Origin of the sequence: Nostoc sp. S13 (assembly GCF_029379315.1) — a bacterium.
GTDB lineage: Bacteria > Cyanobacteriota > Cyanobacteriia > Cyanobacteriales > Nostocaceae > Nostoc.
The window spans coordinates 1-40,856 of record NZ_JAQYWQ010000061.1; the positions used below are offsets into that span (position 1 = coordinate 1).

Genomic DNA, 40,856 nt, shown 5'->3' on the forward strand with positions numbered 1-40,856 from the left:
ATTATTCATCCACCAGTCGTACAGAATTCATTCTGTATTCTGACTCCTGACTCCTGAATTCTGTTCGATAAATTGAAAGTTTAGAAACCACAGATAATCCAGGTTGGGAGGACTAGGATTACAATAGTCGAAAGAGAAGCGTATGAGATACTAGTTCTACCAGCCACAACAACGATTTCACCGTAACTTTTCTATTTCCGTTCCTGGTATTGGTGTTAAGCGTTTGCTTTATTAACTAAAGCAACACCAACCACAGTATAGAAAGTTTTATAAGCATTACTCGCACCGTCTGCAGTCGGTGAAAGCTGTGTAAAGTTGGATTGGGAGAAGCTACCGTTCCAAGTTCTCTTTGCTTAGACTTCCTCGAAAATAGAACCACCAGTAGTAACGGTTGGGTCATCGGTCTTGGTGTCGGAGTTATTTACTCCAGGAAATACTGACTACTCTTGTAATCATTTTGATTTATTTCATAGTCAGAACTAATCATTGATTTTATTTTTTAAAATTAACTTGTTTGCCAATCACCTCTTTTTGGGTTTAAGTTGTAGTTTTTACTAGTTTACCAATCTCATCAGTATATATTTGCCATTTTGGCAGATTTTTGCAAAAAATATCAAATTAATCACTCTTATATAAAACCTGCCATGCTATAAATTTTAAATTAGCGTAGCAGGCTCTCAGACACTCAATCAACTTTAGGACAGAATCTATTGATTCCAAATAGTTTTTAATTAAATCCACAGCGTTTCAAGGAAATATCTTCAGCGCTTTCGGGATTTAATTGCGATTTAATTGATTGATGATCGTTAATTTGCTGTGTCAATCTCTGATCTAAACTACCACCACGAATTTCTGTTTTTTGCTTTCCAACTACTTCCAGATAAGCTCTGTCTTTGATTTTGCTTAAGCAGCTTGATGATACATTACTATCAGATATTGAATCATTAGCATGTTTCAGCATTTTTATATTTTCACTTTGCTGTTGATTTGTCCTACTGGCTTTAGAGTTTTCTTTTAGCAATCGATTGTAGGTGCGATATGGAATGTAATGGAGAGGATTATAGCCAGCAAATCGCAGCATTAAAACACATGCCCAGGAATATTTTCCAGCAAGAATTGCTTCAACTACTTTGTCAAATTGTTGAGCCTTCACTGTCTTATCTAAGTTACTACTAATGCCAGCAATGTCTTGATTCATCATAGGTTTTAGTTATCTGGGATGAAGTAAACTAGTTCAGTTTCTACGATTGTTGGTGTTTCAATTGAGATTTACAAACTGCACTAGCCTTTTTGCAGCTGTTTAATCACTTGTGGAAAAATATCATCAATGGCAGTCAAAGGTAAAAATTTACCTTTTGTCTTGTCATATGACTGGTAGGACAAAAGTCTTGTGTGGCTCTTAGTAGATACAATTTTGTCTTATTAAATTTATTCAACTCCTAATTGAATAAATTCTATCTGTTCACCTGCTTGTATTTCTTACTACTGCTGAATTAAGCATTCTCCGGGAATTTTGCATATTGTTTTTGGCTAGTAGAGAAAATTTATTTATCTTTGAGCGTTAACAACGTTATTGCTATTTATACTATTTTTTGTCGTTAATGTCATCTACTAAATTAGCAGATTAATCAGTTAAATTTACTGAATATATTTCGATACGTACATGCGTATTGTGCAACTTTCAATTTTGTCCTTATTCCCTAATTAGTGAGGGGTAAGACCCCTCATACAATCTCAATTTAAACCCTTTATTATTGTCGAGTCGCTAGAAAATATTACCATTAACGATGAGGTAAAGCAACTTATAAAAATAGTAATATATAGAGATTTAGAAACCGCGAGCAGCCATAAGTATTGAAAAATTTTCAATTAGATAATGTTATCTATTAGCCTTGTATCTCTGATTCTACAAAGACTACAGCTTTAGCTTATCTATATGAAATGGGTGCATCCCAATTTTGCAAGAATATGTTTGTCATTGCGAACGCTCCACTACGTTGCGTACCCTGCGGGAACGCCAAAGGCGAACGCAATGGCAATTTATAGCCTGGGTTTGATATAACTTACACATTTGCCATGCTTCCAATGAAATCGCTGTAAACGGCTGATTAAATATTTATGAAATCAGCTAGGAATTCACAGATAGCCTAGTTTTAAAATAGAATTAGTGGTTAGTAGTAATATATATAGTTTTAATTATCATCAACTGAGTTAAGCAAAACACCCGTAACAGGATGCTTTCAACAGAAAAGATGTAGCAGGCTAAACCTCTACAACTTTAGAGAATTTAATAATAGAGACAAAGCTAGTTAACAAAGAGTATTGCTAAGTTGATTCAGCAACAACTTGGATGTATACTAATATCTAATAGATTTGTATAGGTGAGATTACAGATACAGTTGTAGTTGGGCTAATTCGTAATAAAAACCACCAATTGCCATGAGTTATTGATGAGTTCCTTACTTAACTAGGAAACTTCGGTCTAGAACAAGGATATAGTCACATGATGAAGGTAGTGCAAGCTTGATTAATCTCAGTTAAGTCCTGTTGAAATTGGCGTTACGACTCGATATCTAGCGCACTATTTGCTTCATCCAAAATCAGAATTGTTGGGTTCTTAATCAGTGCATGATGGCTTTGCCCGCCGCAGTCATCGCAATTTTTTGTCGTTCCATTGCATCGCGTTCTCTCACGAGGATGTTATACCCCAAAGGCAGTTCTTGGATAAAGTCGTCTGAGCCTAGTTTGGCAGATGCGTTCGCTTGTTCTAAAGTAAATCTGAGCTATATAGCAACATCTGCCCACGCATCACCAATAATTTTTCAGATTAGGTATACCCTGTAACCACTGTCTGAGGTCAGAAATGTTAATCTGAGCTAGAAAACACGCACTTACTGCGATCGCTCGATATGCTAAAGGTTGTTTGCAAAATAAGTGGTCTATCCTAAAAGTTTGGTTAACTGACAGCAACTGAGTTGAAACTTCTCGTCCAATAGTTGCGTTAAACGCAAGTAGTCGCACTCGACCCTCGCAAACTAAGTACACAAGATTGTTATTGTCTTCAGTTTACCCATCTGTACCGTCGATAGTTACCTCGTCGCCTAGTTCAAACTTACGGAAAACCCAAACTTGCCTAAATTCCGATTCTAGGTTTGTATCCCCTGCAACTATTCTCAAAAATTTGAGGATAGCCATTTTTGGAGTGGGAGACTGCTGGTTACTTATATATTTCACATCTCCCTGAACTCTTAATGACAAAGAGGAGTTCATGGTTTCATTTCAGTTTTTTGGGAAATACTAGCAAGATTTATGGCTAAAGCTAGTAATATTTGCATTTTTTGAAAGAGTAGTCTGGAATTCTCAATCCTTCAACTCTTACCATTACTGAAATTTTCCTTCGCTTCCGGAAACACTCAGAAAATAAAATCACAAATCTAGACTCTGCTTTCTCTAATGAAGGCAGGCTCAATTACGTGGAATACGACCGTTTGTTTTAAAGTTTGTAGGGTAGCACAGCTGTGCTACTCTACGTGTGTTGCATCAAAATGAGAACCGCTTTGATAGCCAATCAATTAATAACTAAGTAAATTCCCCAAATCGCCATTGCCCGTAAGTAAGTGCTAGCGCGGAAAGTACCAGCTGCGGTGATAGCTTCAGGTGTGCGAAATTGCAGACCATTGTCATAAATTTGCTGCACCACAGCTTGCGTCAACCTCAACGCTTCATCCTTCATTCCCATCTGCACAAGAAAAGCCGCTAGCCCAAAGTTTATCCCCGTCCAGACTTCCAAAGGATGAGTAGCTTTGGGATTTTCCGGTGAACCGTCAGGACGAACACCATTAGCAGCACCAAACTCACCATTACAGAATTTCAAAAAGCACGCATCATAAACAGTTTTCAGGGCAGAGAGGGCGCGATCGCTTGGTACAATATCAGGTAAGTCCAGCAGACGAGCATAAAACTGTCCACACAGTTGATCTGCCATTACCACATCGGAACCACTTCCACTATCGAGTCGATAATATTGCCCATTCCAAAGTTTTTCTTGGTAAATAGGAAGAGATTGTTCCAACCAACTTTCATAGGTGGATTTTTGAACCCTTAATTCCTCTGTGTTCTCTGCGCCTCTGCGGTTCGTTAGTAGAACTTCGCTAATTGCGATCGCAGCCTCCAGCGCCGCCAACCACAACCCACCACAATAGGCACTGACACCCTGCAACCGCCAATCATCAAAGGTTTGGTCAGGCGCACCAGAATTTTCGGGAATCCCATCCCCATCAAGGTCAAAAGTTTTCAAGTAGTCGAGAGTTTGAACGATCGCATTCCAACAATCTGCCAAAAATTCTACATCGTCAGCACCCGTGAGCAGAAAATCACGGTATACTTGCAAGACAAAATCACTACTTAAATCTTTCCACAAATTGCAGTCTTGATAGCTGGTGTAGTTGGTTTTCTCCCAAACGTGTTCATTCGGTGCACCTAAATCGTGGGGTGTTGCACCTGCGACTTTGCGAACTGCGATCGGACTTTCTGCCTTAATTGTCATGTAATAGCCGATTATTCGGGGTGTATCATCACCTTCAGGAATCGCTCGTGCAAATGCCCGCATCACCGACTTTTCTAGTTCTGGAAACAGCATCAGTAGGGCAAAAGAGCCATATAACCGCACATCGAGACTTTCATACCAACGGTAATCTAAGCACTCCAGCACCGCAAACTGACCGATGGGGTCAAGTTCCGATGCTGCACTCCAGAGAGTACCGCCGCTAGTGAGGTCGTAAAGCTCATTAAATAGAGCCATTTTAAACCAGTCGGGTAAATCTTCCCGGTCGAGAATCGGTTTTTGCCAACTTTGAATTTGCGATCGCCAGCTTTGGTATTCTTGTAGCGCAGTGGATGCGATCGCCCAAGCATTATTACCACTTTTACTAAAAAAGTCTGTATATCTGCGATAATAGTTAATCCCAGCCGCAAATTCTGTGATCGGCAAATCCCAAGCGACGACAAAGGGGATTTCGAGAGTTTCGCCTGGTTGGAGAGTGAAACGGAGTGCCATCGCAGCCCCTAATTGTGTATCCTCTATTGCTGTCGTATCTAGATAATTAGGCAAAGAACCATCTTTAGCAAAGCTTTGCCATATTTCCTCACCCGTTCCTTGAGGATTCCACCGGCTGTGGTGAAATATTTCCACTTGGGGATGCTTGAGCGTGGCAATACACCAAGTTCCATCACCTTCTTGCAATGGTTCATTACTGCCAATCTGACCGAAAACACAGCCAAACTGTTGTGTATTTTCAACTATCTGATTATAGTTTCCTTGACTTTCGCCCCAGCGCGGTTGGTATTCGTAAACCGGACTACCATCATCGCGCACCCGCACTTGGGGAGATTTAAGAGCGTTTGTAAACCAGCCCACCATATTTTGCCAAGTGAGCATGATGCTGAGAATAATCGGTGCATTTGTTGGATTGTGGGCATTCCAGAGGAATATGGCCACGGGATAGCTAGTTTCTTGGTAATTGCCTGCCCAAACGGGGGAAAACTGCTCACAAGTCAACTGTGCTTGAAAGACATTTTCATACACAAACCAGCTACGTGGATATAGAGCATGATAATTGCCCGTCCCCTTTATGCTGGGAAGTCTCGGATACCACTGCCAAGCTTTGAGAGTGCCATCATCAGGCGCTTCGGTAGATAAAGCGTAGGCTTGGGAAGATGTGCCATTAGACTCAAACACACTAAATTGACAAGCGGGAACGTTTTTAAAGGTATGCTCACCGCCGTCGATGTGCCACAGGTTAAAATCTCCGCGTGAAGAACGACCGATGCAACCTGCACCAAAGCCGCCTAAAGGCATACCATGCCAAGGGCCATCATCGATATTACTTGCATAGCGGACGGTATAAGGTTTCTCCCAGCCTAAGCCGATGGGACGGCTCCAAGTGCAAGAGGGAATTTCTGGAGAGAGTTGATTTGTCATCACCTGATGTTACAGCGTGCAGTTACGTCAATGAAGACTACCGCGATGCGTGATTTTTCTCAAGGCGCATAACGATGTAAGGGCACGGCAATCCCCATTAGCCCTAAACTTATCGAACAGAATAAAGGTGCCAGTCGTCAGAATACAGGAAAGGTATTCTGTACGACTGGTGGATGAATAATCGGCGTTTAAGACCCCCACCAAATTTTCTTGTTTTGTGGTCTTCAATCAGTCGCGGGTCTGAATCCCCGACTGATTGATTCTGACTCCTGAATTCTGACTTCTGAATTCTTCTTCAATCACGACAGATAAGCGATCGCTCTGAAAACTAAATATTGCACATTCACCACAAAATCACTTTTATTCTGGGAAGTACTCACTATTGAAAATATCTTCAGGAGTAAAAGGGCATTTCTCTGGAAAAATCTCAGGCGGTAAACCTGTTTTTTGAATTGCTTGTCTTCTGGCTTTAATATAAACTGCATCTAAGCAGTTAAGAAAATAGTTATAAAGTGTTTTTGAACGAAAAAAAAATTCTAGCTCATCACGGAAATTAGTTATTTCTATTTGCCAGCCTCGTTGACAATACTCTTTTTCAGTTTCCCAATAACGATAAAGTAAAAGATGAATTAATAATTGTTTTAAGTAACTTTCTACTTTTCGTCTTTGTTCAATTCCCAAAGCTTCAATTTCTTCTGATAAATGTTGCCAATCGATATTTTCAATATCTTTATTTTCTAATTGTTTAACTGTTGTTTCTACCCATAAATAATAATCTTTTTCGTAAAGGGTAGGTTCAACAGGTTTTAATATTTCTGTTGTCATAGCTAATCGCTGCGAAAATCAACTATCTAATTATAACAGAGGTAAGCGATCGCTCCATCGCACACTCAAAAGGGTTTAGCTCATTCACGATAGACGAGCGATCGCCTTAAGTTTCAGCCTGATCATCAATAACAACTCATGTGATTTTAGTGACTAAGGCGATACTTGCTCGGTATTTTTGCGAGTATGCTGCTTGCTATGCTTATTTATGCTCATTTTTTCTAATTATTAAAAAAATGAGCGAATCGGGAATGATAACTGACAATAAAGTGTGAACTTTGCCAGAATGAGTACGTCAATATTGTTGTTAGCCAAGAAAGCAAATTTAAAGGAGTCGGACTCTGAAAGGCTTTGAATTCAAAGGTGTTGAAAAACTTATTGGGCCAATAGCTGCGCTTCTCGGCTTTGTGTATTTGTTGCAATGGTATACTGGAGACTTGCGATCGCCTTCCGATCCCATCTTTGAAGATAAACAGCCGCCTTTGGTTATGAAACAGGGCGACCCCTATATCCGCGCTTTAATGCGAACCATCTCGGCGAGTGAGGCTAGTGGGAAGCGCCCTTATTCGCTGTTGTATGGTGGACAGCAAGTTAACGACCTTAGCCGACATCCTGAGATATGCGTCACAATTGTCACAGGCCCCAACACAGGTAATTGTTCCACTGCTGCTGGCAGATATCAAATTATCAACTTTACTTGGTATCGTTTAGCCCCCCGTTATCACCCAAAGCCAATGCAGATGATGTTTTGGACTGGTTATAGTTTTGAAGCAGAATATCAAGATGTAGTAGTTTACCGTTGGTTAAGTGATTCTAAAGTTTGGGGAATTGATATTTCTCAACAGTTGCGTCAGGGAAAGTTAAATGATGTTTTGCGGCTACTCTCTCCCACCTGGACAAGTTTAGGATATGGCATAGAAACTAATTCTGTTAGTAGCTCTTTGTCTAAGATTTATCAGAAAATGTTGCAAGAGGAGTTAACCGCAGCGAAGCAACTACCAAAAGTAAAATTAGCCCCAACTCCCCAGATTCAGCCATCAGGTAAGCAGCCGAAGAAGCAGTAAACTTATTTTACTGATTATTGAAAAACTCTCTGATATTTTGCACAAATTCTACAGTATTTTCAAAGTGAATGTTATGTGCAGTATTACTTATTACTTTTAGTTCTGCAACTTTACATATATTAGCTATTTCTATATTTATGGCTCTAAACTTTTGATCATTTTCACCAGCTAGTAAAAGTAAAGGCGTTGTATTATCTTTGAGTTTTGCCCATAAAGATGGTTGATTACCAGTCCCCATAAATTGGAGTGATTTTGTTAATTCTATCAGATGATTCTGCAAACGATTTTCTAGTAATCTTTCAAATTCTGGATGATTTTTGATAGAACCAAAAATTGGCTGACTATACCAATTTGATAGAAAAGCAGCAAAATCAGTTTGAATAATACTTCTGCTTAATTTTCTAGCTATCTGAGCATCACGTCTAACTCGTTCTAATCGATCTGCTTCTGTTGCTAAACCTGGGGAAGCTGATTCTAATACAACTTTAAGAAAACGTTCTGGGAAATGTATAGTTAGATATAAAGCCAATCTTCCGCCCATTGAATAACCAATTAAGTGGCATTTATCTATTTTTAATTCATCTAATAAATTAATTATTGCTTGAGCGGTGAGTTCTATTTTATAGTATTGATCACCTCCTAAAACCTGAGTTTTACCATGTCCTGGTAAGTCAAGTGTGAGAGAAGAAAAATCTTCACCTAGTAATTTTATGGCTTCATCAAATTCATTTATGTTTCCCATGAAGCCGTGCAATAAAAAAATTAGAGGTTTGTTTATATTGACCTTTAAATAATAGTTAAATTTATATTTTTTTATACTCATATTTATGAGGGTATATATTCCAAGTCTAATAGGCGATCGCTTTTTTAATCCTTGGCAAGCAAGATAGGTAATCCCATGCTTTGGAACTACCCAGACCATCTGCTATGACTGTGAGACACTTATATTAAGTTTGGCATAAAGAAGCCTCTGCCTGAATCAATACACCAAATCTGACATCTCTACAAAATGTCTTATCGTGCTAGTTAATTTTTTATTTATTTTTTTAATTCTTAAGGTAAAAATCGATCCAAAGCAGCTTTCAACTGTTTAATTTCAACATCAATATTACCTTCTTGTGCGGCTCTACCAATACACTCAGTTAAATGTTCATCCAAAACAATTCGCGCTACCCGATCTAATGCGCCGCGGACTGCGGCAATTTGCAGTAGAACATCAGGACAAGGGCTACTTTGCTGCACCATTGCCTTAATACCACGAACATGTCCTTCTATACGCGATAATCGATTGACAATTCGCCGTAAAGACTCTTCGCTATGGACATGAGCATGAGCCGAATCTCCAGTCCCATGAGTATGATCTATATGCTCGTGGTCTGTATCGTCATCGTGGGAATATTCTGCTTGTTGGGATGTTGGCAAGGATTTCTTACCTAATCGGTTTGATCCATTCATGGGTTATTAAAGGAGTTCTAGTATTAAGATCCTAGCTTAGTACTCGATCATGCAACGCAATAAATACGGCGGACGCTGACTCAGAGCAACTAAATTTATTTATGGTTACTGAGCTTGTCGAAGTATGGGGTTCAAAATTTTAACTTTTGAATGAGTGACTTTTGACTTCCCCGAAGGGGCTAACTTTACTACTGACGATTGGCTCTTTCTTGGGGAATAATCTCCGTTACTACCCTACCGCTAGAATTGCCACCTTTGACAACAATATTTTCTGTTTGCAAATTACCAAGGGCTGTTTCACCGGTAAAATTTAATGGTGGATCAACTTGCTGATAAAATATGTTTCCCTGAGCTTGAATTAACTTATTGTCTAAATACCAAGTTAATGTATTAGATTTCAAAGATTGGCGACGCTGACCAATGGCGTTGACGTTACCTGTTAAATAAACCGTTTTTTGCGGTATTTTCATTTCACCATGATTGGCAGTCACGGTAAGATTTTCGACACGGTGGAACATACGCACGGGAGAATTTGTAGTTACAATTTCTGTGTTCATGTTCCAAGTCATAAAGTTACTAGCTATTTCCACTGGTGGATCTAGTAATTCTAATTGAGCATTTTTTTGAATAATAGCAATTTTCGTTTTTAAGTTGACTTCAGCAGAATTTCCCTTGCCGCGATCGCTAATTTTATTATTTTTGTAGCGGTCAATTTGTATGGGGCGATCGCCAATTAGTTTTTCTTCTTTAATATTCCAGATCAAATGCTCAGTTCTGACTTGCATCTGGGGATCAGTGGAATTGGCTACTACCCCTCCAGAAAATTCCATGCGCTGTTCGCGGGTTTTAACTCGCGCTTCTTGGGCCACTGCTTCTAGTTGTTTATGAGTACCTTTAATCTGGTTGCGGACAATCAACAAATCTTCTTTAGGACGCCATTCTAATTCATTACCTCGCAACACAATTCCATTACTAGGATCTGTGGCAAATATCTTACCCTTAAGAAGCAACTGCTTTCCATCCTGTTCAATGTCTGCTACATCTGCCTTGATTTGGTAAACCACTTTGCCATCTTGGTATAGTTCACCATAAGGGCTTTCAGCCTGACCAATTTGTTTTTCTTTGGTGTATTTTGCCCGTGTCGCCTTGACTTTCCAAACCGGTCGTCCGACTTCATCTGCTTGTTCTAGGGTGACGTCAAAGAAAGTTAAATTGTTATCTTGGTCAGATGAAGCCGTAGTCTTTTCTTGAGAAGCTGGGGGGGATTTACCTCCGCACGCAACTAAACCAAATACCAAGAAAAAGGTCAAGGGTAAAACAAGGAAGGAAGGAGTGGAGGAGAAATTTGGAATTTTTCTCTTTCCCTCGCTCCCCTTTTTATGAAATTGATGCGCCATTATTCTTGGATTTCTAGGTGTCCATCACTAGTTCTAGGGTCTTCTAAAAAACCGATACCAGATAACGGTCGATATGGATAGCTTTGGCGAGGGGTTTTTTGAATATCCTCTTTGATGGCTTCTAAATCAATGTAGCGATCGCTTACATTAATTAAGCTGTCGCTGGTCATCGAACGTAAGCTCACTACTTCTACCCGCACGCCGCGATAGCTGACTGAATTTACCGCATATGCTAAATCTCCGTCACCGCTAACTAAAATTGCGGTATCATAAGAATCTACAAGTGCCATCATATCTACCGCTATTTCTACATCCAGGTTAGCTTTTTTAGAGCCATCTGGTAGCTGGACTAAATCCTTAGCAATGACTCGATAACCATTGCGACGCATCCACAGCAGAAACCCCTGTTGCTTTTCGTTTGTCCGATCTACCCCAGTGTAGAAAAAAGCCCGCAGTAGTCTAGAACCTCCAGTTAATCGACACAACAGCTTGGTGTAATCAATTTCGATCCCTAATTGCAATGCAGCGTAAAATAGATTTGAGCCATCAATAAAAATGGCAACCCTGCCCCGATTCTCCAAAACTTGTTCTGGCGTAAAGATTGAATCATTTTCTAAATTATTCAACATCATTGTGATACCTCAATTTTTATGCCTGTTATTTTTGATACAAATTACCAACTTTTAGATGCTAGTCACAGCGGCTTATGATAATGTTCCGGGGCTAATTAAGTTAAGCCCCGATAAATTTTTTGAGAGAATAACAAATTGAACAAAATCAGAGTTTGATAAGAGACTAATCGTTTTTCGGGGGTTCTATTTGCTTAAAAATCGGTTGGTGTGTACCCAACTGTTGTTTACTAGATAGTATCCCCCATGTTGAATGGGTGGCAAAAGGAGCGGTAACTGAACTTTGTATTTGATTGTTAAAGTTTATTCCAAAGCCCAGCTGCTGATAGATATCGCTACTGATGTTGGGAATAATTGGGGATAGCAGATAAGCTGCTAGTCTAACTGATTCTAGAACTGCGTAGAGAACTTTTTCCACCGACTCCTGCTGTCCCTGTTTATATAATGACCAAGGAGCTTGTTCATCAATAAACTTATTACCGGCTTGCGCCAGTGAAAGGATGGCCCCGCAGGCTTGACTGAAAGCTAGGTCTTCATAGGCTTGTTTTACCTGTTCCCCTAGACGTAAACCAATTGCTTTCAAAGGATTTTCGTCAGGAATTGCTTCATTGCCGATTGATGGGACATTATTCTCAGCACAGTATTTCTTCACCATACTCAAGGTGCGATTGAGCAAATTACCTAAATCATTTGCCAAATCTGCATTCAGAACATTAATGAATCTAACTTCATTAAAATCTCCATCCTTGCCAAATTCGATTTCCTTAAGGAAGTAATAACGAACGGCATCACTACCATAGCGCTGAACTAACGCTACTGGATCAAGGGTATTACCCAGACTTTTGCCCATCTTCTGACCATCTTTGGTCAAAAAGCCATGCCCAAATACTCGCCCTGGTAAGGGTAAGCCAGCTGACAACAGCATTGCCGGCCAGTAGACTGCATGGAAGCGGAGAATATCTTTACCAATTAGGTGCAAGTTAATTGGCCACCATGTTTTTAAAGCATTTGCTAAAGTCGGTTCTGCATCTGGTTCTAGTAATGCTGTGACATAACCTAGCAGTGCATCAAACCAGACATAAAGAGTGTGCTTGGGATCAACTGGTACAGGAAAACCCCAATCTAGATTCACCCGCGAAATAGAAAAGTCTTGCAACCCTTGATTTACAAAGCTTATGACTTCATTACGCCGACTTCCTGGCTGGATAAAATCTGGTTTAGACTGATAATATTCTTCCAGTTGAGTTTGATATTTAGATAAGCGGAAAAAGTAGTTTTGCTCGTCTCGCCACTCGACTTCTTTGTTAGTGTGAATGGGGCAATAGTGTCCTTCTAGCAGTTCTCGTTCTTCTTTGAATTCTTCACAAGATACGCAGTACCAGCCTTGTTGTTGTCCCTGGTAGATATCACCAGATTCCCATACTCGCTCAAAAAATTCTTTGACGATCGCTTCATGACGAGGTGCAGTAGTCCGACTAAAGCGATCGTATTGAATGTCTAGTAACTGCCACAAATTCACGAAGCTAGGGACAATTTCATCAGAAAACTCTTGTGGTGCTTTTCCTAAACTTTCTGCCGATCGCTGAATTTTTTGCCCATGCTCATCTGTACCTGTAATTAGTAATACCTGATGTCCCAGCAGCCTCTGAAATCGCGCGACTACATCTGCTGCGATCGTCGTATAAGCACTGCCTATATGGGGGACATCGTTGACATAATATAGCGGTGTTGTCAGTGCAAATGTCTTTTCTGTTTTATTCACTAAATTCATGCAAAATAAAAATTAACTTATTAAAACGTTTTACATCTTTGGTTTGGTCGGTAAAACTACAAAATTGTACAATATTATGTCCATTTTTTCCAATAATAACTTAATATTAGCAAATTTCTCAGCCCAATAATCCTTTTGGAATATGCATCAATTAAGCCCATTTTTCCCTAAAACATGCAAATTAACTAGTCATAGTTTTTTTTAATAGTTACTATTAGATGATGTTATTGTGATCAGGAATACATAATCCCAAACGCAGAAAATCTAGCTGCTTTTGTAGATCAGACATTTCTATCTTAAGACGGTGATGGCAATAGTAAAGAAATGTAAAAATTAATTTAAGATAAACTGCCATATTTACCGGAAAAATATATTGATTAGGTATGAGTCGAAATAGCCCCCTGGAGATTTCTCGCGCTTTGGTGGCGGCACTCTCAACGCAAATGTTTCGCTACTATGAGGATCGCATTCCCCAGGATGCCAGCGTGTTGGTAGTCAGCAATCACCGCAGCTTTATGGATGCACTGATTTTAATGGCGGCGTTATCGAGTCCGATTCGCTTTGCTTGCCATCACTACATGGGACAAGTGCCAATAATGCGGGAGATTGTCACCGGACAATTGGGGTGTTTCCCCTTAGAAGAAACTCAAAACCGCCAGCAAAGCTTTTTTTCGCAGTCACAGGCGCTATTACAGTCCAAGCAGATGGTGGGAGTATTTCCAGAAGGGACTGAACCAATGGTGAAATTTACTCAGCCAAACCAGGTGGGTGAATTTCAGCGAGGATTTGCCCATTTGGCATTGCGAGCGAATGTGCAGGATTTAGCTATTTTGCCGATCGCGATCGCCTCTTTAGAAGAGGTAAACACGAATGGCTTCCCTTTAAAGCTTTTGAGTGTATTTGACCCTTCAGAACCTTTATTTAATCAAGGTGGTTGGCATCCTTTGGTAATTTATCGGCGGGTTGCGGTGTTAATCGGTCGCCCTTATTGGATGACGCCCCAACATCAGAAAAAATATCACGGGAAACAGGCCAGAACTGTTGTGGCTGAACTGACGGAACACTGTCAGGGCGAAATTAGTAATTTACTGCGTCAAGGTTGCTATTAGAATCAAAAGCACTGAAGGTTTTATAAGTAACAATCAGCATTTCAAAATTTTTATACCATTGACTAATGACCAATGATTATCCCAGAAGTTGAGCTAAATCCTTGTTTCCTGACTCCTGAAAGAGTACAGCCAGAGTATCCTTTGTTGGTATATTTGCCAGGAATGGATGGAACTGGTCAACTATTGCGATCGCAAACTGCTGGATTAGAAACTGGCTTTGATGTCCGTTGTTTGGCGCTCCCTCGGAAAGACCTTAACACTTGGGATGTGCTAACTAAGAGTGTATTGGACTTGATCCACGCGGAATTAGAAAAAATCCCTCAGAGGCCAGTTTACCTGTGTGGTGAGTCCTTTGGTGGTTGCTTGGCAATGAAAGTGGCAATCCAAGCACCCCATTTATTTAGGCGAATTATTCTAATTAACCCAGCTTCCGCCTTTCATCTTCGCCCTTGGTTGAATTGGGCATCTCAACTTACTTACTTAGTGCCATCAGGGTTGTATGATGTTGGCGCACTGGGGTTGTTGCCGTTTCTAGCATCTTTGCCACGCATTTCTCCAAGCGATCGCCATGAACTGCTAAAAACTATGCGTTCTATACCGGCAGAAACCGTTCATTGGCGATTGTCTTTACTGCGAGAGTTTCATATTGACGAGAAACAGTTAGGTCGCTTAACTCAACCAGTTTTGTTGATTGCTGGTGCTAGCGATCGCCTTTTGCCTTCTGTAACTGAAGTGAACCGGATAGGAAATATCTTACCAAATAATAAGATTGTGGTGTTGCCCCATTGTGGACACGCTTGCTTGCTAGAGCAAAATATTAATCTCTATGAAATTCTTAAGGATAACGACTTTTTAGAAAGTAAAGCTGATATAGGTACGGGGCAAGAGGTGAAAGGATAAGCTGAAGGGCGATGCCTACGCATTTCTACAAGTGCAAATCGCCATCAAGCGAGTCAAAATTGCTAAACAGCGTAGTTTACCGCCGTAGGCATCGCTTCAGATTCTCCCATAACTGAAGTGCGATCGCACGGAAAGACCTTAACACTTGGAATGTGCTAACTAAAAGTGTATTGGACTTGAGCCACGCAATATTTTAACTTTTGCCTTGTTAGGTGAGAAGATAGGGTAAACGACATCTAATATCTCGTCAGCTTCAAATAATGCTTGCGTCCTCAAAAACCTTAACACATATTTTTGGAGACTCTCAAATGGTTGCTCTCAAAGAGTTCCTCAGCCATGAATTAGACAAATTGAATGAAGAACAACTCAAACAAGTTAGTGATTTTATTGCCTTCCTCAAATTCCGCAGCAGAAATGTTAGCTGGCAAATAGATAAAAATCAAATGGCTGCTCTTTACAGTGAATTTGCCCAGGAAGATCGTCAACTGGCTGAAGCAGGATTAGATGAATATGCAGAACTTCTTACACAAGAAGATTTGAAATGAGGGTTCAACGAGGTGAAGTATGGCTAGCCAATTTAGACCCTACCAAGGGTTCTGAACAAGCAGGCACAAGACCAGTTATTATCTTTCAAGATGATATCGTCGCCGAATTTTCTACCACTGTCATCACCATTCCTTTAACAACAAATTTACGTCGTGTGTCTTTGCCAACCTGTTTATTAATTCCAAGTGGTGAAGGTGGATTAGAACGAGATTCAGTTGCTCTTTGCCACCAATTGCGGGTAATTGATAAAACCAGATTGCAAAGAAAAGTTGGCGTTTTGACTCCAGAAATACTTACTATTTTAGAAGGGAAAGTGTTATTAACATTAGGTTATCAGTTGTAAAGTCCAAACCTCAGTCACCCTTTACACCTCTATAGTCAAACCCCAGAATAATTCCTATTTGCTCTGACGACTTGTACTTGTAGGGAGATGTCAAGCCACTCATATTTTCGCTACAAGTTTAAAGAGAGAGGCTTTACAAGATGGTGTCAAGCAATGGCAGACAAACCGCAAGAAATAAAGGTGAACAAATTAGTTAATTCACCCAGAGAAACTTCAGAAGTAAAAATTCAGGCTCAATCATCAGTGGAAAATGAACCGTCTATATTAGAGTCTTTTGTTGAAACTGTTGCTCAGACTGGCAAAGCAGTTTTAGATACAGCAGTAGAGGTGGGAGAAGCGACGGCGAAACAAACACACAAGTTAATTGAGCAAACAACTCAAACTAGCGGTCAGGTTGTGAATAGCCTTAGCGAAAATTGGCTGATTAGAAAACTATCTGGAGTGTTAAATCTCAATTGGCTAATTGGTGCTATTAACGTTGTTGATTTGGAAAAAGCAGAAGTTGCGGTAAATAAGCTCAAGCAAAAGTATCCCAATGAATCACCCAGCCAGATTGCTCACCGAATCATGGTGGAAAAAGCAACTCAAGCAGCCACAGTTGGACTCGCAACTAGTATTTTGCCAGGAATAGCAGTGGCATTGTTTGCAATTGATTTAACAGCAACAACAAAATTGCAGTCAGAAATGCTTTATCAAATTGCATCTGTCTACGGGCTAGATTTAAAAGATCCTGCCCGTAAAGGTGAAGTTTTGGCAATTTTTGGTTTGGCTTTGGGGGGAGAGCGTCTTTTGAAAGCTGCGGGATTAGGCTTGCTGCGAAATGTGCCTTTGGCGGGTGTAGCGATCGCAGCTAGTTCAAATGCAACGATGATCTATTCATTGGGGTATGCTGCTTGTCGATTTTACGAAGCGAAGCTGGATGAATCAACTTCCTTGGCATCGCCACAGACATTGGCAACATTAAAAGCCGAAAGTGACAAATATTTGGCAAGTGCGATCGCTCAAGAAGCCGTTATGGATCAAATTTTAGTACACATGATTCTCGCCAGTCATCCAGAGAAGACTTGGGAAGAAATTTTGCCAGAATTACAAGCTGTAAACCTTAATCCTACCTCCTTGGATGTCATTGCCCAAAATATCAAATCACCTAAGTCTTTAGATGTACTGCTCAATCAGCTAAATCGTGATTTTGCCATACCCTTGTTGACTCAGTGTTACAAAATTGCCCAGCTTGACAATCACACTACACCAATTGAGCAAGAAATAATAGAAGCGATCGCTAACAAATTTGACATTGATGTAAATGCAATTAAGACATAGGGCATGGGGCATTGGGATCTGAATTTTCACGGGATCGGCATAACCTCTCTCTTAAAAGGAGAGAGGCTTTGAGGCTTACTTCCCAACGCTAGTAGGAGAGCCAGTGCGTTGGGGAGGCAGTGCGTTGGACGGGTTTCCCGGCTTGTTCGCGTAGCGTCTCCCCTTGGGAGAAGCAACTGCCGTCGGCGGAGCCGACTTAAAGCACCTGGCGTAAGGGGCTGTTCTTGTTAGGTCTGTATTAAACTCAACTGAGAAGCGCTATATTGGCATCAGTAATTGAAATTTTTATCTAATTAGAGATTTTACTAAGTTTTAATTTTTTAAATATCTATTATTAATGGATATTAGCTTAATTTAGCTGATATTTTATTGACATAATTTTGACATTGTTAATAATATTTACTCATAATTTTACGTTCTGAATTTTATTGATTTATCGTAAATCAAAGGATTTAAGACTCCTTCCCTTCTGCCGTTCGTGAGAGGCTAACGCATACACGTAGCGGTTAGGCTCCGACTCCGTTCCCGCAGTTGGCACAAAGGGGAGGCAGTCCGTTAGGCGAGCAATGTCAGACTTGTACCCCTGCAATACAAACAAGCTACGCGCAGCGTCTTTGACAGGAGAAGGAATTGCCGTGGGGAAAATACGCAAGGCGCTGCTCTCAGTTACCCTGCGGGGCTACAGTCGGGGTTTAAATAAGAGTCTAAAACTCTCTTCTCTACGGACGCTGCACGAACAATTTTTAATGGGTAACTGTTTGTCATAGTACTGAAAGTAACTGTTTTTTTTTAGTTCCCATGTTACTTCTAGATCAACTGCTTCACTTGAAGTGAAACCATAAAAATGAATCTAAACTCGCAGACTTTTAGCTCAACCCGTAAACCTAAAAATTTTAATAATCCAGAGCATTTTATTGAGGGCTGGTATTGGGTAATACCCTCTCAAAATCTGCGGGTGGGTGAAGTAAAACCTGTCACGATTTTGGGTAGAGAATTAGTGATTTACCGTGGTAAAGACAGAAGAGTAGTTACCTTTGATGCCTACTGTCCACATATGGGCGCTCACCTTGCTGAAGGTAAAGTTGAGGGTAATGCACTACGTTGTTTTTTCCACCACTGGAAGTTTGATGCTGAAGGGATGTGTATTGATATCCCATGTTTAGATGCGCCGGTTTCCCTGAAGTTACAAACTTGGCCCACTGCTGAAAAGTATGGAATGATTTGGGTTTGGACTGGAGAAATACCACAACAACCTCTACCTTTTGTTCCAGAGTTAGAACAAAAGGAGTGTGATGTCACCATCTCTTCTCACTTCGTGATGAACTGTCACCCCAATGTGGTGATGATTAATGCGATTGATGCTCAACACCTCAATACAGTTCACAAACTGCCAATAGAAGTTATTTTTGAAAGACAGGAACTGAACGAGAATGCTATTATCTTCAGTAACACTACACCCATCAAAGACAATTCGTTTTTGATTAAGCTCATCCGTCTTTTCTACAAAAATGCCATAACTTACAGTATTTGCTATTGGTACGGTAGCATTGGCATTGTGACACTTGGCCCCGATTTCTTCCATGTCCACACGATGTTTGCAGTTCGCCTTCACGAAGGGGGAAAAACTGAAGGTCAAATCCTGTTGATTACTAAAAAACGTAAAGGAATTTTTGGTTGGTTATGCAATCGAGTTGTGCTATGGCTGACTAATATTGCAGGTAAATACTTTCTCATGGGTGACATCAAGATTGTCCAAACAATTAAGTTTGATTTGAAAACTCCCATCAAAGCAGATCAGTCAATCATGCAGTTTATTAACCATGTTGAAAAACAGCAATCCCGAATGTGGGGGACTTGGCAAGAAGCGCGATCGCGCGATATGGAGAGTAAGCCCAAGCGTGAGAGATGGCAAGATACAATGAGTAATGATTAGTATCATGTCTATATGACCAGAATTCCGTCAGATTACTTGGTCAATTAAACGCAGACTAAATCATACCATTGTCAACAATTTTTGCAAGAAATAAATCGCCTGTAGGGGCGTACATCTGTACGCCCCTACAAATGTATGTTTAGCAGGTATTTTGTGAAATGGTATAACAATTAATAAAAGTTAAAAGTTCAACGAAATTACTTTTAACTTTTAATTTATTTTTTACTGGGCTACCATATTAATAAAAAGAAGTGGCAAAGCCACTTCCTAATTCCCAGGTAGAACCTAAGTCATGAGTATAACGACTACAAAAAATTGAAATAGTATAAACAAATACCAATTAACTGGATATCTCTGTTTTAATAGTTGCCTGGGTTAGCAAATTCTGATTTACATCAGCCAAATAACTGTATATTTACATAAGTCTCATGATTGCAATGCAGACTCAATTTTATCGAGTTCATCGCTAAGATATGCCAGTTTTGCCTCTTGATCAAGAAGCTGCTGTTCTAATTGAAACTTGACTGCTGTAGCAGCCTCAATAGCTACAGCTTTCTTCATCTGCTTAAACTTCTGACTGCGGATGTCAAATTCTGCCTGAAGTGCGTCTAATTTTTGTTGCGATCGCCGTCGTTGTTCAGCAGTTAAACTAGTAGGAATTAGACTAGTTTCAATGGTTGCTGCTTCGGCAAAAATTTACTTCCACCAGCGTAATAACAAAGGGGAAAATTATCGCCCAAATCCAGCACTTTATTTACAAACGGGTGCTGTGGCCCTGATGCTCTTTTTGGCACTTGGTCAAACAAGTAAACTAAAATATCAAGAAGACGAAGAATGCGATCGCCTTTTATACTGTATAACTTGTGGAGAAGTGCGATCGCATCCCCTTTGAGCGAGCTAGTCTATTTTGATCCAAGATTGATACGCTTTAAAGCAGAGTCAGCATTCTGACGAACACCTGGGTCTGAATCTTTCAGTGCTTCAGTCAGAGTAGGGACAGCAGTCTTTGCTTGTGAACCTAAACTTCCTAAAGCTGAGGCAGCGGTTCGGCGAACATCTACACTAGGGTTTTTCAAGGCAGCTATGAGATTATCAACTGTTGCCCTATGCCAGAGAATTAAGTCATTTCCACTAGCACTGGCTAGTGTTTGAGCATCAGGGCTAAATGCTATGGAAAACATAGCATTTTGCAGATTTAGAGTTTGCAGTTCTTTACCATCAAGGCTCCAGATTTTAATAGTCTTATCCTGACTGGCTGAGGCAATAGTTTTGCCATCAGGATTAAAACTGATACTGGTGACTGCACTTTTATGCCCTTTAAGAGTTGTAATTAGTTTTCCGTCAATGTCCCAGAGCTTTACTGTTCTATCCTGACTGGCAGAAGCCAGTATCTTCTCATCAGGGCTGAAGACGACGCTGTTGACCCTATCGCTATGCCTTATGGCAGTTTGTAATTTCGGCTCTTTAAGATTCCACAATTTGATCGTGTTGTCACCACTGGCAGAAGCTAAAGTTTTGCCATCCGGGCTGAAGACGACGCTGTTGACCCTATCGCTATGCCCACTCAGAGAGGTAATTTCTTTGCCCGTGGCGACATCCCACAATTTGATCGTCTTATCATCACTGGCGGAAGCTAAAGTTTTGCCATCCGGGCTGAAGACGACGCTGTTGACCCTATCGCTATGCCCACTCAGAGAGGTAATTTCTTTGCCCGTGGCGACATCCCACAATTTGATCGTCTTATCATCACTGGCGGAAGCTAAAGTTTTGCCATCCGGGCTGAAGACGACGCTGTTGACCCTATCGCTATGCCCACTCAGAGAGGTAATTTCTTTGCCCGTGGCGACATCCCACAATTTGATCGTCTTATCATCACTGGCGGAAGCTAAAGTTTTGCCATCCGGGCTGAAGACGGCGCTGTTGACCCTATCGCTATGCCCTTTGAGGATAATACCTTGTATCCATAGAACAATATTTTCTTTTGTAATTTTTTGCTGTTGATTAAAAAAACTACTCGATATCTGCTGAAACTCTGTTGGATTAAGCTTTTGCCAAATAAAGATTCCTGTTCCCACAACAGCCACTGCTAAACTAACCCCAATCAACCAACGATGCCTTTTTGTTTTAAAAGAAACTTTAGGTATAAGTTTGGCTTTAAATTGGTCTGGGATCAACAATTTGACTCCAGCAACCTTAATTTCGTCTTTAGAATCCATAACTTGACTGAGGAGATTTTTTGCCTCGGTCACATTACCTCTGGCAAAGCTTTTCATCCCACTAACGTATACTAGCAGAGGTTCATAGCCTACTAAGGGTTCTGCAAGTGTTTGTACTAGCGAAGTGAGGCGTATCCATTCTGACCCATCTTCAATATTCAAGCTTGCCAAGTTAGAAGCAATTTCACGGGCTGCTTCATGAGGTTGAGCATAAGCTAAAGCTGTCCACTTTTGAGCTTGGGCAAAGTCACGAGTGTCAGTATTGGAGCTATTAAGCTGTTCTTGCATATAAGCAAGAAGAAAGTCTGAGAGTTCTAAAATTCTTTGCTGACCAAAGCACGGATTATTCTTCAATTCCTTCAAAAGCTCATTGCGGATTGCCCAATCTACCTCGTAGAGTTCGTAACCAACTTCATTACAAAGGTTAGACAGCAGCAGGTCTGCGACAGAAATCCAGGGAATATTCAGCATATCACTGTTAATATCTTGCTGGAAATTTGCCCACAAGCGATATAGCAAATCAGGAGTTAATGCTAATGGGAAAGCAGCATGGCAAGCTAAATAAAAATGGGCTTCGCCAAAGCGTTTACTAAATGACTCAATGCGCCGTTTTGCAATTCTATATTTAGCTTCATTTGAGGATACTGCTGTGCGAGTCATTTTACACCTTCTAAAAGTTCTACAAACTGCTATGACGACCTCGTAGAGCATTAATGGCACTATCTAAACCTTCGCGGGTTGCCTCAAACATGGGAACTAATCCGGCAATTTCTCCAGCAGTTGTACTCAGCCAACGCTTTTTCGGTATGGGATTCAACCATGCAACATAACGAACGTATTGTTTTAACTGTTTGAGAAATACCTTTGTCAACTCTATCCTCTCTGAATTCAGACCACCACGAGCAGCGCCAGCATCACTGAATATGAGTGCTACTACTCTATTCTGACGCAGGCGAACTAAAACATTCTCAATTGGCTCTGCTTGTTGATGCACTGGGTCATAGTAGAGATACCCAACTGGACAATTATGAAAATAGTAGATGCTAGATGCACCTAGTTGCCCACCCCGCGAGGCAGTGTGACCCAAACGAACTGACAGAGAATGAAAAGGAACCATAGATCCGTCTTGGTCGATTAGCAACAGCAGTTCTGTCCGATTCACCCGGACTGGTGACAACACAGGCTCCAGCATCATTCCGTAGCGTCCAATCTGGTTAACTGTTGCTTCTATATCCAATTCTGTAGCAATTCCCTCTTTAGTCAAACGGCGCAGGTATCGCCACATCTGCTTCATTTGCCTTTGAGTTACAGGCAAATAGTCCGTAGAGAAGAGAAAGCGATCGCCCAACACCTCTCCATTCCCACTAGTCACCTGACGTATCGCTTGGGCAACTTGTACTTCATCTTCAATATTACGAAACGATTCTGAAGCTAGCGTAGCAGTAGGTATGGGCTTAGATGGTTCTGTATGTAAGTGGTTATTTTGATCGCGACGCTTCATCAACAACCTTAGCAACCACAAACACCCTGAACTTACTGCCAAAATGAGCAACAAAATCAACCAAACTGGCCAATTTGTTTGACTTTTATTTTGAGTAATTTGTGCAGTCGGGGTCGGTGCAACTGGTTGCTGAACTGGTGAGGGTAATTCCTTTGGCACTGATGTTGGCAAAGATACTGTAGGGGAAGGTACACTCACTTGATTTTTTGAGCGTATAACCCATAGCGTTAACCCTACAGCTAAAACCAACACTCCCACTAAAGTTGCAAACCTAACAAGTTGAGTAACTTGACTTTGGTTTAAATCTGAAGCTTGAGTTTGGGGAACAGTCTCACTACCAATTAACTGTTCAAAGTGATAATCAAATATATATTTCTCTTCAACTGATTTAACCCAAAGTAACCGACACAATCGAGCTAAAGCACCTCTATCTGGAAGACCATAACCAGCTTGCAAAGCCTGCAACATCGACTGGTAATCATCCACACCCAGAGGTAATCCTGCCTGTCGCAGTCGAGTAAACAACTCCAGTAGGGGTAAATCATCCATTATTTTTCAACTTTAGATAACGGATGTGATCTTCCCAACTCTTTAACAACACACCAGGGTAAGGCAACTTACCATTCAGTTTTGCCAAAGCCTCATCTTCGGGGTAGCGACGCAAAGCCTTGAACCAGTCAATCAACTCACTAGTGCTGATTTTCTTGCTTGCTCCACTTTGGTTTTTTTTCATTTCTTCCCGCAGTTACCAAAAACGCTCTACAGCTTGGTTTATCAAAATCTCTGATACTTTCGGAAACAAAGCATTCATAATTTGGATTAGTCTTTCACGGCTAGGAAATTCTACATAATGGAATAAGCATCGACGTAAAAAAGCATCTGGCAAATCTTTTTCGTCATTACTGGTGATTAAAACAATGGGTGCTACCTTGGCTTCAATCTCCTGTCCCGTTTCCTCGACAATAAATCGTTTTTGATCCAGTTCCAGCAGCAAGTCGTTGGGAAAGTCAATGTCAGCTTTATCAATTTCATCAATCAGCACCACTGTACGTTGCTCACTCTGAAATGCCCGTCCCAAAGGCCCCCAATTTACATAAGTAGTCGGGTTATCAAGTCGCTGAATCTGTTCTGCTGTCAAGCGATTAGAAACGGCAAGCTGGGCATCCCGCAACCGTCCTACAGCATCGTAAGTATACAAGCCATCCCGCGCTCGACCGGTGGATTTGACATACCAGGCTTCTAACTTTAAACCCAGTTCGTAAGCGACAGCACTTGCAAGTAAAGTCTTACCGCATCCCGGTTCACCTTTCAGCAGTAAAGGACGTTCCAAGTAAATCGCCAAGTTTACCGCTTCTACCAGTTCAGGATTAGGCAAATAGGGATATAACAGCTGTCCGTTCGCCCCCCTTTCTCCTAAATGGGGCTGTACTTTACCTGTATATTCCAAGAGTTTTCCACCTACAGCCTTAACCATTTTTCCTCTTCGTCATACCAATTACAGCCAGACAGGTGACAAATTTCTTTCAACGCGGATTCTGGAATACCATTATCACTATTTTTTAGTATAATTTGTATCGTTTCATCTACTGCGTCTATCATATTAGTTGGCAGTTCATCCGCCTCATGCTCTAGCCAGTTAGTCAGTTCATACTCAGAAAATTCGGTAATTCTAGGTAGCTTGACAGGGTTATGGGGCTTCCATGTTGATTCGAGCTTTTCTACAAAAGGAATATTCCAACTACCTACGCAGCCATCATAATCTACTAGAAACATTAATAATTTGAATTGACTCGCTTGCGGGCTAGCTGTCTTAACTTTAGTCGCTAATAGTAACCAGAAATCTTGGATCAGTTCGTACAAAAAAGTTTCCGAAAGACAATCCACATCGTACAAAATTAGCAGAACATCCTGAGTTCGCCACCATTGATAAACTCGTTCGGCAATTTCAGGAATTGAGCTTTGCCTACCCAGACCAACTCTACCACCAAGTTCACGCCACAAAGCAGCACTGTCACTCCTCCGAGTAATGCGACTGAGTTCAATTCGCACAATCTTTCCCGTCATGATATCGGGGACATGCCGCACTAACCGATTCAACAACCAGCGTTGACCATAGTAAAGTGAACCGTGGATTAGAAAGGCTCCTACTGAATGAGTCTCAATAAATCTCCGAAATGCTCGCGTCTGCTCTCGATAGCCCAATTTCATCAAAGCACGATACACTCTTCCACTAGATAAAGCTCGTTCTAGAAGATAAAGGTGCTGATCCAATTCGTTTAGTTCAGCTTCAGTTTGTTCGATTTGCTTTTCTAATTGGAAGCGAATGAGAGTATCTGCTGCGATCGCATAATCGCGACGCAACATTTTTAGCTTCTCGGCTACCAGGTTATAATGCTCCTGTAATGCATGGCGTTTGTGCTGTAGATGCTGCTCGGAGGACATCCAGGTACTTTTTGAGTCAATAATCTTTACTCAAGACGACTAGCCAGATTATCGATCTAGCAATCTGGTTTACTGTGTTTAGTTTGAATAGCTGAAACATCATTGCGACACAAGATGTCACTTATATAATTTCTTCTGTCAGTAATTTACCAGTTTCAGACTTAGTATAAGAACGTCGTCTCCATAGTCTCTCTACGCCCTAGCAAGCAAACTGATGTTTAGCATACCACTACTCACTTGGGTTCAATACAACAATAATTTCTGCTAGCCTGATTCCCAAAGATTTCCAGTGGGGATTGCTGGAGGAAAAAGTAGCATCCCCAGACACCGCTTGGTAGTCATTAGGGAACTTTTCGTAAGCATTGGGAGCAGCATCTACTCGTAAAATCAGTTTGCCTTGATAGCGCGATAATTTACTACTATCCAACAAAATCGTGCCGCCGTAATCCCACGCCAATCCATAAAGTTTAAAATCACCTAACTTCTTGCGTAATTCGCTCAACGGGGTTCCCACTCCGATACCTTCGCGGGTTTTCCAAGCTGAACCCAAGTTACGCACATCTAAAGGTTTAGTACGAGTATTATCACTCCAAACTACCAAGAATGATCGCCCTTGATTTAGGTTTACCTGCGTAGCTGCAAAACTACCCATTCCTTCAGGCCCTGAAATGGTTTTATCAACGAGATGGGATGCACCAAACAACTTCACTAAATCTTGCTTGGTGGTTGTGCGTCTTATCGGCCCCACTCGTTCGCCAGGAACAATCAAGGTATCTGTTAATGGTTGCGATTTAGCAACAGTAGTTGGATGATTGATTTTCTGGGGTAGTGCAAAGGCTGGGTTTGCTGAATAATTTAGTAATAAAGCTAAAGTAGCTGTAGCCATGCCTTTGATTGATGAATTCATAGGTTCTATTATTGGGTAGCAGAATATGAGTGAGAAGTACTCATAATTTAACTACTACAATTTCCAAATTATAGATTCCCGATTTTCCAAAAATTTTATTTCATCGCTCTAGTTGCGTTTAAAATTGCCAGTAAAGCTACTCCAACATCAGCAAATACAGCTTCCCACATTGTCGCTATACCTAAAATACCCAACCCAATAAAGACAACTTTAATTGCTAAAGCAAACCCAATATTTTGCCAAACAATTTGCCTTGTTTTTCTGGCAATTTGTATTGCTTCTGCCACTTTTGATGGTGCATCTGTCATGATCACAATATCGGCAGTTTCTATCGCTGCATCTGAGCCTAATCCACCCATTGCCATGCCAACATCTGCTCTAGCAATCACTGGCGCATCATTAATACCATCTCCAACAAAGGCAACTTTACCGTGCTTGCCGGTGGTGCTGATTAATTTCTCAATGGCATTGACTTTTTCTTCAGGTAATAACTCTGCCTCATAGGTATCTATGCCAAGCTGTTGAGCAATCTGGGAAGCGATCGCTTGATTATCTCCTGTCAACATTACTGTTCTCTCTACACCCATTCGCTTGAGTGCTTGAATAGCAAGTCTGGCATCTTCTTTGAGTTCATCAGCAATGACAATATATCCAGCATAAATATTATCCACTGCTAGATGAATAACTGTTCCCTCTAACTGGCAATTATCATGAGTAATCTCCTCTCTATGTAATAGGCGAGCGCTTCCCGCTATCACTACCCTATTTTCAACCTTAGCTCTAATTCCATAACCGGCGATCTCTTCATAATCTCTCACCTCAAATTCATCGATTTTTCTACCATAAGCCTTGCGGATAGATTGAGCGATCGGATGATTTGAATGCGATTCTACTTTCGCAGCTAATTGCAGCAATTCTTGTTCATTCCAGCCATTTAATGGGACTATTTTTGCTACTTTGAATACTCCTTTAGTTAACGTTCCAGTTTTATCAAAAACAACTGTATTGACTGCATTTAAAGTATCTAAAAAAGTAGAACCTTTAACCAAAATACCACGTCTAGCTGCACCTCCCACACCTCCAAAATAACCTAATGGAATACTGATAACTAGTCCACACGGACAGGAGATAACTAATAAAATTAGGGCGCGATAAATCCATTCTGAAGAAGTTGCACCCGAAATTAATAAAGGAGGTAATAGTGCAACTGCTAGAGATGTAAAAACTACAATTGGTGTGTAATATCGGGCAAATTTAGTAATAAACTTTTCTGTCGGTGCTTTTTTACTTTTGGCATTTTGTACCAAGTCTAAAATCTTCGCAATGGAAGATTCATCAAAGAGTTTTGTTACTTTAATGTTGAGAACACCCATTTTATTGATCATCCCAGCCAAAACTGTCTCTCCCAGCCTCACAGTTCGAGGCACAGATTCTCCAGTTAATGCAGATGTATCAACTTGTGAATTCCCATCTATTATTTCGCCATCTAAAGGAATCTTTTCTCCGGGTTTGACGACGATAATATCCCCAATCTTTACTGTTTCTGGCGATACTTTCTTCAGTTCTCCCTCTGTTTGAATATTGGCATAATCTGGGCGTACTTCCAATAAAGCTTTGATGGAACTACGGGAACGACTGACGGCAACATCTTGGAACAATTCCCCAATTTTGTAAAATAACATGACTCCGACAGCTTCGGGTAATTTATGAATTGCGATCGCCCCTAATGTCGCTACCGTCATCAAAAATGTTTCATCAAATACTCTCACTCTGAGTAGATTACGCCCAGCAGTTTTTAAAACACTCCATCCACTTAATAAATAGGCTGGGATGAAAAGCAGATATTCACCTATTGAATAGAATGTATTGTGTAATTGATTTTCAAAAATTACACCAGGCGCATATAAACTTAAAACCACTACCAAAGGCAATACCTCATTTTTCAGATTGAATTCTCCACCGTGATTGTGGTCATGGTTATGATTCTCATCAGAAGTATGATCATGGTTATGATTCTCATCATGATCATGTTCACAGTTGGAACACCCTGAGAATTCTGAATGTAATTTTTGCTTCATTTTCTCTGTTGAGGCTGGTAAGTTATCTGAATATATGAGCCTATTATCAAATGTAATAAAAAAAAGAAATTTTTACAAGTTTATAATTTAAGAACGAGAATCTATATCAATACAACAAAAATTAGGTTTATTGTTGAATCTTTCTACTAATATTTAGTCAATATCAAGATTTATAACCTTGTGAAGATAGCTATTTTTGTTAGTGTAAGTAAAGATTATGAGAGAATTATGAAAGATTGAGAGTGTAAATAAATGCCCTTTCCAGAAAAACCCATCAGGAAGCCCAGCCTACCTGAAGTTCACCGTAGCATTAAAATTCCTAACACCAAAAGCATCTGGCGCAAGATGCTGGCTTATGGAGGACCAGGATATCTCGTATCTGTAGGGTATATGGATCCTGGTAACTGGGCGACTGACTTAGCTGGCGGGGCTAAATTTGGTTATGCGTTGCTAACAGTGATTATGCTTTCCAACTTGATGGCGATTTTAATGCAATCGCTGTGTGTGCGGTTGGGAGTAGCAACGGGGCGAGATTTAGCCCAGGCTTGTCGAGATCACTTCAGTCCGCGCGTCAACTTTGGGTTATGGGTACTTTGTGAGATAGCGATCGCAGCTTGTGACTTAGCGGAAGTTTTGGGAAGTGCGATCGCGCTGCAACTGCTTTTTGGCATTCCTTTGAGTTGGGGCGTATGTATAACAGCCCTAGATGTATTTGTATTGTTACTGTTACAAAACAAAGGCTTTCGCTATACAGAAGCTTTGGTAATCTTATTGGTAGCAACTGTAGGCATCTGCTTTGGAGCAGAAATCATTTTTTCACATCCTGATTTGGGCGGAGTTTTATTAGGATATGTTCCCAAAATAGAAATTGTGCAGAATCCAGAAATGCTCTACATTGCTATTGGAATTTTGGGGGCAACGGTGATGCCACACAACTTATATCTACACTCATCAATCGTGCAGACACGGGATTGGGAATCAACATCCAAAAAAAAATGGGAAGCTATTAAGTTTAGCACCATCGATTCTACAGTTGCTTTATGTTTCGCCTTGTTTATCAACTCAGCAATTTTGATTATTGCTGCTGCCACTTTTCATTTTTCTGGTTATCAGAATGTGGCAGAAATTCAAGATGCTTATAAATTGCTCTCTCCCTTATTGGGTGTGAATGCCGCTAGCGCAATTTTTTGCGTGGCATTACTTGCTTCTGGACAAAGTTCAACCCTTACCGCTACTTTAGCAGGGCAAATTGTCATGGAAGGCTTTTTGAATCTGCGTCTTAAACCTTGGTTACGTAGGTTATTTACGAGATTAATTGCGATTATCCCAGCATTAATTTCAATTATGCTTTTGGGAGAAAAGAGTACAGGCGGCTTACTAATTTTCAGTCAAGTTATTTTGAGTTTACAGCTATCATTTGCCGTAGTCCCGTTGGTGATGTTCACAAGTAATAAAGGCTTAATGGGTGAATTTGTCAATCCTTTGTGGTTGCAGATTTTATCGTGGTTAGTAGCGATTATTATCGGCAGTTTAAATGCTTGGCTATTATTGCAAACTGTTTCAAGCTGGCTGTTTACGATTCCTAGCTAGAATGTTTATCCACAGCCACCGCAAATACCGATCAACCGTCAGAATACTATAATTGGGCGATGCAAAAGCTTCAACAGGGTAATTTTAAGAAAGCGATGTCTGACTCGCTACCGCTACGCGTCAGTGAGATTTTAACCAGGTAAGTAGCTCAAGTTAATTAAACATAAAAGGCTCAGGATATAGAAGGCGACTTCTCGCAAAAAGTCGGGGTTCTGGGTATTATGTTTATTTATACCCATCTAATTTGGGATCAAACTGTGTAGATATGGAACTTTTTTGGGTAACAAGTGTCAACCTGACTATTCTTAGAGATAATTCACTTGAAGTTTGAAAGTGAATCGAATACCCTAAACTAGTAGACAATTTTCTCAAGGAATCTATGAACAAAAAAATTATCCTGAATTTGCTTTCCACTTCCTCAATTTTTGTATCGCTGATGTCTACGCTGGCAGTATTTCATCCTGCCCATGCTAGTAGTAGTATTACTCAGCGATTAATGCACACACAAGACGGTCGTACCTGTATCACTAACCCACATGGTGGAACAGATTTTGTCTGCATTCGAGATTCAGAGAGAAAGCAACCCTATACCTCATCTACACGCTCCTCAACCATTGTCACATCAGTATCAGATCAGAATATTGCCATGTTGAATTTTACTGACGAGGAAAGCGATGCTGCAATTAAGTTATTTAAATGTGACTGTCCATTGTGTATAAATTCTTTGCGTCAGTTGCGCGGTACTGGAAACTTGGTGTACTAAGATTGAACACGGCTGACAGCAAGTATAACTTCTGTTAGATAGACGCCATTAATCACGTCTAGAAGATATCCGAAACCAAAAAAGCATTTTTAACTACGTACCACTACTATTATTTAGCCTAATGTAAATTCATTCTTGGGGCGGTTTGTAGCAAGACTCCAAACGCCTCAAATTCATATTCACAAAGAGAACGCACAGACAGAAAAAGAAAAAGACACAAAGATGGACAGATGGTCTTACGCAAAGAAATAATCAATAGAGTATAATTTTCTTTCCTGTACCCTTTACCCCTTATCCCCAGAGGGGCCCCACCCTCCTCATTACCCAATTACGATTTTGCGCCATTGGGCGACATTTGTGGCAATATGGAAAGAAGTTGAAAAGCTCGCTGTTGCCATTGGGAACATCAAAGGGTGTTTTTCCTTGCCACGCCGAACTTTCGACAAGAGGAACAGGACTATTTTGTGCCTTCTCCCAACAGATTGATAAATTGAAGTCACCAAAGCAGATGGTCATGTTTATCAACCAGGCTCTACTCTCTGAATCTACGCTTCGCGGCTTCTGTTGTACCATTTCGCCTCACTACCACTAGCTTCATCTGCCCATTAGGAACTAGATCAAGGTCTTCGTAACCGCAGTTTTGTATTTTAAGCAAATATTCTGGCGAAAGAAAGTTATTATCGTCTGAATGTTTGGAATTCACTGCGAAAAGATATACATACTCCCACCTTGACTACACCTTGACTCTTAAATGAATCCAGAATACGCAGAAACTTACATAAACCATCCAACTTGGGGGTTACTCTACAAAATCTGTATGGTTGATGAGAACCAGGATTTGTTCACTACACTTTATGCCCAGCGCTTATTTTTTTTGGTTGCAAATGAGGTTAAAGGTGTTAAATTCCAGCCTATCGGACGTACTGAGGCTAGAATGATGTTGGAAAATCGCTTACGTACCCTGCGGCGCAGTGGACAACCTCAAGAGTACGATCAGCTTCAGAGTGTTTTCCAACGCACCTTCCAATGAGCAGTTCGATTTCCGAACGTATTGTTTCCATTCGCTCCTCACTCCCAACTTCAGTCCGATTGATTGCAGTTAGCAAGCAAGTTTCTGCCCAGGCCATTCGGTCTGCCTATGCCGCAGGAATTCGTGATTTTGGGGAGAGTCGTATCCAAGAAGCCGCCAGCAAACAAGCCGAGTTGCAAGACTTACCGGATATTACCTGGCACTTTATTGGACATTTGCAAAGCAATAAAGCCAAAAAAGCCATTGAACAATTCCCTTGGATTCACTCCGTCGATAATTTGAAGCTGGCACAGCGTTTAGATCAATTGGCGCAACAGCTAGGAGTGAGTCCCCAGGTTTGCCTGCAAGTGAAAATTCTCCCCGATCCCCACAAGTCTGGTTGGAGTGTACCAGAACTGTTGGCTGATTTACCCACACTCAATCAATACAAAAATTTACAAATTCAAGGTTTGATGACAATTCCGCCTTCAGGATTAAATGATTCCGAAATTTTAAGTGTGTTTAATCTCAATCGTGAACTGGCAAAAGAAATTCAGGAGCAAAACTGGTCGCAGATTAAAATGCAGCACCTGTCTATGGGTATGTCAGGCGACTACCAACTGGCAGTGCAAGCAGGCACAACGATGGTACGATTAGGAACCATATTATTTGGCGATCGCTCTTAAAGGATGTTTGTCAAGTCTAATTTATAACTCATCGGGCGACTAGAAGTCGCGGCTACATGAGACTTTAGCCACCTTACCTACGGGACGTGCAAGGGACGTGGATTAGCAAGCCCTTGATTTGGCATGGTTTCCACGGAGGTGGATAAGAGCTTGTGTAGTAGCGAATTATATTCGCCCAATACTTTTAAAAGATCGTTCTTAGCCTACTTGTGCATCAACCTTGTAGCTCAGTATTAATAGAAGCTGAGAATTTGATCACAAGAATTTTGTCATAGACTGGTGCAATTGGAAACAAAGGATATAGTATTGACAAGAGTAATCGCCAAGGGAAAATGGGGTATAAAGAACTTTCCTTCGGACAAACCTTAGGATATAATCTTGACTCCTTATGATGTTTAGGCGATGCACAGACCTTTCCAATAAGTGTCAGTTCATCGCCAAAACCCGTAGTATAGGCTACAAATAGCAATGGATTTGCTGAAGTATCCACCGATGTAGCGTAGTTTACGTCCGTAGATATCGCTTTTAGCTAAATCTAATCGTTAAGCCAAGTCAATGCAGGCTATTCGCATCAGGAGAGTACATACACAATGAACAATATCTTTTCCAAACTCAGAGACTTTGTGGGTCTAAATGAGCAAGTGGAATATGAGTATTACGAAGAAGAACCAGAAACAGATAATAATTACCAAAATCTGTATCAGCAAGAAAATCCCCAACCAGCACCACAAGAGGGCACAGCCGCTCAAAATCGGCGCTGGCGGGAACCAGTGCCTACAATGGGAGATGATATAGCAGCAGGTTCAAAGCCAATGGGGAATGTGATTGGTATGCCAGGAGCAATTAACGGAATTTCGGAAGTTTTAGTACTCGAACCACGCACCTTTGAAGAAATGCCTCAAGCAATTCAAGCGTTGCGAGAACGCAAGTCAGTGGTATTAAATCTGACAATCATGGACCCAGATCAAGCTCAACGAGCAGTAGATTTTGTTGCAGGTGGTACTTACGCACTAGATGGACATCAAGAGCGCATTGGTGAGAGCATCTTTTTGTTTACGCCAAGCTGTGTCCAAGTTAGCACTCAAGGTGGTGTTCTTCATGAAGTACCACAACCGCCAGCCCGTCCCTCTCGTCCTACAGGTTCTTCAAATCAAACCTGGGGCAACGAAACTAACCGAATGGCACAATAACAATTCCAAATTCCAAATTCCAAATTCCAAATTGTACTCTTACAGGGAAGCAAGCTACGTGCAGCGTCTCGTAGAGAAGAGAGTTTCAGTCGGGGTTTAAATCCCCGTCTGAAACTAAATCTAGGTGTAGACTTTAGCTTTAGCCTCTGCCTTTGGGAGAAGGGATCTTAAAGCCTTTGATTTACAATAAAGTTAAATTAGTTGTTAGTCCTTTGTCCTTTGTCATTTGTCCTGGGTTGTGATTTTTACAAGCCGTACACTCGTGACATCAGAGTCATAAGTTAGGCGCTCCATAAATGAAGTGGATTCGTGTGGTTACTGACTTGTACCGAACGCAGTCGAGGTAGCTTTGCCGAAGTGTTAAAATCAGTATAGCCGCCGTTGCTGCTAGGGAGGCTTTAAACGCCTGTGGAGAACTCATCTCTACTTGGATTGCTCCCAGCGGAGATCGTTGAAGCTTTCCATCGCATGACTAGAAGTCACGCGAACTTCAAAATAGTGACAAATGATAAAGGACGAATGACAAATGACAAATGATCAATGACTATAAAATTTGGTTTAATTGGTGGCGGGGTAATGGGAGAAGCGCTCTTATCCCGCCTTATTGCGCGTGGAATTTATCAATCATCAGAAGTGATAGTTAGCGAACCGCTATCTTCACGCCTAGATTTTTTAAAACAGCAGTACGATGTTGTTGTGACGACAGATAATAGCCAGGTTTTCACTCAAGCAAAAGAAGTTGTCTTTTTGGCAGTGAAACCGCAGGTGTTTAGCGCGATCGCTCAAGAATTAGCAGATATTGATATTCTTAATACAGAACACTCACCCCTGATCATTTCCATCTTGGCAGGTGTAACTTTAAGTCACCTAGAAGCTGCATTTGTGCAATTGCCAGTTATTAGAGCAATGCCCAATACACCAGCAACTGTAGGAGCGGGAATTACTGCGATTTGTTCAGGTGCATACACCAGCCCCAAGCACCACCAAATAGCACAGCAAGTTTTTTCTGCTGTGGGGGAAGTAGTGGAAGTGTCAGAAGGGTTGATGGATGCAGTTACAGGGCTATCTGGTAGTGGCCCGGCTTACGTGGCGCTCTTGGTAGAAGCACTTGCTGATGGCGGAGTAGCCGCAGGTTTACCTAGAGCAATTGCCAATCAACTAGCCTTGCAAACTGTACTGGGAACAGCGAAACTGTTGCAAGAAACCAAACTGCACCCAGCAGAACTTAAAGATCGTGTTACCAGTCCCGGCGGTACAACCATTGCCGGGATTGCCAAGCTAGAACAGGCAGGATTTCGTTCAGCTTTAATTGAAGCAGTTAAAGCTGCCACAGAGCGATCGCAAGAACTAGGAAAATAATAAAGAGTCATTAGTCATTTGCAAAGAACAAGTGACAAATGACAAATAACGAAGTTGACAAAAGACTCGTTAGTATAGTAAACAATCTGGTTGCAAATGTGATTGAGTGAATTATCCCGCACCGTCTCCAGAACTTGACTTAGGGTCTATATTTCCCTTTGAACTGGATCAGTTTCAAAAAGAAGCGATCGCGTCCCTAAACGCCGGACGCTCCGTAGTCGTATGTGCGCCCACAGGTTCGGGCAAAACATTAGTCGGGGAATACGCCATTTATCGCGCCCTAGTGCGAGGAAAACGTGTATTTTACACCACTCCCCTGAAGGCGCTGTCAAATCAAAAATTACGTGACTTTCGAGAAAAATTCGGCTTTGATCAAGTCGGACTGTTAACTGGAGATGCTTCCATTAACAGGGATGCACCGATTTTGGTGATGACCACCGAAATTTTCCGAAATATGCTCTATGGCACACCCATTGGGCAAATCGGCATCTCATTAGTAGACGTTGAAGCGGTGATACTTGATGAGTGCCACTACATGAACGATCGCCAACGTGGGACAGTTTGGGAAGAATCAATCATCTATTGTCCCCGGGAAGTTCAACTGGCAGCCCTCTCAGCAACGGTTGCTAACAGCGATCAACTCACCGACTGGCTAAATCGCGTTCACGGCCCAACAGACCTGATTTACTCCGATTTTCGTCCAGTTCCCTTGGAATTTCACTTTTGCAATCCCAAAGGGTTATTTCCCCTGCTAAATGATAGCAAAACCAAAATTAACCCCCGCCTTCAAAAAAAGAAGGGGAGAGGGGGAGAAAGGGAGAAGGGGAGAAGTGGAAGACCAGAGGCTCCTGGCATCATTTATACCTTGAGCCAGTTAGAGCAACGGGATATGCTACCAGCGATTTACTTTATCTTCAGCCGCCGGGGATGTGATAAAGCAGTAGCGGAAGTGGGTGATTTATGGCTGGTAAATAGTGAAGAGTCCCAAATCTTACGGGAACAGATTGACGACTTTTTAGCCCGGAATCCCGATGCCGGGCGTTCTGGACAAATTGCGCCCCTATACCGGGGAATTGCTGCCCACCACGCTGGAATTTTGCCTGCTTGGAAAGCACTGGTAGAAGAACTATTTCAGCAGGGGCTGATTAAAGTAGTATTCGCCACGGAGACCCTGGCGGCGGGAATTAATATGCCTGCCCGGACAACGGTAATTTCTACCCTTTCTAAACGTACCGACACTGGACACCGCCTGTTGAACGCTTCCGAATTTTTGCAAATGGCGGGACGAGCCGGCCGCCGGGGGATGGATAAACAAGGTCATGTGGTGACAGTCCAAACTCCCTTTGAAGGAGCCAAAGAAGCGGCGTATTTGGGAACATCCAAGCCAGACCCCCTAGTAAGCCAGTTTACGCCCAGTTATGGCATGGTACTCAACTTGCTGCAAACCCACACCCTAGAGCAAACCAGGGAACTGATAGAGCGCAGTTTTGGGCAGTACATGGCCACCTTGCATTTAAGACCAGAATACGATGAGATGGCTGAACTGCAAACACAATTAGCTCAACTTCATGAGCAAATCGTGGCAGTTGATGAAAATGAACTGGCTGTTTATGAGAAATTGCGACAACGCCTGAAAGTGGAACGCCAGATATTGAAAACCCTGCAAGAGCAAGCACTCTCAGACCGACAAGAAGAATTGGCGATGATGTTGGGCTTTGCAGTCTCAGGAACTCTGTTGAGTCTCAAGGGGAAAAATATCACAGTCTCTTCACCTGTAACGGCAGTGTTAGTGGGGAAATCGCCTGGTTCTGGTCAAGCTTCTTACTTGGTATGCTTGGGACATGATAATCGCTGGTATGTAGCAACAACAGGGGATGTAGTCGATTTGTATGCCGAACTCCCACGAGTTGAGGTGCCGCCTGATGTACTACCACCGCCAGAGATGCCTTTGAAACCAGGACAGTCACGCCGTGGCAATGAAGAAACATTTGCGATCGCCGGACGTATTCCCGATCCGATAGAATCTTTGCATCTGGCACCAGAAGTAGCAGAACAACTCAGTCGCCTTACCGCCGTCCAAGAGCAATTAGAAGCTCATCCCCTACATGAATCAGGCAATGCTGCAACGCTTTTCAAGCGCCGCGCCCGCTATGTCGAATTAGAAGCCGAACTTGAACAGTTACAAGGACAAGTAGAGCAACAGTCACAACGTCATTGGGAAGAATTTCTCAATTTAATCTCAATTTTGCAACACTTTGGTGCTTTGGATAACTTAGTGCCCACAGTATTAGGGCGAATCGCTGCCGCGATTCGAGGTGAGAATGAATTGTGGCTGGGTTTAGTATTCGCTAGTAGTGAATTGGGCCACTTAGATCCGCAGCATTTAGCAGCAGCAGCAGCAGCTTTGGTGATGGAAACGCCCCGTCCAGATAGCAAGGTTAACTTTGACCTCAGTAATGAAGTGGCAGAAGCCTTGAAAAAATTGCAGGGAATTCGCCGCCAAATGTTCCAACTACAACGGCGCTATAACGTAGCGTTGCCTATATGGTTGGAGTTTGAGTTAATTGCGATCGTGGAACAATGGGCGCTAGGAATGGAGTGGACAGAACTCTGCGAAAACACCACCTTAGATGAAGGCGATGTGGTGAGAATTTTACGGCGGACGTTGGATTTATTATCGCAAATACCCCACGTTCCCCATTTGCCAGACTCTTTCCAACGCAATGCCTATCGGGCGATGCAGTTGATTGATAGATTCCCTGTGAATGAGGTAGTTGAATGAACAGGAGACTCTTACGCGCTTACACGGAGGTATGGTACACGGAGACACGGGGAAATTACTTTGTGCGTCTTTTGTCTCGTATTGATTTGCTAACTTCTCCTGTAAATCATCGAGTCCACTCGCATTACTGATGGCTAGCCAAAGAATTTGTTGCGCGTGATCTAAAACGGCAAAACAATCTGGATCGTACCAAAAAGCTATGAGAAATGGTAGGGGATCAATTTTATTGCGGGGTAGCTATTCAATTTTGTCTGCTACATCCTAGCCAACCCAACCGCCAGTGAAGAGGAGATGGGGGAGCAGGAGAAGAAAATACTACCTCATCCACCTTTTAACATTTTCTCGGTGCAAAATTATACCTGAGTTCCTATAGCTAGCCGTATTCCCCAGAATAAGATTAAAGTTGCAATAGCAAGCCAGTCATGCCCTTTTAATCGTAAGTCATGCCATTGCACTCGATGCTCATTGGGACTGGTAAAACCCCGCACCATCATTGCATTTGCCATTTGATCAGATCGTAAGAGGAGATTTTCTAATAGTCTTTCTGCGACTGTGATCCAAACCTTGAATGCTCCTTTTAATCCCAGCTTTTTCCAATTAATTGCCCTTGTCATCACAGAGCGAAATAAGTTTTGCACTTCTTCTAAAACCAGGGGAATAAAGCGCAAGGACAAGGTTAAAGTCAAAGTAATTTCTGTGACAGGTAACTTAAAGCGTCGTAGAGGTTGCATTAAGCTTTCTATACCAGATGTGATTTCTTCTGGTGCGGTTGTCAGCAGATACAGGTTGGTGCTGTAAATCACGGTAAATATAAGTGTACTCAGGCGTACTGCTAAACTCAAGGAGTAGCGAGTCACTTTGACTGGCCCTTTGTTAAATAGCACGTAGCTGTATTTTTTTTGATCGCCTACTTCCTCTTGAACAAGATTATTGGACTTTGATGGCTGAGTTAATATTTGTTCATTAGCTGGCAGGCGTGACTGATAATCTACGCCCATTCCATCAGGACTGATGGCTGCGATCGCGAAGACAAAAAATGATAGCATTAATAGCCAACCCATTTGCTGCCGCCATACTCGTCGGGGAATTCTAGCAATCAAGGTGGCAATAATCAACAATACCACCAGCAGCACACGCCAAAAGTTATTGGCCAAAACATAGCTTGTTAAAAAGCTCATTAACCAAGCGAACTTGACTCGCGGATCGATTTTATGCAGCCAAGTTTGGGGTTGTTCTAAATAAAGTCCAAGTGGCAGCGATCGCAATAAATCCATTTTAGAGTTAGGAGTGAGGAGTAGAGACGCGATTAATCGCGTCTGTATAGGAGTTAGGAGTTTTGACCTTAACTCATAACTTTCACCTTGTACCGCTATCAAACTCAAGTCGATAGGGTTTTATCGTTAGCAATTTTGGCTTTAACTCATAACTCTTGTACAGACCCGATTAATCGCGTCTCTAACTTAATTTGACGCGAGTTGCTCTATTAACATTACCACTTTCGACATCACGGACTTTCTTACTGCGCCATAGTAAAATAATTGGCGTGCCTTTAAATCCTAGCTGTTGCCGAAATTGGCGTTCAATGTAGCGGCGGTAGTTGTCGTTGAAGCGTTTGGAATCATTCACAAATAGGGCGATCGTTGGTGGTTGGCTACTTACTTGTGTACCATAATAAATCTTCCCCTGACGCCCACCACGAGATGCTGGCGGTGAATGCCAACTGACGGCATCTGTTAAGACTTCGTTAATAACTGATGTGCTGACACGGCGTTTGTGTGATTCAGCCGCCGTTTTCACTAATTCTAGAATCTTTTCTACCCGTTGTCCTGACAAGGCACTGACAAAAATTGTTTCTGCCCATTCGGTAAAATGTAACCGTGATTGCAGAGTTTTTTCGTAGTCGTAGATTGTATAAGAGTCTTTTTCGACAGCATCCCACTTATTAACGACGATGATGCAAGCTCGACCTTCCTCGATAATCCGCCCAGCTAATTTTTGGTCTTGCTCAGTGACTCCATCTACGGCATCTAGTACTAATAAAACCACGTCAGCACGACGAATCGCTTTGAAAGCACGGTTAATACTAAAGAATTCTGTGCCGTATTCTATGTGTTTCTTTTTGCGAATACCGGCGGTGTCAATCAAACGGTAGGTTTGTCCGTCTCGTTCAATGACGGTATCAATAGCATCGCGGGTGGTGCCGGAAATTGGGCTGACAATAGCCCTTTCTTCCCCAACAAAAGAATTGAGTAAGCTCGATTTGCCCACATTCGGGCGTCCCACAATTGCTACTTTGATTTCATTCGTTTCTGGGATGTCTTCAATAGCAGGTATGTGATTAACTAACTCGTCAAGTAACTCTCCTGTGCCACTACCATGAATTGCGGAAATGGCGTAAGGTTCGCCCAATCCCAATTCCCAAAATTCGGCAGCTTGGATTAAGCCTTGTTCTGGGGATTCACATTTATTTACAGTTAGTAGCACTGGTAGGCGTTGTTGGCGCATCCATTCGGCGATTTCTAAATCTGCCGATGTGGGGCCTGTTTGACCATCTACTACAAAAATAGCCGCACATGCTTCTGCAAGGGCTGTCATTGCCTGTTGGCGAATCAGTGGTAAAAATTCGGTATCATCATTAAATACTAAACCACCAGTGTCTACAACTAAAAATTCGCGACCATTCCAGAAAGCTGGCAGATAAGTGCGATCGCGTGTCACTCCCGGTTCATCATGGACAATCGCCGTTTGTTCCCCGGCGAGTCGATTAACCAGGGTGGATTTGCCCACATTTGGGCGTCCGATAATTGCAACAATTGGCAGTGCCATAAAACCAGGGTAAGTGAGAGGTGTATTATATCACGTACTTACATTTTACTCACTTTAAACTTGAAGTTTTAATAATTTCCCAATCATTCTGAAGCGATCGCCAGCTTTGGGCAAAATAGCCATTATACCTTGATATGATCCAATACACCAACCGAGGGGTAGGTATGACTTAATTGAAGAAGAATACATTCGTCAGAATGCAATCAGTGGGGGATTCAGACCCGCCACTACGAAA

Annotated in this window: 35 protein-coding genes; 15 read left to right on the plus strand and 20 right to left on the minus strand. The window is 41.6% G+C overall.

Annotated features, from left to right (window positions below; translation table 11 throughout):
- Positions 1 to 727: 727 nt before the first annotated feature.
- The 5 genes from PUQ00_RS18775 to PUQ00_RS18795 form a co-directional block, all read right to left on the minus strand.
- Positions 728 to 1,198 (minus strand): HetP family heterocyst commitment protein, encoded by a 471-nt coding sequence (locus PUQ00_RS18775; RefSeq protein ID WP_300419406.1) that lies wholly within the window; start codon positions 1,196 to 1,198, stop codon positions 728 to 730.
- A gap of 1,610 nt (positions 1,199 to 2,808) precedes the next feature.
- On the minus strand, positions 2,809 to 3,021 hold the full coding sequence (locus PUQ00_RS18780) for a hypothetical protein (protein WP_300419356.1): 213 nt from the start codon (positions 3,019 to 3,021) through the stop codon (positions 2,809 to 2,811).
- A 45-nt stretch (positions 3,022 to 3,066) separates the two neighbouring features.
- Positions 3,067 to 3,270 (minus strand): hypothetical protein, encoded by a 204-nt coding sequence (locus tag PUQ00_RS18785; protein ID WP_300419357.1) that lies wholly within the window; start codon positions 3,268 to 3,270, stop codon positions 3,067 to 3,069.
- 298 nt (positions 3,271 to 3,568) lie between these two features.
- Complete coding sequence (locus PUQ00_RS18790) at positions 3,569 to 5,980, minus strand: GH116 family glycosyl hydrolase (RefSeq protein ID WP_300419358.1); 2,412 nt, start codon at positions 5,978 to 5,980, stop codon at positions 3,569 to 3,571.
- 360 nt (positions 5,981 to 6,340) lie between these two features.
- Positions 6,341 to 6,805: a DUF29 domain-containing protein gene (locus PUQ00_RS18795; protein ID WP_300419359.1), complete on the minus strand. Its 465-nt coding sequence runs from the start codon at positions 6,803 to 6,805 to the stop codon at positions 6,341 to 6,343.
- 407 nt (positions 6,806 to 7,212) lie between these two features.
- On the opposite strand from PUQ00_RS18795, the gene PUQ00_RS18800 reads away from it, so the two are divergent.
- A complete protein-coding gene (locus tag PUQ00_RS18800) occupies positions 7,213 to 7,869 on the plus strand; it encodes a glycoside hydrolase family protein (RefSeq protein ID WP_300419360.1) in 657 nt (218 codons plus the stop codon).
- 7 nt (positions 7,870 to 7,876) lie between these two features.
- On the opposite strand, the gene menH is transcribed toward PUQ00_RS18800, so the two are convergent.
- The 5 genes from menH to metG form a co-directional block, all read right to left on the minus strand.
- Positions 7,877 to 8,692, minus strand: a complete 816-nt coding sequence (menH, locus tag PUQ00_RS18805) for a 2-succinyl-6-hydroxy-2,4-cyclohexadiene-1-carboxylate synthase (RefSeq protein WP_300419407.1) — start codon at positions 8,690 to 8,692, stop codon at positions 7,877 to 7,879.
- A 230-nt stretch (positions 8,693 to 8,922) separates the two neighbouring features.
- Complete coding sequence (locus PUQ00_RS18810) at positions 8,923 to 9,324, minus strand: metal-sensitive transcriptional regulator (RefSeq protein ID WP_300419361.1); 402 nt, start codon at positions 9,322 to 9,324, stop codon at positions 8,923 to 8,925.
- Between the two features lie 188 nt (positions 9,325 to 9,512).
- Complete coding sequence (gene lptC, locus PUQ00_RS18815) at positions 9,513 to 10,721, minus strand: LPS export ABC transporter periplasmic protein LptC (protein WP_300419362.1); 1,209 nt, start codon at positions 10,719 to 10,721, stop codon at positions 9,513 to 9,515.
- Complete coding sequence (locus tag PUQ00_RS18820) at positions 10,721 to 11,350, minus strand: NYN domain-containing protein (RefSeq protein WP_300419408.1); 630 nt, start codon at positions 11,348 to 11,350, stop codon at positions 10,721 to 10,723. Before PUQ00_RS18820 ends, lptC begins: the two co-directional genes overlap by 1 nt.
- A 166-nt stretch (positions 11,351 to 11,516) precedes the next feature.
- Complete coding sequence (gene metG / locus PUQ00_RS18825) at positions 11,517 to 13,121, minus strand: methionine--tRNA ligase (protein WP_300419364.1); 1,605 nt, start codon at positions 13,119 to 13,121, stop codon at positions 11,517 to 11,519.
- A gap of 383 nt (positions 13,122 to 13,504) precedes the next feature.
- Here metG and PUQ00_RS18830 point away from each other — a divergent pair, with 383 nt between their 5' ends.
- The 6 genes from PUQ00_RS18830 to PUQ00_RS18855 all read left to right on the plus strand — a co-directional run bounded on the left by PUQ00_RS18830 (position 13,505) and on the right by PUQ00_RS18855 (position 19,272).
- Positions 13,505 to 14,230, plus strand: a complete 726-nt coding sequence (locus PUQ00_RS18830) for a 1-acyl-sn-glycerol-3-phosphate acyltransferase (protein ID WP_300419366.1) — start codon at positions 13,505 to 13,507, stop codon at positions 14,228 to 14,230.
- 72 nt (positions 14,231 to 14,302) lie between these two features.
- Complete coding sequence (locus PUQ00_RS18835; protein ID WP_300419367.1) at positions 14,303 to 15,130, plus strand: alpha/beta hydrolase; 828 nt, start codon at positions 14,303 to 14,305, stop codon at positions 15,128 to 15,130.
- Positions 15,131 to 15,438: 308 nt separating this feature from the next.
- Positions 15,439 to 15,675 (plus strand): hypothetical protein, encoded by a 237-nt coding sequence (locus tag PUQ00_RS18840; RefSeq protein WP_300419369.1) that lies wholly within the window; start codon positions 15,439 to 15,441, stop codon positions 15,673 to 15,675.
- A complete protein-coding gene (locus tag PUQ00_RS18845) occupies positions 15,672 to 16,019 on the plus strand; it encodes a type II toxin-antitoxin system PemK/MazF family toxin (RefSeq protein WP_300419371.1) in 348 nt (115 codons plus the stop codon). Before PUQ00_RS18840 ends, PUQ00_RS18845 begins: the two co-directional genes overlap by 4 nt.
- 153 nt (positions 16,020 to 16,172) lie before the next feature.
- A complete protein-coding gene (locus PUQ00_RS18850) occupies positions 16,173 to 17,339 on the plus strand; it encodes an EcsC family protein (RefSeq protein WP_300419372.1) in 1,167 nt (388 codons plus the stop codon).
- 844 nt (positions 17,340 to 18,183) lie between these two features.
- On the plus strand, positions 18,184 to 19,272 hold the full coding sequence (locus PUQ00_RS18855; RefSeq protein WP_300419374.1) for an aromatic ring-hydroxylating dioxygenase subunit alpha: 1,089 nt from the start codon (positions 18,184 to 18,186) through the stop codon (positions 19,270 to 19,272).
- 426 nt (positions 19,273 to 19,698) lie between these two features.
- On the opposite strand, the gene PUQ00_RS18860 is transcribed toward PUQ00_RS18855, so the two are convergent.
- The gene (locus tag PUQ00_RS18860) at positions 19,699 to 19,833 is read right to left on the minus strand and encodes a hypothetical protein (protein ID WP_300419376.1); all 135 of its coding nucleotides are present in this window, start codon (positions 19,831 to 19,833) and stop codon (positions 19,699 to 19,701) included.
- 112 nt (positions 19,834 to 19,945) lie between these two features.
- Here PUQ00_RS18860 and PUQ00_RS18865 point away from each other — a divergent pair, with 112 nt between their 5' ends.
- The gene (locus PUQ00_RS18865; protein WP_300419378.1) at positions 19,946 to 20,164 is read left to right on the plus strand and encodes a hypothetical protein; all 219 of its coding nucleotides are present in this window, start codon (positions 19,946 to 19,948) and stop codon (positions 20,162 to 20,164) included.
- Positions 20,165 to 20,174: 10 nt separating this feature from the next.
- On the opposite strand, the gene PUQ00_RS18870 is transcribed toward PUQ00_RS18865, so the two are convergent.
- The 7 genes from PUQ00_RS18870 to PUQ00_RS18895 all read right to left on the minus strand — a co-directional run bounded on the left by PUQ00_RS18870 (position 20,175) and on the right by PUQ00_RS18895 (position 28,416).
- Positions 20,175 to 22,148: a HEAT repeat domain-containing protein gene (locus tag PUQ00_RS18870; RefSeq protein WP_300419380.1), complete on the minus strand. Its 1,974-nt coding sequence runs from the start codon at positions 22,146 to 22,148 to the stop codon at positions 20,175 to 20,177.
- 19 nt (positions 22,149 to 22,167) lie between these two features.
- Positions 22,168 to 23,538, minus strand: coding sequence for a hypothetical protein (locus PUQ00_RS18875; protein WP_300419382.1), 1,371 nt, complete (start codon positions 23,536 to 23,538; stop codon positions 22,168 to 22,170).
- A complete protein-coding gene (locus tag PUQ00_RS32860; RefSeq protein ID WP_335029875.1) occupies positions 23,531 to 23,722 on the minus strand; it encodes a hypothetical protein in 192 nt (63 codons plus the stop codon). The genes PUQ00_RS18875 and PUQ00_RS32860 overlap by 8 nt, the downstream gene beginning before the upstream one ends.
- A gap of 12 nt (positions 23,723 to 23,734) precedes the next feature.
- On the minus strand, positions 23,735 to 24,463 hold the full coding sequence (locus PUQ00_RS18880) for a MoxR family ATPase (RefSeq protein ID WP_335029874.1): 729 nt from the start codon (positions 24,461 to 24,463) through the stop codon (positions 23,735 to 23,737).
- Positions 24,448 to 25,431 (minus strand): hypothetical protein, encoded by a 984-nt coding sequence (locus PUQ00_RS18885; RefSeq protein ID WP_300419384.1) that lies wholly within the window; start codon positions 25,429 to 25,431, stop codon positions 24,448 to 24,450. Before PUQ00_RS18885 ends, PUQ00_RS18880 begins: the two co-directional genes overlap by 16 nt.
- 229 nt (positions 25,432 to 25,660) lie before the next feature.
- Entirely contained in the window at positions 25,661 to 26,338 is a 678-nt protein-coding gene (locus PUQ00_RS18890) for a hypothetical protein (RefSeq protein WP_300419387.1), read from the minus strand.
- Between the two features lie 95 nt (positions 26,339 to 26,433).
- Positions 26,434 to 28,416, minus strand: coding sequence for a heavy metal translocating P-type ATPase (locus PUQ00_RS18895; RefSeq protein ID WP_300419390.1), 1,983 nt, complete (start codon positions 28,414 to 28,416; stop codon positions 26,434 to 26,436).
- Positions 28,417 to 28,668: 252 nt separating this feature from the next.
- Here PUQ00_RS18895 and PUQ00_RS18900 point away from each other — a divergent pair, with 252 nt between their 5' ends.
- From PUQ00_RS18900 to PUQ00_RS18930, 7 genes are all read left to right on the plus strand, one after another.
- Entirely contained in the window at positions 28,669 to 30,006 is a 1,338-nt protein-coding gene (locus PUQ00_RS18900) for an Nramp family divalent metal transporter (protein WP_300419392.1), read from the plus strand.
- A 379-nt stretch (positions 30,007 to 30,385) separates the two neighbouring features.
- Positions 30,386 to 30,769, plus strand: coding sequence for a hypothetical protein (locus tag PUQ00_RS18905; protein WP_300419394.1), 384 nt, complete (start codon positions 30,386 to 30,388; stop codon positions 30,767 to 30,769).
- Between the two features lie 751 nt (positions 30,770 to 31,520).
- Positions 31,521 to 31,799 (plus strand): transcriptional coactivator PipX, encoded by a 279-nt coding sequence (pipX, locus tag PUQ00_RS18910; protein WP_300419396.1) that lies wholly within the window; start codon positions 31,521 to 31,523, stop codon positions 31,797 to 31,799.
- Positions 31,796 to 32,464, plus strand: coding sequence for a YggS family pyridoxal phosphate-dependent enzyme (locus PUQ00_RS18915; RefSeq protein ID WP_300419398.1), 669 nt, complete (start codon positions 31,796 to 31,798; stop codon positions 32,462 to 32,464). Before pipX ends, PUQ00_RS18915 begins: the two co-directional genes overlap by 4 nt.
- Positions 32,465 to 33,054: 590 nt before the next feature.
- Positions 33,055 to 33,654, plus strand: coding sequence for a cell division protein SepF (locus PUQ00_RS18920; RefSeq protein WP_300419400.1), 600 nt, complete (start codon positions 33,055 to 33,057; stop codon positions 33,652 to 33,654).
- Positions 33,655 to 34,194: 540 nt separating this feature from the next.
- Positions 34,195 to 35,013 (plus strand): pyrroline-5-carboxylate reductase, encoded by an 819-nt coding sequence (gene proC, locus PUQ00_RS18925; RefSeq protein WP_300419402.1) that lies wholly within the window; start codon positions 34,195 to 34,197, stop codon positions 35,011 to 35,013.
- A gap of 106 nt (positions 35,014 to 35,119) precedes the next feature.
- On the plus strand, positions 35,120 to 37,795 hold the full coding sequence (locus PUQ00_RS18930; RefSeq protein ID WP_300419403.1) for an RNA helicase: 2,676 nt from the start codon (positions 35,120 to 35,122) through the stop codon (positions 37,793 to 37,795).
- A 353-nt stretch (positions 37,796 to 38,148) separates the two neighbouring features.
- Here the strand turns inward: PUQ00_RS18930 and PUQ00_RS18935 are convergent, their stop codons facing one another.
- Together PUQ00_RS18935 and der are read right to left on the minus strand one after the other, a co-directional pair.
- The gene (locus PUQ00_RS18935) at positions 38,149 to 39,069 is read right to left on the minus strand and encodes an energy-coupling factor transporter transmembrane protein EcfT (protein WP_300419410.1); all 921 of its coding nucleotides are present in this window, start codon (positions 39,067 to 39,069) and stop codon (positions 38,149 to 38,151) included.
- Between the two features lie 181 nt (positions 39,070 to 39,250).
- The gene (gene der / locus PUQ00_RS18940; protein WP_300419405.1) at positions 39,251 to 40,621 is read right to left on the minus strand and encodes a ribosome biogenesis GTPase Der; all 1,371 of its coding nucleotides are present in this window, start codon (positions 40,619 to 40,621) and stop codon (positions 39,251 to 39,253) included.
- Positions 40,622 to 40,856 lie beyond the last annotated feature (235 nt).

Coding starts and splice junctions, on each gene's coding strand:
- PUQ00_RS18775 (WP_300419406.1), bottom strand. CDS start 1,198: ATGAATCAAGACATTGCTGGCATTAGTAGTAACTTAGATAAGACAGTG.
- PUQ00_RS18785 (WP_300419357.1), bottom strand. CDS start 3,270: ATGAACTCCTCTTTGTCATTAAGAGTTCAGGGAGATGTGAAATATATA.
- PUQ00_RS18790 (WP_300419358.1), bottom strand. CDS start 5,980: ATGACAAATCAACTCTCTCCAGAAATTCCCTCTTGCACTTGGAGCCGT.
- PUQ00_RS18795 (WP_300419359.1), bottom strand. CDS start 6,805: ATGACAACAGAAATATTAAAACCTGTTGAACCTACCCTTTACGAAAAA.
- menH (WP_300419407.1), bottom strand. CDS start 8,692: ATGAGTATAAAAAAATATAAATTTAACTATTATTTAAAGGTCAATATA.
- PUQ00_RS18810 (WP_300419361.1), bottom strand. CDS start 9,324: ATGAATGGATCAAACCGATTAGGTAAGAAATCCTTGCCAACATCCCAA.
- lptC (WP_300419362.1), bottom strand. CDS start 10,721: ATGGCGCATCAATTTCATAAAAAGGGGAGCGAGGGAAAGAGAAAAATT.
- PUQ00_RS18820 (WP_300419408.1), bottom strand. CDS start 11,350: ATGTTGAATAATTTAGAAAATGATTCAATCTTTACGCCAGAACAAGTT.
- metG (WP_300419364.1), bottom strand. CDS start 13,121: ATGAATTTAGTGAATAAAACAGAAAAGACATTTGCACTGACAACACCG.
- PUQ00_RS18830 (WP_300419366.1), top strand. CDS start 13,505: ATGAGTCGAAATAGCCCCCTGGAGATTTCTCGCGCTTTGGTGGCGGCA.
- PUQ00_RS18835 (WP_300419367.1), top strand. CDS start 14,303: ATGATTATCCCAGAAGTTGAGCTAAATCCTTGTTTCCTGACTCCTGAA.
- PUQ00_RS18840 (WP_300419369.1), top strand. CDS start 15,439: ATGGTTGCTCTCAAAGAGTTCCTCAGCCATGAATTAGACAAATTGAAT.
- PUQ00_RS18845 (WP_300419371.1), top strand. CDS start 15,672: ATGAGGGTTCAACGAGGTGAAGTATGGCTAGCCAATTTAGACCCTACC.
- PUQ00_RS18850 (WP_300419372.1), top strand. CDS start 16,173: ATGGCAGACAAACCGCAAGAAATAAAGGTGAACAAATTAGTTAATTCA.
- PUQ00_RS18855 (WP_300419374.1), top strand. CDS start 18,184: ATGAATCTAAACTCGCAGACTTTTAGCTCAACCCGTAAACCTAAAAAT.
- PUQ00_RS18860 (WP_300419376.1), bottom strand. CDS start 19,833: ATGAAGAAAGCTGTAGCTATTGAGGCTGCTACAGCAGTCAAGTTTCAA.
- PUQ00_RS18865 (WP_300419378.1), top strand. CDS start 19,946: ATGGTTGCTGCTTCGGCAAAAATTTACTTCCACCAGCGTAATAACAAA.
- PUQ00_RS18870 (WP_300419380.1), bottom strand. CDS start 22,148: ATGACTCGCACAGCAGTATCCTCAAATGAAGCTAAATATAGAATTGCA.
- PUQ00_RS18875 (WP_300419382.1), bottom strand. CDS start 23,538: ATGGATGATTTACCCCTACTGGAGTTGTTTACTCGACTGCGACAGGCA.
- PUQ00_RS32860 (WP_335029875.1), bottom strand. CDS start 23,722: ATGAAAAAAAACCAAAGTGGAGCAAGCAAGAAAATCAGCACTAGTGAG.
- PUQ00_RS18880 (WP_335029874.1), bottom strand. CDS start 24,463: ATGGTTAAGGCTGTAGGTGGAAAACTCTTGGAATATACAGGTAAAGTA.
- PUQ00_RS18885 (WP_300419384.1), bottom strand. CDS start 25,431: ATGTCCTCCGAGCAGCATCTACAGCACAAACGCCATGCATTACAGGAG.
- PUQ00_RS18890 (WP_300419387.1), bottom strand. CDS start 26,338: ATGAATTCATCAATCAAAGGCATGGCTACAGCTACTTTAGCTTTATTA.
- PUQ00_RS18895 (WP_300419390.1), bottom strand. CDS start 28,416: ATGAAGCAAAAATTACATTCAGAATTCTCAGGGTGTTCCAACTGTGAA.
- PUQ00_RS18900 (WP_300419392.1), top strand. CDS start 28,669: ATGCCCTTTCCAGAAAAACCCATCAGGAAGCCCAGCCTACCTGAAGTT.
- PUQ00_RS18905 (WP_300419394.1), top strand. CDS start 30,386: ATGAACAAAAAAATTATCCTGAATTTGCTTTCCACTTCCTCAATTTTT.
- pipX (WP_300419396.1), top strand. CDS start 31,521: ATGAATCCAGAATACGCAGAAACTTACATAAACCATCCAACTTGGGGG.
- PUQ00_RS18915 (WP_300419398.1), top strand. CDS start 31,796: ATGAGCAGTTCGATTTCCGAACGTATTGTTTCCATTCGCTCCTCACTC.
- PUQ00_RS18920 (WP_300419400.1), top strand. CDS start 33,055: ATGAACAATATCTTTTCCAAACTCAGAGACTTTGTGGGTCTAAATGAG.
- proC (WP_300419402.1), top strand. CDS start 34,195: ATGACTATAAAATTTGGTTTAATTGGTGGCGGGGTAATGGGAGAAGCG.
- PUQ00_RS18935 (WP_300419410.1), bottom strand. CDS start 39,069: ATGGATTTATTGCGATCGCTGCCACTTGGACTTTATTTAGAACAACCC.
- der (WP_300419405.1), bottom strand. CDS start 40,621: ATGGCACTGCCAATTGTTGCAATTATCGGACGCCCAAATGTGGGCAAA.